General features: G+C 73.6%; 47 protein-coding genes (2 of these 47 cut by a window edge). 33 read left to right on the plus strand and 14 right to left on the minus strand.

Features of this window, described 5'->3' with window-relative positions:
- The 3 genes from JE024_RS08840 to JE024_RS08850 form a co-directional block, all read right to left on the minus strand.
- Positions 1–254, minus strand: partial view of a carbohydrate ABC transporter permease gene (locus tag JE024_RS08840; RefSeq protein ID WP_244882712.1) — the start only. It extends 658 nt beyond the left edge of the window; the window shows 254 of its 912 coding nt (coding positions 1–254); its start codon is at positions 252–254; its stop codon lies off the left edge, out of view.
- Positions 255–297: 43 nt separating this feature from the next.
- The gene (locus tag JE024_RS08845; protein ID WP_205373059.1) at positions 298–1248 is read right to left on the minus strand and encodes a carbohydrate ABC transporter permease; all 951 of its coding nucleotides are present in this window, start codon (positions 1246–1248) and stop codon (positions 298–300) included.
- A 174-nt stretch (positions 1249–1422) separates the two neighbouring features.
- Complete coding sequence (locus JE024_RS08850) at positions 1423–2703, minus strand: extracellular solute-binding protein (RefSeq protein ID WP_205373060.1); 1281 nt, start codon at positions 2701–2703, stop codon at positions 1423–1425.
- Positions 2704–3075: 372 nt separating this feature from the next.
- On the opposite strand from JE024_RS08850, the gene JE024_RS08855 reads away from it, so the two are divergent.
- From JE024_RS08855 to JE024_RS08865, 3 genes are all read left to right on the plus strand, one after another.
- Positions 3076–4686 (plus strand): glycoside hydrolase family 26 protein, encoded by a 1611-nt coding sequence (locus tag JE024_RS08855; protein ID WP_205373061.1) that lies wholly within the window; start codon positions 3076–3078, stop codon positions 4684–4686.
- Between the two features lie 112 nt (positions 4687–4798).
- Complete coding sequence (locus JE024_RS08860) at positions 4799–6136, plus strand: glycoside hydrolase family 26 protein (RefSeq protein WP_244882714.1); 1338 nt, start codon at positions 4799–4801, stop codon at positions 6134–6136.
- A gap of 284 nt (positions 6137–6420) precedes the next feature.
- Positions 6421–8778 carry an AbfB domain-containing protein gene (locus JE024_RS08865; RefSeq protein ID WP_205373062.1) on the plus strand — a complete coding sequence of 786 codons (2358 nt, stop codon included), beginning with the start codon at positions 6421–6423 and terminating at the stop codon, positions 8776–8778.
- 197 nt (positions 8779–8975) lie between these two features.
- Here the strand turns inward: JE024_RS08865 and JE024_RS08870 are convergent, their stop codons facing one another.
- Positions 8976–9353, minus strand: coding sequence for a hypothetical protein (locus JE024_RS08870; RefSeq protein WP_244883149.1), 378 nt, complete (start codon positions 9351–9353; stop codon positions 8976–8978).
- Positions 9350–9535 carry a Scr1 family TA system antitoxin-like transcriptional regulator gene (locus JE024_RS41010; RefSeq protein ID WP_244883150.1) on the minus strand — a complete coding sequence of 62 codons (186 nt, stop codon included), beginning with the start codon at positions 9533–9535 and terminating at the stop codon, positions 9350–9352. Before JE024_RS41010 ends, JE024_RS08870 begins: the two co-directional genes overlap by 4 nt.
- A gap of 311 nt (positions 9536–9846) precedes the next feature.
- Here JE024_RS41010 and JE024_RS08880 point away from each other — a divergent pair, with 311 nt between their 5' ends.
- The gene (locus JE024_RS08880) at positions 9847–10035 is read left to right on the plus strand and encodes a hypothetical protein (RefSeq protein ID WP_205373063.1); all 189 of its coding nucleotides are present in this window, start codon (positions 9847–9849) and stop codon (positions 10033–10035) included.
- Between the two features lie 60 nt (positions 10036–10095).
- Here the strand turns inward: JE024_RS08880 and JE024_RS08885 are convergent, their stop codons facing one another.
- From JE024_RS08885 to JE024_RS08895, 3 genes are all read right to left on the minus strand, one after another.
- Entirely contained in the window at positions 10096–11088 is a 993-nt protein-coding gene (locus JE024_RS08885; protein ID WP_205373064.1) for a sporulation protein, read from the minus strand.
- 173 nt (positions 11089–11261) lie between these two features.
- Positions 11262–12551, minus strand: a complete 1290-nt coding sequence (locus tag JE024_RS08890) for a tetratricopeptide repeat protein (RefSeq protein ID WP_205373065.1) — start codon at positions 12549–12551, stop codon at positions 11262–11264.
- A 3-nt stretch (positions 12552–12554) separates the two neighbouring features.
- A complete protein-coding gene (locus tag JE024_RS08895; protein WP_244882715.1) occupies positions 12555–14471 on the minus strand; it encodes an esterase/lipase family protein in 1917 nt (638 codons plus the stop codon).
- 333 nt (positions 14472–14804) lie between these two features.
- Between JE024_RS08895 and JE024_RS08900 the strand changes: the two genes are divergently transcribed.
- Entirely contained in the window at positions 14805–16211 is a 1407-nt protein-coding gene (locus JE024_RS08900) for a glycosyl hydrolase (RefSeq protein ID WP_244882716.1), read from the plus strand.
- Between the two features lie 104 nt (positions 16212–16315).
- Here the strand turns inward: JE024_RS08900 and JE024_RS08905 are convergent, their stop codons facing one another.
- Positions 16316–17386 carry a hypothetical protein gene (locus tag JE024_RS08905; protein WP_205373066.1) on the minus strand — a complete coding sequence of 357 codons (1071 nt, stop codon included), beginning with the start codon at positions 17384–17386 and terminating at the stop codon, positions 16316–16318.
- A 588-nt stretch (positions 17387–17974) separates the two neighbouring features.
- On the opposite strand from JE024_RS08905, the gene JE024_RS08910 reads away from it, so the two are divergent.
- The 21 genes from JE024_RS08910 (at position 17975) to JE024_RS09010 (ending at position 46046) form a co-directional block, all read left to right on the plus strand.
- Positions 17975–19453, plus strand: a complete 1479-nt coding sequence (locus JE024_RS08910) for a sugar transferase (protein WP_205373067.1) — start codon at positions 17975–17977, stop codon at positions 19451–19453.
- Between the two features lie 118 nt (positions 19454–19571).
- A complete protein-coding gene (locus tag JE024_RS08915; protein ID WP_205373068.1) occupies positions 19572–20891 on the plus strand; it encodes a nucleotide sugar dehydrogenase in 1320 nt (439 codons plus the stop codon).
- On the plus strand, positions 20881–22233 hold the full coding sequence (locus JE024_RS08920) for a glycosyltransferase family 4 protein (protein WP_372449782.1): 1353 nt from the start codon (positions 20881–20883) through the stop codon (positions 22231–22233). Before JE024_RS08915 ends, JE024_RS08920 begins: the two co-directional genes overlap by 11 nt.
- Positions 22230–23597, plus strand: a complete 1368-nt coding sequence (locus JE024_RS08925; protein ID WP_205373069.1) for a Wzz/FepE/Etk N-terminal domain-containing protein — start codon at positions 22230–22232, stop codon at positions 23595–23597. Before JE024_RS08920 ends, JE024_RS08925 begins: the two co-directional genes overlap by 4 nt.
- A complete protein-coding gene (locus JE024_RS08930; RefSeq protein WP_205373070.1) occupies positions 23594–25141 on the plus strand; it encodes a Wzz/FepE/Etk N-terminal domain-containing protein in 1548 nt (515 codons plus the stop codon). Before JE024_RS08925 ends, JE024_RS08930 begins: the two co-directional genes overlap by 4 nt.
- A 3-nt stretch (positions 25142–25144) precedes the next feature.
- Positions 25145–27082 (plus strand): asparagine synthase (glutamine-hydrolyzing), encoded by a 1938-nt coding sequence (asnB, locus tag JE024_RS08935; protein WP_205373071.1) that lies wholly within the window; start codon positions 25145–25147, stop codon positions 27080–27082.
- A 39-nt stretch (positions 27083–27121) separates the two neighbouring features.
- Positions 27122–29317 carry a bi-domain-containing oxidoreductase gene (locus tag JE024_RS08940; RefSeq protein ID WP_205373072.1) on the plus strand — a complete coding sequence of 732 codons (2196 nt, stop codon included), beginning with the start codon at positions 27122–27124 and terminating at the stop codon, positions 29315–29317.
- Positions 29314–31293: a heparinase II/III family protein gene (locus JE024_RS08945; protein WP_205373073.1), complete on the plus strand. Its 1980-nt coding sequence runs from the start codon at positions 29314–29316 to the stop codon at positions 31291–31293. Before JE024_RS08940 ends, JE024_RS08945 begins: the two co-directional genes overlap by 4 nt.
- A 12-nt stretch (positions 31294–31305) precedes the next feature.
- Positions 31306–32832, plus strand: a complete 1527-nt coding sequence (locus tag JE024_RS08950) for a right-handed parallel beta-helix repeat-containing protein (RefSeq protein WP_205376458.1) — start codon at positions 31306–31308, stop codon at positions 32830–32832.
- Position 32833: 1 nt separating this feature from the next.
- Positions 32834–34171, plus strand: a complete 1338-nt coding sequence (locus JE024_RS08955; RefSeq protein ID WP_205373074.1) for an O-antigen ligase domain-containing protein — start codon at positions 32834–32836, stop codon at positions 34169–34171.
- 3 nt (positions 34172–34174) lie between these two features.
- On the plus strand, positions 34175–35449 hold the full coding sequence (locus JE024_RS08960) for a glycosyltransferase (RefSeq protein ID WP_205373075.1): 1275 nt from the start codon (positions 34175–34177) through the stop codon (positions 35447–35449).
- A complete protein-coding gene (locus JE024_RS08965; RefSeq protein WP_205373076.1) occupies positions 35446–36681 on the plus strand; it encodes a class I SAM-dependent methyltransferase in 1236 nt (411 codons plus the stop codon). The genes JE024_RS08960 and JE024_RS08965 overlap by 4 nt, the downstream gene beginning before the upstream one ends.
- On the plus strand, positions 36678–37475 hold the full coding sequence (locus JE024_RS08970; RefSeq protein WP_205373077.1) for a sugar phosphate nucleotidyltransferase: 798 nt from the start codon (positions 36678–36680) through the stop codon (positions 37473–37475). The genes JE024_RS08965 and JE024_RS08970 overlap by 4 nt, the downstream gene beginning before the upstream one ends.
- Entirely contained in the window at positions 37472–38119 is a 648-nt protein-coding gene (locus JE024_RS08975) for a PIG-L deacetylase family protein (protein ID WP_205373078.1), read from the plus strand. The genes JE024_RS08970 and JE024_RS08975 overlap by 4 nt, the downstream gene beginning before the upstream one ends.
- Before the next feature lie 3 nt (positions 38120–38122).
- Positions 38123–39148 carry an NAD-dependent epimerase/dehydratase family protein gene (locus JE024_RS08980; protein WP_205373079.1) on the plus strand — a complete coding sequence of 342 codons (1026 nt, stop codon included), beginning with the start codon at positions 38123–38125 and terminating at the stop codon, positions 39146–39148.
- Positions 39136–40419, plus strand: coding sequence for a DUF4910 domain-containing protein (locus JE024_RS08985; protein ID WP_205373080.1), 1284 nt, complete (start codon positions 39136–39138; stop codon positions 40417–40419). The genes JE024_RS08980 and JE024_RS08985 overlap by 13 nt, the downstream gene beginning before the upstream one ends.
- Complete coding sequence (locus JE024_RS08990) at positions 40416–41861, plus strand: MATE family efflux transporter (RefSeq protein ID WP_372449784.1); 1446 nt, start codon at positions 40416–40418, stop codon at positions 41859–41861. The genes JE024_RS08985 and JE024_RS08990 overlap by 4 nt, the downstream gene beginning before the upstream one ends.
- 7 nt (positions 41862–41868) lie before the next feature.
- The gene (locus tag JE024_RS08995; RefSeq protein WP_205373081.1) at positions 41869–42816 is read left to right on the plus strand and encodes a glycosyltransferase family 2 protein; all 948 of its coding nucleotides are present in this window, start codon (positions 41869–41871) and stop codon (positions 42814–42816) included.
- Complete coding sequence (locus JE024_RS09000) at positions 42813–44057, plus strand: polysaccharide pyruvyl transferase family protein (RefSeq protein ID WP_205373082.1); 1245 nt, start codon at positions 42813–42815, stop codon at positions 44055–44057. Before JE024_RS08995 ends, JE024_RS09000 begins: the two co-directional genes overlap by 4 nt.
- On the plus strand, positions 44054–44605 hold the full coding sequence (gene rfbC / locus JE024_RS09005; RefSeq protein ID WP_205373083.1) for a dTDP-4-dehydrorhamnose 3,5-epimerase: 552 nt from the start codon (positions 44054–44056) through the stop codon (positions 44603–44605). The genes JE024_RS09000 and rfbC overlap by 4 nt, the downstream gene beginning before the upstream one ends.
- 97 nt (positions 44606–44702) lie before the next feature.
- Positions 44703–46046, plus strand: a complete 1344-nt coding sequence (locus JE024_RS09010; protein WP_205376459.1) for a glutamate-1-semialdehyde 2,1-aminomutase — start codon at positions 44703–44705, stop codon at positions 46044–46046.
- A 136-nt stretch (positions 46047–46182) separates the two neighbouring features.
- On the opposite strand, the gene JE024_RS09015 is transcribed toward JE024_RS09010, so the two are convergent.
- Complete coding sequence (locus JE024_RS09015) at positions 46183–46887, minus strand: phosphatase PAP2 family protein (RefSeq protein WP_205373084.1); 705 nt, start codon at positions 46885–46887, stop codon at positions 46183–46185.
- A 174-nt stretch (positions 46888–47061) separates the two neighbouring features.
- A complete protein-coding gene (locus tag JE024_RS09020) occupies positions 47062–47835 on the minus strand; it encodes a formylglycine-generating enzyme family protein (RefSeq protein ID WP_205376460.1) in 774 nt (257 codons plus the stop codon).
- A 260-nt stretch (positions 47836–48095) separates the two neighbouring features.
- On the opposite strand from JE024_RS09020, the gene JE024_RS09025 reads away from it, so the two are divergent.
- Genes JE024_RS09025 through JE024_RS09035 form a run of 3 tightly spaced genes read left to right on the plus strand, consistent with a single transcriptional unit; the run spans position 48096 to position 51720 of the window.
- Complete coding sequence (locus JE024_RS09025) at positions 48096–50675, plus strand: CHAT domain-containing protein (RefSeq protein ID WP_205373085.1); 2580 nt, start codon at positions 48096–48098, stop codon at positions 50673–50675.
- Positions 50672–51052 carry a hypothetical protein gene (locus tag JE024_RS09030; RefSeq protein WP_205373086.1) on the plus strand — a complete coding sequence of 127 codons (381 nt, stop codon included), beginning with the start codon at positions 50672–50674 and terminating at the stop codon, positions 51050–51052. The genes JE024_RS09025 and JE024_RS09030 overlap by 4 nt, the downstream gene beginning before the upstream one ends.
- The gene (locus tag JE024_RS09035; RefSeq protein ID WP_205373087.1) at positions 51049–51720 is read left to right on the plus strand and encodes a hypothetical protein; all 672 of its coding nucleotides are present in this window, start codon (positions 51049–51051) and stop codon (positions 51718–51720) included. The genes JE024_RS09030 and JE024_RS09035 overlap by 4 nt, the downstream gene beginning before the upstream one ends.
- 160 nt (positions 51721–51880) lie before the next feature.
- Here the strand turns inward: JE024_RS09035 and JE024_RS09040 are convergent, their stop codons facing one another.
- On the minus strand, positions 51881–53134 hold the full coding sequence (locus JE024_RS09040; protein ID WP_205373088.1) for an MFS transporter: 1254 nt from the start codon (positions 53132–53134) through the stop codon (positions 51881–51883).
- 144 nt (positions 53135–53278) lie between these two features.
- Between JE024_RS09040 and JE024_RS09045 the strand changes: the two genes are divergently transcribed.
- From JE024_RS09045 to JE024_RS09060, 4 genes are all read left to right on the plus strand, one after another.
- Entirely contained in the window at positions 53279–53836 is a 558-nt protein-coding gene (locus tag JE024_RS09045; protein WP_205373089.1) for a CGNR zinc finger domain-containing protein, read from the plus strand.
- Positions 53837–54028: 192 nt separating this feature from the next.
- Positions 54029–55042 carry an ArsR/SmtB family transcription factor gene (locus JE024_RS09050; RefSeq protein ID WP_205373090.1) on the plus strand — a complete coding sequence of 338 codons (1014 nt, stop codon included), beginning with the start codon at positions 54029–54031 and terminating at the stop codon, positions 55040–55042.
- A 200-nt stretch (positions 55043–55242) separates the two neighbouring features.
- Entirely contained in the window at positions 55243–56232 is a 990-nt protein-coding gene (locus JE024_RS09055; protein ID WP_205373091.1) for an alpha/beta hydrolase, read from the plus strand.
- A 35-nt stretch (positions 56233–56267) separates the two neighbouring features.
- A complete protein-coding gene (locus JE024_RS09060) occupies positions 56268–57389 on the plus strand; it encodes a DUF4185 domain-containing protein (protein WP_205373092.1) in 1122 nt (373 codons plus the stop codon).
- Positions 57390–57482: 93 nt separating this feature from the next.
- Here the strand turns inward: JE024_RS09060 and JE024_RS09065 are convergent, their stop codons facing one another.
- On the minus strand, positions 57483–57671 hold the full coding sequence (locus JE024_RS09065; RefSeq protein WP_205373093.1) for a DUF397 domain-containing protein: 189 nt from the start codon (positions 57669–57671) through the stop codon (positions 57483–57485).
- On the minus strand, positions 57668–57671 hold the 3' portion of the coding sequence (locus JE024_RS09070) for a helix-turn-helix domain-containing protein (RefSeq protein ID WP_205373094.1). The gene runs 884 nt beyond the window's last position; only the last 4 of its 888 coding nucleotides appear in the window; its start codon lies beyond the right edge, outside the window; the stop codon is at positions 57668–57670. The genes JE024_RS09065 and JE024_RS09070 overlap by 4 nt, the downstream gene beginning before the upstream one ends.

Consider the following 57671-nt stretch of genomic DNA (forward strand, 5'->3'; position numbering starts at 1 on the left):
TTCTCGATCAGGTGGCCGCCGGGGACGAGGGGCGGTGTGGTGCCGGCGAGGACGGAGTTGTCGTCGTGCGAGGCGACGACGAAGCTCCAGTAGAGCGGGAAGACGGAGGCGGCGGTGATCGCCGCGAGCAGGGCGTAGGCGACGGGTCCGGCGCCGTCGAGCCGGTGGGGGCCGCGGCGCGCGGCGGTCCGTGGCCCGGAGCGGCGGCGGTCGGCGCGGACGGCGGACGGCCTGGTGGGTGCGGTGACGGCCATGTCGGGTTCCTCTGATGACGAAAAGGGGCGGCGTCGGGCGGGGTCAGCGGCGTTCGGAGCGGCGGGCGAGCAGGAAGTTCACCGCGGCGACGACGGCGATGACGAGGAAGAGCACCCAGGAGACGGCCGAGGCGTAGCCGGCGTCGTTGTTGATGAAGCCGTACTTGTAGAGCATCAGCGTCAGCGTCTGGAACTGGTGCTCGGCGCCGCCCTCGGCGTTGCCCTGCTGGTCGAAGAGGAAGGGCTCGGCGAAGAGCTGGAGGCCGCCGATGGTGGAGATGACGACCGTGAAGACGATGGTGGGCCGGATCGCCGGGAGGGTCACCTTGCGGAACGTCAGGAAGCGGGAGGCGCCGTCGATCTGGGCCGACTCGTACAGGTCGCGGGGCACCGCCTGCATGGCGGCGAGGAAGATCAGCGCGTTGTAGCCGGTCCACCGCCACATGACCATGAAGCTGATGGCGAGGTGCGAACTCCAGGTGTCGGCGGTCCAGTCGACGGGGGCGCCGATGACGCCGAGGTTCTCCAGGACCCAGTTGACGATGCCGAAGTCGCGTCCGAAGAGCTGGGAGAAGACGAGGGCGACGGCGACGACGGAGACGTACTGGGGTACCAGGATCAGGGCGCGCCAGGCGCTGCGGGCGCGCAGCCGCCGGTCCAGCAGCCAGGCGAGCCCGAGGGCGGCGAGGAGCTGGGGCACGGTGGAGAGGACGAAGATGCTGAGGGTGTTGAACGTCGCGGTGTAGAAGTCGGAGTCCTCCAGCAGGCGGGTGAAGTTGTCGAACCCGACCCAGGCGCCCTGCCCGGCGAGACGGTCCCAGTCGTGCAGGGACACCCAGAAGGTCTGCAGCAGGGGGTAGAGCCCGAAGACGCCGAAGACGACGAAGAAGGGGGCGACGAAGAGGTAGGGCAGCAGGTGCCGTTCCGGGCGCGGCCGCCGTGGGGGCCTGCCGGGCCGGGTGCGGCCTGGGGTGGGGTGGGCCTGAACCGCCATGCGGGTTCTCCGAAGGTACGAGGGGCGAGGGTACGGGGGCGGGGTCCTGGGGGCCGGGCGGCGGTCGCTGCCGCGGGGAGGTGGCCCGGGGGCACCGGGCGGCGGCAGGGCCGGGGAACCGCCGCCCGGTGTCCGGGCCGGTCCGGGTCTGTTCGCGCAGGCCCGGACCGGGGCTCAGCGGATGTTCTTGGCCGCGTCGTCGAGCGCCTTGTCCCATGCCTTGTCCGCGTCGGCCTTGCCCTGCTCCACGAGCTGGAGGGCGTTGCCGAACGGGATGCGCGCCTGCTGGTCCTTGGTGCCCCGGTAGTTGGGGCTCAGGTACTTGGCGGAGGCGGCGAAGAGGGCGCCGGTGGGGGCGTCGTTGAAGTACGCCTGCTTCGCGCCCTGCACCTGGGGGTCGTCGAGGACCGGGACGAGGGAGGGCAGCGCGCCGACGGGGCCGGTGAAGATCTTCTTCTGGGAGGCCGCGGAGGTGAGGAAGTCGGCGAGTTCGGCGGCCTCCTTCGCGTGCTTGCTCTGCCGGGGGACGGTCAGGAAGGAGCCGCCCCAGTTGCCGCCGCCGCCGGGCACGGCGGCGATGTCCCACTTGCCGGCATTGGCCTCGCCGGCGGCGGTCTTGATCTGGCCGGTCATCCAGGCGGGGCAGGTCATGGTGGCCATGCGGCCGAGCTTGATGCCGGCGTTCCACTGCTGGCTGAAGGGGGCGAGGTTGGCCGACTGCTTGTCGGCGGTCGCCTTCGCCGTGGCCATGAAGAACTCGCGGACCTTGGGGTTGCTGTCGCCGATGTACTGGTCCTTCGCGTCGAAGAACCCGAACTCGGTCTGGTTCATCATCGCGGTGAAGATGTTGCCCGAACTGTCGAACCAGGCCTTGTCCGGGACCTTCTCCCGGAACTTCTCGCCGGTGGCGAAGTAGGCGTCCCAGGTGGGCCAGAGCTTGCCGACCTCGGCGCGGTCGGTGGGGAGGCCGGCCTGGGCGAAGAGGTCCTTGCGGTAGCAGATGGCGAGGCTGCCGACGTCGGTGCCGTAGCCCATCACGAAGTCCTGGGTGCCGAGCGTGCCCTGCTCCCACTTCCAGGCCAGGTACTCGTCCTTGCGCTTCGTCGCCCCGTGGTCGGCGAGGTTGACGAACTTGTCCTTCACCGCGCGGAACTTCGGCAGGTAGCCCTCCTCGATCGCGACGACGTCGGCGGCGCCGCTGCCGGAGGCGATCTGGGTGGAGAGCTGGTTGTGGTGCTGGTCGAACTGGGAGATGCGCTCCTTGACGACGACGTCGGGGTGGGTGCGCTCGTACTCCTCGATGAGGGGCTTGTAGCCGAAGTCGCTGAAGGTGGCGACGGTCAGGGTGATCTTCCCGTCGGCGGAGCCGGAATCCGCGCCGCAGGCGGGAAGGGCGACGAGACAGACGGCGGCGGCGAGCGCGACGGCGCTTCTGCGGGCACGCGTACGGCCCATGGTGGTCCTCCGGAAGAGGGGTGCGGGATGAGTGGCACCAAGGTCGCCGCTTCCGAAACCTGTGTCAATAGTTTCGCGAAATACTGAGTGAAGTTGAGAGGAAGCTGCCGCGACACACCGCCACGGACACCACCCACCGTCACCAACACGCCCTGGAACTGCGGCAACACACCTCCCGGCCTCCGGATGAGGTGTTTCGACGAGCATCCCGTCGAGCGGAATTTTCGTAACACCGATGGCTGACCTGCACACTTCAACGAAACTTTCGCGAGTGCTTGACCGTCTCCTCGGGGCACAGCAGCATGCGACCGCCCGCCGGTGGTCCGCCGCCGGGCCCACCCCCCTCGTCCCCGGAAGCCGGAGGCACCCGCCATGCCGTACCCACGACCACGCAGACCGCTCCGACGGGCACTCGTCGCCGCCGCATCGGCCGCGGCGGCGCTGCTGTCCTTCACCGCGCTCCCCTCCACCGCGCAGGCGGCGGGACCGGCCGGCCGCGGCGTCCCCGCGGACGGCAAGGTCATGCTGGTGATGGGCCAGGACAGCGACACCCTGTCCGACTACCGCACCGCCGTCCTCGGCAACGCGTCCCTCGGCGCCCCCGCCCCCGGCGGCGTCACCCTCTACACCAACCTGGTGCTCGGCGGCTCCCCCGCACCGCTCGCCGGGATGAACGGCCCGGCGAACTGGGGCGCGGGCACCGTGGACTTCGCCCGCACCCTGGGCGAGTACCCGGGCGCCGCCGTCGCTGTCGGGCTCTACCTCTCCGACGCCACCACCGGCTGCAACAACCAGCCGCTGCGCGCGATCATCGGGCGCGACGACGCCGACGTGACGGCGGGCAACCCGAGCCTGATCACGCAGTACCGGGCCAAGGTCGACGAGATGGTCAACCGCTTCAAGAGCTACGACCGGGACGTCCTGCTGCGGATCGGCTACGAGTTCGACGGCCCGTGGAACTGCTACAGCGCCGACTTCTACAAGGAGGCGTTCCGCTACATCAAGGGCCGGATCGACGCCCTCGGCGCCACCCGGGTCGCCACCGTCTGGCAGAGCGCGGCGTGGCCGGTCAACACCCACCCGGACCACCCCGAGTGGAACTACATCGTCACCGACCCCGGCCACCTCGACGACTGGTACCCGGGTGACCGGTACGTCGACTGGGTCGGCCTCTCGTCGTTCTACAACTCCCGCTCCGCGCAGTCGCAGTGGGGCTGCGGCTCCTACGACACCGACCCGGTCGGACTCCAGAACCGGATCCTCGACTTCGCCCGCGCCCACGGCAAGCCCGCCATGGTCTCCGAGGCCGCCCCGCAGGGATCACGCACCGGGGCGAAGACCAGGAGCTGCATCTTCCGCAACAACCCGGGCGCCGCGAGCGGCCAGGCGATCTGGGACGGCTGGCACGCCGGCTACTTCGACTGGGTGAGCCGCAACCAGGACGTCATCAAGTCCGCCGCGTACATCAACACGAACTGGGACGCGCAGACCCAGTGGCAGTGCGCCCCCGGCGCCCAGGCCGGCGGCCCGGGCTGCGCCAACGGCAACTGGGGCGACTCCCGCGTCCAGGCGGACCCCACCGTGCTGGCCAACTTCGTCGCCGAGATCAAGAAGCCGATGTGGTCCACCGGGACCTCCGGCCCCGGCCCGAACCCGACGCCCACCCCCACCCCCACACCCACCCCGACACCGACCGGCGGCCCCACCGACCCGCCGGACGGCGCGACGTACACCCACGGCGTCTCGGGCGGCACGCTCTGGTTCGCGCCCAAGGGCTACGACCTGACCTTCGTCACCGTGCAGTACCGGATCAACGGCGGCGCGCCGCAGAACCACTTCCTCACCCGTGACGCCGCCGACCGGCGGTGGGAGCTGCCGGTGTCGGTGCCCTCCGGCGCCACGCTGAGCTACTTCTTCAACTACCAGCCGACCACCCAGACCAGCCAGATCACCACCCCCGGCCACACCTGGACCGCTCCCTGACGGGACCGGCTCCCCCCGGACGGCGGGGGGGGGGGGGGGGGGGGGCCCCCCCCCCCCCGCCGCTCTCCCCCACCGTCCCCCACCGCGCCGCGAGGCGCGGGAAGGAGCCACCGTGCCGACACTCCGCCCACCGGGCACCGCCCTGCGCCGACTCGCCACCGCCGTCGGTGCCGCACTGCTGATCACCGGCGCCGCGGCCGGCCTGCCGTCCACCGCCGCGGCCTCCCCCGGCGCCCAGACCCGTCCCGCCGCGGCCCCCGCGGACACCCACACCACCACCCCCGCCCCCGCCGGTGCCGCCCGCGCGTCCACAGCCACCGCCGGCATCACCGCTGCCGCCGCCCCCGAACTGCTGCTCGGGCAGTCCACCCGGGCGGCCTGGGACGACTTCCACAGCTTCGGGCAGAACGCGGACGGCGGGTCCGTCTACTACGAACTGCGCTCCGGGGACTGGGTCGGCCCCGGCCACCGCGACTACGCCACGCTGCTCGCGTCCCGGAACAGGACCGTGCAGATCGGCATCAGCTGGAAGGACAACCCGCCCGGCTTCCCCGGGGGCGACGAGAACACCAAGGCCGCCCGCTCCCGTGCCGTGACCGCCGAGATCGCGGCAGGCGGCCACACCGCGCAGCTCGACCGGCTGCTCACCTTCACCAACGCCCACCCGGGGGCCCGCTTCAAGCTCCGCCTCGACTACGAGGTCAGCAGCCACTACCACTGCACCGACGCGAGCTGCTCCTCCTACAAGGGGGCGTTCAACCGGCTGGCGTCCTACCTCGACAGCCGCTCCACGGCCCGCAACCTGGAGTACGTCTTCCACCCGGTGCGCGGCGAGTTCGAGGCCATGTACCCGGGTGACGCGGCGGTCGACTGGATGGGCGTCTCGGTCTTCGCGCACGAGCTGTGCCTGCCGATGTACGAACGCGGCTACCTCTACAACGGCACCCCGCCGCAGAACTACGACGTCGCCGCGAGCCAGTGCCGCAACGCGTACATCGGCACGGACGCCCACGGGAACCCGGCGGCGGTCTGGCGGAACTTCGACCACGACGCCAACGTCCTGAAGCTGGTGAAGTTCGCCAGGGACCACGGCAAGCCGGTCGTGCTGTCCGAGGCGGGCATGATGAACTTCACCGCCGACGCGGGCGCCACCCACGGCATGGAGCAGGAGCGCGGCGACCTGTGGGTGCGCCGGCTGTTCTCCCTGCTGAACTACCAGGGACCGATCCCCAATCTGCCCGGCACCCACGACCTGCGCGGGGTGATCCGCTCGGTGGTCTACATCGATCTGGACTTCCGCTACGGCTGGGACGGGATCGACGACGGGAGCTTCGACTTCGCCCCGGACACCACCTGGTTCGTCGACGGACGGCTGTCGCGCTACGGCGCGGCCAAGGCGTCCTTCTGCCAGGGGCTCGCGGCGAACGGCTTCACCGCGCGCTGCCGCTGACCCCGCGCCGTCACCGGACCCGCCGCCGCACGGCCCATCGCGCGCGACCCGCACCGCCGCCGCACGGCCCATCCCGCACGACCCGCACCGCCGCCGCACGGCCCATCCCGCACGACCCGCACCGCCGGACCCGCCGCCGCACGCCCTGGTGCCCGGCGGGTTCGTGCGGGATGGGTTTACAGCGTCCGTCCAACGATGTAAAAGCTCTCTCCAACGATGTAAAGCATCCCGACCGCCGCCCGCCCCGGGCGGCGGTCCCCCGCACGTCCGACCAAGGAGCCCCGATGCGTCCGTCGTTACCCCCGCAGAACCCCAGACGGCAGTCCCCGAGGTGGCGCCGGCTGACCACGGCGCTCGGCACGGCGGCCACGCTGTGCGCGGGCATGCTGCTGTCGGGCGGCCCCTCCCAGGCGGCGGAGGCCGCGTGGACTCCCAAACCCGCCCCGATGACGACCCCCTGGACCAACCAGGTCCCCGTCGACAAGCCGCTGAACGAGTACCCGCGCCCGCAGCTCACCCGCGCGGACTGGCTGAACCTCAACGGCATCTGGGACTTCGCGGTCACCGGCGCGAACGCCGGCCAGCCCGCGACGTTCGGCGAGCAGATCCGGGTGCCCTTCCCCGCGGAGTCGGCACTCTCCGGCATCCAGCGGAAGATCACCCAGAACGACAAGCTCTGGTACAAGCGCACCTTCACCGTGCCGGCCGGCTGGAGCGGCAAGCGCGTCCAGCTCAACTTCGGTGCCAGCGACTGGCGTACGACGGTGTGGGTCAACGGCCAGCAGGCGGGCGCCGTCCACAGCGGCGGCTACGACGCCTTCACCTACGACATCACCCCGCTGCTGAACGGCGGGACCAACACGATCGTCGTCTCCGTCTTCGACCCGAGCGAGACCGGCGGCCAGGCGGTCGGCAAGCAGCGCATCCGCGAGACCACCCCGCAGCCCGGCGGCGGCATCTTCTACACCGCCGCGTCCGGCATCTGGCAGACGGTGTGGCTGGAGCCCACCGCGCCGGCCCGCGTCACCCGCCTCGACATGGTCCCCGACCTCGGGAACAGCACCCTGCGGGTCACGGTGCACGGCGCCGGGGTCAGCGGCCACCAGGCCCGGGTCACCGTCTCCACCGGCGGCACCGTCGTCGGCAGCGCCACCGGCCCGGTCGGCTCGGCGTTCACCGTGCCGGTCCCCGGCCCCCGGCTGTGGACGCCCGAGGACCCGTTCCTCTACGACGTCCGCACCGAACTGGTCTCCGGCGGCACCGTCGCCGACACCGTCGGCAGCTACACCGGTATGCGCTCGGTCTCCGTCGGCAGCGTCGGCGGCAAGCAGCGACTGCTCCTCAACGGCCGGCCCGTCTTCCACAACGGCACCCTCGACCAGGGGTACTGGCCCGACGGCATCTACACCGCGCCGACGGACGACGCGCTCCGCTACGACCTCCAGAAGCACAAGGACCTCGGCTTCAACATGGTCCGCAAGCACATCAAGGTCGAACCGCAGCGCTGGTTCTACTGGGCGGACCGGCTCGGCCTGCTGGTGTGGCAGGACATGCCCTCCATGGACCTGCGCACCCCCGACGCGGCCGCCCGGGTCCAGTGGGAGGCCGAGTACGACCGCATCATCGACCAGCACCGCAGCTCCCCGTCCGTCGTCATGTGGGTCAACCAGAACGAGGGCTGGGGCCAGTACGACCAGGCCCGCATCGCCAACGAGGTCAAGGCGTACGACCCCTCGCGCCTCGTCAACAACATGAGCGGCGTCAACTGCTGCGGGTCGGTGGACGGCGGCAACGGCGACGTGGTCGACCACCATGTCTACGTGGGACCGGGCGTCACCCGGCCGTCCGCGACCCGGGCGGCGGTGCTCGGCGAGTTCGGCGGGCTCGGCTTCCGCGTCGCGGGGCACGAGTGGTACCCGGGCGGCGGCTTCTCCTACGAGAACCAGCAGAGCCTCGGCCACCTCAACGACCGCTACATCGGCCTGATCGACGCCATGCGCGAGACCCAGGTGCCGCTGGGCCTCTCCGCGTCCGTCTACACCGAGATCACCGACGTGGAGAACGAGGTGAACGGCCTGCTCACCTACGACCGCCAGGTCGTCAAGGTCGACGAGGCACGCGTCCGGGCCGCCAACCAGGCCCTGATCAACGCCTCCCGCAACCCGGCGGCCCCGACGGCCCTGCCCACCGGCGTCAACCGCTCCCTGCGGGTCACCACCCCCGGCTTCACCGACCGCTATCTGCGTCACCAGGACGCCCTCGGCTTCACCGAGGTCGTGAACGCCTCCAGCAGCGCGCTGCTCAAGGCCGACGCCACCTGGAAGATCGTCCCGGGCCTCGCGGACGGCGCGTGCTACTCCTTCGAGTCGCGCAACTTCCCCGGCCAGTACCTGCGCCACCGCGAGTACCGGGTGTACAAGGAGGCCGGCGACGGCGCCCTCTTCCGCGCCGACGCCACCTGGTGCCCGGCCCCGGCCACCGGCGGCGTCCGCCTGGCCTCGTACAACTTCCCGGACCAGTACCTGCGCCACTACGCCTCCGAGGTGTGGCTCGCCACCCCCGGCGGTACGCACGCCTACGACACGAACGACCGCTTCCGCGAGGACACCACCTGGTCGGTGGACAGCCCCTGGTCCCCCTGACCGCCCCCGCCCGCCCCGGAGCCGCACCGGCCCCGGGGCGGGCGCTCAGCGCGCGGGCCCGCGCCGTACCGCGCGCATACCCGGTTGGAACGGTCGGCCGTGGATGCGGTCCGGGAACGCAACCCTGCGAGGCCCCGGCTTTCGAGACCGTCATGGCATCCATCCGTGTGTCGCGAGGCGGACACGGATGACCCACCTCAGCGGTCGACCACCCACCGCGCGTCCGCAGGCCATGAGCCCGCGCGGACGATGTGCTCCACGAGCCTGAATGCCTCGCGGAGGGGGACGGTGTCCTCGTCCGGGTACTCGTCGTCCTGCCCGTGGGAGAGGACGAACCCGTCGCTCGCCCCCTGGGCACCGGGGTCCGCGGCGTGCTCCCCGGGATCACCCTCGCCTTCGAGCCGCATCACCATCGCGCGTTCGGTATTCGTCACGAAGGCCAATGCCCGTCCGGACGAGCTGGACAGCCACGTCTCCAGCCGACCGCTGTCGATCCTCGACCGAAGAATCTCCAGCACCGCCTCGGACGACACGGGGGCAGGGCTGTCGTCGTTGATCACCCATGACTCGATCACGAACACGACGATCTCACGCTGGAGGCCGCGGGTGCGGCCTGCCGGCTCGCACACCTTCCCGCGGACCACGAGCACCGAAGCACCCGCATCGCACAGGCGAGCAGGCGGTCGAGCTGCCCGCGCGCCACCTCCTCGCCGCCGGTGTGCCGCAGCAGCACCGACTCGTCGATGACGAACCACATGACAGGCGATGGCCCGCAGCACCCCGAAGGCGCCCAGCGCCTCCTCCGCCCGCTCCACGAAATGGGCGCTCGCCATCCGCCGCCCCTGCTCGATCGACGCCACCGAGGCGACCGAGTAGGTCAGCCGGTCGGCAAGCTGCTCCTGTGTGAAAGGGATCGCTCCCTGAAAACACCCTCAACGCCGCCCCGAACGCCGCGAGAGTGTCGGACGTTTCGGGTCCACTGCTGATGCTCGGTACAACCGAGAGGTGTAGGGGTGGCGCGTTCCTTCGAGCACCAGGGCTCGCACCCGGGCCGGTACGGTCAGCGGCATGACAACCGAGCGGGATGCCGTCGCCCTCCCCGAGAAGCCGGCCGAGTCCGAGAGCGAAAGGGACCGTCTCGGCCGGGCCGTCGACTGGTGGGAGTCCGAGTACGGTGCGGTGACCGAAGCCGAGATGGCCGAGGCGGCAGCCGAGCGCCGTGAGATCGAGCGAGCACACGCGCGGTCCACGGCGTGACTCGCGGCCCGGGCCCGGCACACCGTGCCGGGCCCGGGCCGCGTCATGGGCGCCCGAGGATCAGCCCTCGTCCTCGTCCTCGTCGCCCTCGAAGAAGTCCCCCACCTCGTCGACGACCTCGGCCGCGACCATCCCGCCGACGACGCCGACGGCGAGTCCGGCCGCGCCCGCGGCGACCGCGGTGCCCACGCCGGGGCCGGAGCCGTGGCCGTGGCCGTGGCCGTGGGTGTCATGGGAGCCGTGGCCGTGGGCGTACGGCTCGTACGAACCGTGGCCGTGTCCGGTGTCCCGTTCCACGAGCTGCCGCACCCAGGAGTCGACCTCGGTGTTCCAGTCGGTGACGCCCGCGTGGTGGCTGACGGTGAAGCGGGTGACGGCATCGTGGCCCTCGCCGTGGAAGCCGGCGCGCTTGTCGGCCTCCAGGACGACCTCGACACCGGCGGGGCCGGCCAGGAAGGTCACCTCGATCTCGGCGACCCGGTCCGCGTAGCGCGGCGAGGGGACGATCTCGATCTCCTGGTAGAAGGGGAGCTGCTGGCCCGTGCCCCGGATGTGGCCGAGTTCGAGGTCGGCCGAGGCGAAGCCGAAGCCGAGTTGCCCGAAGGCTTCGAGGATCGCCTCCTGGACGGGCAGCGGGCGGACGGCGACCTGGTCGATGTCGCCGCTGTCCTTCGCGCCGGCGACGCCCAGTTCGGTGCGGACACCGAGCACGATGCCGAGGGCCTGGCCGTACAGCTCGGTGACGGGCGTCTCCCAGGGCAGGTCCAGGGCGAACGGCACCCGGCGCAGTTCGCCGGCGGCGAGCCGGAAGTTGCCACCGACGGTGAAGCGGCCGAAACCGACCGTGCCCTCGGACTCGCCGTCCTCGTGCTCGGCCTCCACGCGGGCGACCAGTTCCAGGGTGATGTGCTCGATCGTGAAGTCGGAGTCCCCGCCCTTCAGATGCACTTCTCCCGTGAGGCTCCCGCCCGGCGTCACCGCGCCCGGATCGAGGACCGTGTCCACCTCGGGACCGCCCACACCGAGCGTTCCGAGCAGTCGCTTGAACACCATCGTGGCGTTCACTCCTTCGTGCGTCCGTGCCACCTCTACATGACTGTAGAAGAATAGGGGCAGGTGCCCGCCAACCACGGCGCACCCCACGCCACTTGGCCGGACAACGGCCGAAACCCGACGCTCTCCGCGGCCGGCAGCCGTCGGGCGCCGCGCCTGCGGCGGATCTGCCGTCAGTGAGCGGCGCCGCAGGGACAGTCCAGCGGGCGGGCCGCGGCTGTCCCGGAGGAGGGCCTCAGCATCCGCACGGCCTGCCGGGCGACCACCAGTGTCTGCCGGAGCGCGGGAAGCGGGCGACGTTCGACTTCCGTCCGGAGGTAGAGACGGGCCGCCCGGCACAACAGGGCGGCAGCGGCGGCCGGACGGCGCAGCCTGATCAGGACACGCAGGCGCTTCGCCTGAAGCACCAGCTCGATCCTGGCCCCGCCCTCCTCGCGACGGCTCAGCTCGACGGCGTCGGACACCACCCTGAGCGCCCGCCCGCCGTCCCCGGTGCGAAGGTAGAACTCGGCCCACGTACCGCCCAGCAGGGCCAGTGCGCTGCTGCGCTGCGCCGCCTGCTCGAAAGTCTGCTGACTGCGCGTCAGGTGGTACCGGGCCTCTCGCGTCGTGCCGTGGGCCACCAGGATCTCCGCCACCCGCTGGTGGAAGAAGCCCTGTGCCGTCAGCCGCCCGTCCGACAGCGCCTCCCCCTCGGTGTAGAGCCGCAGCGCCCGGCCGTGCTCGCCGCGCTCCGCCGCGTGTCTGCCCAGGAAGTGGAGCGACGACGCCACGGCGTGGCGAACGGCGGCGTCGGCCGCGGCCCGGTCACGCCCGAGTGCGACCGACCGCTCGAAGTGGTGAGCCGCCCGCGGCGGATCGGCGTAGTAGTAGGTCAGTCCGAGACTGTGTTCGTACTCCGCGACCCAACGGGCCCCGCCCGGGGTCTCCATCAGACCGGCGCATTCGTCGAGCGCGGCCCGTGCCCCCTCGTAGTCGCTGACGTCGGTCCGCGAGCGGGACATGGTGAGCAGCGCCGCGACGCGCTCGTCGCTGTCGCGGCTCACGGCCACCGCACGGACGATGAGGTCGCGCCGGAACCGGTCGCCGTTGGCGAAGAGCGCGTGGAAGCGCGCGGCCGAGAGCAGCAGTCCCGACACGGGTGCACCGGCCTCTTCGACGGCGTCGATCAGCGCCAGGACACCCCTGCCGAAGTCCTCGTGCTCGCGGAAGCGGCTGCTCGTCCCCACGGTGAGCACGACGTCGAAGGCGAGCCCCAGCAGCTCACGCGTCGTCTCCGGCGCCAGGTCCCCGCGCACCAGGACCGCGCCGCTCACGAGCGCCGCCAGCCTCGGGAACCGGTCCGGGTCCGTATAGCGCTCGGGATGGGCCACGGCGTCGGCGATCCGGCCGGGGTAGACCGCCCGCCCCTCCTCCTCCAGCGCCCGGCGCCACGCGCCGAGTCCGGCAGCGGGTTCGGCCATGGGTCAGACCGTCTCCGCCGACCCGGCGCCCGGGCAGGTGTGGTCGAAGAGAAGGCTGTGGACGGAGTAGCGCCGGTCACGGCCGGACGCGCGGACCAGGCCGAGCCGGCAGGCGGATGTCACCAGGGAGTCGAATCGGCCCGCGTCGTCCGGGCGGCAGCTCTCCGCCAGCAGTTCCCCGTACGTCATGGAGCCGCCCCGGCCGTTCGCGCAGAAGGAGAAGAGCAGTCTGACGGCCTCCTCGTGCGAGGAGCGGCGGGCAAGTTCGTCCAACGACTGCTCGAACAGCCACGCCTTGACCGCGGCGCCGAGTTCCGCCGTGGCCTGGCGCAGCTCCTCGATCACGCGGTACAGAGGCAGCCCGCCCACGGCGTAGCGCCGGGTGATGAGCTTGATCAGGAACGGATTGCCCTCGGTGATCCCGTAGACGGACCCCAGTTCCTCGTCGCGCGCGCCGGCGAGATCGGAGCCGCCGTCCCGCGCGGTCAGCCGCACCAGGTTGTAGGACTCGCGTTCTCCGAGGGGATGGATCGCGATGTTGCGCACCCCCGACTCGTCACCGGACGACTTGAGACGGGTCGTCGCGACGATGCGATGGGGGCGCCGGAAGCCGAGGGCGCGGAGCTGTCCGATGACGGCGTCGGCGGCGTCCACGTACTCCAGGTTGTCGACCACGACGAGCACCCGGTCCCCACCGAGCCGCTGCTCGACGTGCGTGCGCAGCTCGCTCTCCCAGAGCGCCTGGGCGGGCGGTAGTTCGCAGTCGAGCTGTCGGGCCACGATGCGCAGCAGGTCGTGCCAGTACATGGCGTTGACGGACGCCTCCGTGGCGTTCGCCGAGGAGAACCGTGCGTTGCGTGCCGAGGCCCAGACGATGCGGGTGAACGCGTCGCCGGCTGCGATGCGACGCACGGCCGCGTGGGTGATCGCGGTCTTGCCGAGTCCGCCCTCGCCCCACACGGCGACGGCGGAGGCCGCTGTGGCACCGGCGTCCCGGATCGCGTCGGTGACCTGCCCGATGACGTCGTCCACGTGGATCAGCTCCTCGGGCTCGATGAGCACATGGCGCTCCCACGCACTCAGCGAGGTGTGCCCTGGAGCAGGACCGGAGGACGGCCGCGCGCCGCCGGGCGGACCGGCGGCGCTCGCCCTCGGCGGAACCGAGCCGGACGTGGCGGCGGGGCCGTGGGCACCGCGCGCACCGAGAAGGCAGGCCCTCAGCCGCAGATAGCGGCCGTCGTCCGCGTCCGTGGGGCGGATCAGTGTGCTGTGGTCGCCGGCGACCACGCCCCGGTCGGGAAACACGGTGTGTGCCGACGCGGGACGCACCACTCCGTCCTCCTCGCCCGCGAAGGCGGTGATCGGAATGGGCCGCGAGGCCGGCCCGGCCTCCTTCGCGTGGACGACGCGGTTGACGACGGTCCGCAGCGCTTCGCCGACGTCGGCGTTCAGCGGTCGCAATTGGGTCTCCTGCGGGTTCCACCGGAGGACCCCGCTTCTGCGCAGGCTCAGGGCGAGTTCCGAACCGGCGCTGGGGCACGCGTACATGACGATCCGCTCGATGCGGGCGAGGGACTCCCCGCGTGCGTCACCGAGCGTGCGGTGCAGGTAGCGCTGCACGACCAGCCCTCCCTGGCTGTGCGTCACCAGCGCCAGACGGCTGAAGTCCGCGGCATCCACCTCGACGAAGCCCGCCAGCTTGTCGGCGACCACCTCCAGCGTGGGAACCCTGCGCAGCGGGTGCACCCTGAACTTGGGCGAGGCGTAGCGGAACAGCAGCGGAGTGACGAAGTGCAGAGCCGGATCCTGCCGGATGAGATCCGTCATCGCGGACCAGACGCCGGGTCCGGACATGAAACCGTGGACGAAGACAACCCCCAGTCGCCCCTCGGTCGTGGTCGTCGGGTCAGACGTGGCCATCCACTCCTCCACCGGTTCGGCGCAACTCCACCGAGCCTACGGCCGTCCCGCTCCCCGGGGTGCGCGGTTCGCACAAGCCGCCCGACCTCCGGCCCGCCGCCCGGACACCCCGCACACGAACCGCACAAGCGCCCCAAACACCGGGAATTCCGGCAGAGTTTAGGAATAGGTTTGGCAAAGAATATGCCCGGGTCGTTGCCAAACCAGCGCGACCGTTGACGGGAACAGTGCGGGCGGCCCATCTTCGACACCGGAAGAATCGAAACCGGAAGACACACCGGAAGAAGACATCCCCTTCCCCCTCCCAGCGGACCACGGAAGACGGAATCCACCATGCGCCGAATCCGGCACCTCCTGTTCTCCGCGTCCGCCGCCACCGCACTGGCGGCGGCGTTACTCGCCTGGCCGGCGAGTGACAACGCACAGGCATTCCCGCCGACCCCCAAGGAAAACGTCCTCAATCATCTGCGCTCCATTTCCGGGAATCACATCATCTCGGGCCAGCACAACAAGGAACCGGCCTCCGCGCCGGGCCAGTACACCCAGCAGGTCAAGGACGTCACCGGCCAGTACCCGGGCCTGTGGGGCGGCGACCTGATGTTCACGCCCGCCGACGTGGCGAACCGGCAGCGGGTCGTGGACCAGGCGAAGACGGAATGGGCCAACGGCTCCCTGGTCAGCCTCACCTGGCACGTCTGCCCGCCGACCGGCGGCAGCGGCTGCGCCTTCGAGGGCGGGGTGAAGTCGCGGATCACGGACGCGCAGTTCACCCAGACCGTCACCGACGGAACGGCGCTGAACGCCGCGTGGAAGCAGCGTCTCGACGAGGCCGTCCCCTATCTGCGGCAATTGAAGGACGCGGGCATCCCCGTGCTCTTCCGGCCGCTGCACGAAATGAACGAGTCCTGGAACTGGTGGGGAAACCGGCCCGGCCCAGGAGGCAGCGCGCGCCTTTTCCAGATCACCCGTGACCATCTCGCCGGCACCCGGGGACTGGACAATCTGATCTGGGTCTGGAACGTGCAGGACAACCCGGCCGGCGGCTGGTCGAATTACTATCCGGGCGACCGGTACGCGGATGTCGTCTCACTCGACGTCTGGTACAAGAACCACCCCAGTTCCGCCGATTACCAGCAGCTGCGGAGCATCGCCGGGACCAAGCCCATGGCCCTCGCGGAGACGGGCAAGATGCCGACCGCCGCGCTGCTGGAATCCCAGCCCCGGTGGGCGTGGTTCATGATGTGGTCCGAGCATCTGCGCGGCAACAACAGCAACGCCGAGATCCAGGCCGCCTACTTCCACCCCCGGGTGCTGAACCAGGGCGAGTTCGCCCCCTCGTCGGCCGCCTCCACCGGTCCCATCACGGGCCTGGCCGGCAAGTGCGTGGACGCCAGGGCCTCCGGCACGGCCAACGGCACCGTCGTGCAGCTCTACGGCTGCGCGCCGGGCGTGGCCCAGACCTGGTCCGCGGCGGGCGACGGCACGGTGCGCAACCCGCACTCCGGGCGCTGCCTGGACATCGCCGGCGGCGCCACGGCGAACGGCACGGCCGTCCAGCTCTGGGACTGCAACGGCTCCGCCGCACAGCAGTGGCGCCACGACACCTCCACCGGCGCCCTGCGCAACCCCGCGTCGGGCCGCTGCCTCGACGTCACCGGCAACACCTCCGCCGACGGCACCCGCCTCCAGATCTGGGACTGCACGGGCGGGGCGAACCAGCGCTGGGCGCTGCCCGGCTGAGCGGTGCCCCGGTGGGTGCGTCCGGACGCACCCACCGCGCCCCGTCGCACCGCACACCACCGCGCCCCGTCGCACCGCACGCCGCCCCGAGGCGCCGCACCGGCTCACTGGAAGGTGAGCCGGTGCGGCGCGTCCGGGTGGTCCGGGCAGGTGTGGACGCGCATGAGGCCCCGGCCGAGGTACACCCCCACGGGGTCGACGGCCGCCGGGTCGTCCGGGCTGTCCTCGGCGGGGACCCAGCTCCGCGAGGCGCCGTCGCACTCCCATGTGCCGACGGTCAGCAGCGGCGGCATGGTCTTCCCGCAGCGGGGGCAGTCGACGGGGGCCGGGTCGGTGAGGTGCCAGGAGGCGTAGCCGCCGACCTTCCAGCCGGGGGCGAGGGAGAGGTCGCTCATGTAGTCGATCTCGTCCGGCTCCCCGGCGCGGGCGGCCTCCATGGCCGCCGCGTACTCCTCGTAGGTGGCCCACCCCGCCCCGGACGGGGCGCCGTCATCGTCGTCGTCCTCGTCGAGCAGCCCCTCCTCCCAGTCGGCGATCGCCTCCTGGAGGTCCTCCCCCAGCAGGCCGAGGTACTCGTGCTCCACGACCCGCTCCGGGTGGAGGACGCAAGGGGTCGGGACGCACTCCGCGCGGCCGGCGACCGGCGGTTCGGGCTGCGGTGCCAGGACGGCGCCGACGTCCTCGGCACGCCGCCACCGCAGGACCACGTCGATCGTGCGGTCCGGGCCGTGCACCTCGAAGGGGCACCAGAACACCTGGAGCAGGTCGCAGCCGCCGGGCCCGGCGAGGTCCGGCACGTCGCGGGTCCGGAGCTGGGCCACCGCCAGGAGCGGCAGCGGGTCGGCGTCGTCCAGGTGCGGGGCGTGCGGGCCGGGGGCCATCCCGTCGAGGAGCCGGTGTTCCCCGGGGGTGAGGTCCCGGCCGTGCGCCGCGGCGAGGACGCGCCGCCGCTCGCGCACGTCGGACAGGAGGTGGCCGGTGCCCTTCGGGTGGACCGCGGTGCAGACCGGCCACGGTTCACCGGCCGGCCACAGCAGCGGTCCGGCGACCGAGCTCTCCGCCGCCTCCGGTGCACCCGGGCGCGGGTGCAGCCGGGTCGCCGTCCGGCGGTGGGCGGCGAGTGCGGGGAAGAGCGCCTCGGCGTCGACGGGGCGCGGCGGCGTGGTGCGGGTCATGCCGGGAAGATGCCACGCCACGGGCCTGCCCGGCAAAGCGCGCCACGGGCCCGCCCGGCACAGCGCGCCACGGCCCCGCCCGGCAGAGAACGCGGTGCTCACAGGGCCCCGAGGGACGCGTGTGGCGTGAAGACGCCCCCACCTCGTGACCGGCTTGTGGATGAAGTCTCAAAGGTTGACCACGAATTCCACACATCCCCTCTCCACGCCGGTCTCCATGGTCTAGATTGACCGTGCTTCAGCCGATCGGGCACGAGGCGACCAGTTAATGATCTATAGGTCCGGCGCTGCGGAAGGGCACTGATCACGTCCCCCGCGCCGGATGTGGGGAAGATCGATCCGCGGGATCCGCGAAGGATTCCGGGTGCGGGGAGCACCCGGGATCCCGCCGGGTGCCGTGTGCAGGGGGAGTCGGGCGGACGGCGGGTGTGCCGTCGCCGGGGGGTTTCACGCAACGCGACGGGCCGGCCTGTGTCGTGCGCCGGGTCCTCGCGTGGGGAGGGGCGGTACGGGAGGCGGGGGCCTCCCGGTGGGGGAGCGACAGTGCGAGGCGAACACGTCTGATCACTGGGGACCTTGGGGGGTTCTGTGCGGCAAGGGGGATTAGTCAGCCCGTTTCCGTCTGCGCGCGGGCGTCTGGCGAACGGGGAGATCAGCAGACCCGCGATCGAATGGGAGCAGCGGTACCGGCGTACCGTGATCATCAGCGACACCGTGGCCACCGCCTTCGTGGTGGCGGCGATCGGCAACTTCTTCGGGGCCCGGGACGCGGCCAACTGGCATGAGAAGTGGGGCATTCTCGCGTTCGGCACCGAGCTTCTGGTGCTGGGGGCGCTCGCGGTCACCCGGTCGTGGGCCCCCGCGGTCCTCGGCCAGGGGGCCGAGGAGTTCCGGCGGCTGGGACGGTCCCTGTTCACGGCGACCGTGGTGCTGGCACTCGGCGGCATCGCCCTGACCTCGCGCAACATCAAGCTCTGGATCTTCGTCGCGATCCCCGCGATCGCGCTCGTCACCATGACCTCGCGGTACCTGCTGCGTCTGTGGCTGCACAAGCAGCGCAACGAGGGCCGGTGCCTGCGGCCGGTGCTCGCCGCCGGCAGCCCGGCCACCGTGGGCGACCTGATCACCCGGACCCGCAAGTTCCCGCATCTCGGCTGGCGGGTGGACGCCGTGTGCACCACGGACGGCCACGGGCCCGACGGCGACGAGCTGGACGGTGTGCCGGTGGTCGGCCCGCTGACGGACGTCGCCAACCACGTCCGCCGCGACGGCTACCGCGTCGTCGCCGTCACCCCGGACCCGCACTGGTCACCGGACCGCTTGCAGCGGCTCGCCTGGAACCTGGAGGGCAGCGACGCCGAGATGATCGTGGCGCCGGTGCTGATGGAGGTGGCGGGACCGCGGCTGCATGTCGACGCGGTGCTCGGGATCCCGCTGCTGCGGGTCAGCATGCCGTCCTTCACCGGGGGCCGGCGGGCGGTGAAGGAGGTCGTCGACCGGCTGGGCGCGGCGGTCCTGCTGGTGGTGTTCGCACCGCTGATGGTGTGCGTCGGGCTCGCGGTGCTGACGGACAGCCGGGGCGGGGCGTTCTACCGCCAGCGCAGGGTCGGCAAGGACGGCCGCGAGTTCACCATTCTGAAGTTCCGCACCATGGTCAGCGGGGCGCACGGGGCGCGTGCGGCGCTGGCCGAGCACAACGAGGGCGCGGGCCTGCTGTTCAAGATGCGCAGCGATCCGCGGGTGACGCGGGTGGGCTCGGTGCTGCGCCGCTACTCGCTGGACGAACTCCCGCAGCTGTTCAACGTGTTGACGGGTTCGATGTCGCTCGTCGGCCCCCGGCCGCCGCTGCCGGAGGAGTCGGCCGCGTACGGCCCGGACATCCGGCGCCGGCTGCTGGTCAAGCCCGGGCTGACCGGTCTGTGGCAGATCAGCGGACGCAGCGACCTGTCGTGGGAGGAGGCGGTGCGCCTCGACCTGCGGTACGTGGAGGACTGGTCGCTCGCCCTGGACACGGTGATCTTGTGGAAGACGCTGCGTGCGGTGATCCACGGACAGGGAGCGTACTGACACACCGAGGTCCGGCGGCGTCGGGGGACGCCGCCGGTGGGAGGACCGAGGGCCCGCAGGGCCCGCCAGGGGGACGGAGCGCAGGCCACCGGGGCCTGCCCGGGGGGAGGAACGGGTCATGAGAGTCAGTGTGTTCGGGCTCGGCTACGTGGGCTGCGTGTCGGCCGCGTGCCTGGCGAGCATGGGGCACGACGTCATCGGCGTGGACGTCAACCAGGTGAAGGTCGACCTGGTCAACGACGGCCGGGCGCCGGTGGTCGAGGAGCGCATCGGCGAGCTGATCGCCGAGGTCGTGCGGACGGGGACGTTACGCGCCACCACCGACGTCCGTGAGGCGATCATGGACAGCGAGGTGTCGCTGGTCTGCGTGGGCACTCCCTCGGAGCCCAACGGCAGTCTGTGCACGACCTACTTGGAGCGGGTCACCCAGGAGATCGGCGCGGCCCTGGCCGAGCGCGGCGGGCGGCACACCGTCGTGTTCCGCAGCACCATGCTGCCGGGCACCTGTCTGAACCTGCTGGTGCCCATCCTGGAGAAGTACGTCGGCGGCACGGCCGGGGTGGACGTGGGCGTCGCCGTCAACCCGGAGTTCCTGCGCGAGGGCACCAGCGTGAAGGACTTCTTCGACCCGCCGAAGACCGTCGTCGGCGAACTCGACGCGGCGAGCGGCGACGCGGTGCTCGCGCTGTACGAGGGGCTGCCCGGCGAGGTGTTCCGGGTGCCGATCCCGACGGCGGAGGCCATCAAGTACGCGGACAACGCCTTCCACGGCCTGAAGATCGGCTTCGCCAACGAGATGGGCGCGGTGTGCCAGGCGCTCGGTGTGGACTCCCACCAGGTGATGGACGTCTTCCTGGCCGACCGCAAGCTGAACATCAGCCCCGCCTATCTGCGGCCCGGCTTCGCCTTCGGCGGCTCCTGCCTGCCCAAGGACCTGCGCAGCCTGGTCCACGCGGCGCGGCGGGCCGATGTCTCGGTGCCCATCCTGTCCCATGTGCTGCCGTCCAACGCCGACCATCTGCAACGCGCGGTGGAGATGGTGGAGCGGACCGGGAAGAGACGGGCGGGCATCTTCGGGCTGTCCTTCAAACCCGGCACCGACGACCTCCGGGAGAGCCCGCTCGTCGAGCTCGCGGAGCGGCTCTTCGGCAAGGGGTACGACCTCAGGATCTACGACGCCAACGTGAGCCTCTCCCGGCTGCTCGGCGCCAACCGCGAATACATCGAGAACCGGCTGCCGCACCTCGCCCAACTGCTCGCGGACTCCGTCGAGGAGGTGCTGGACCACGCCGAGGTGTGCCTCGTCGGGACCAGGGACCCCCAGGTGCTGTCGAAGCTGCCCCGCGGCGGCGACGGCCCGGTGATCGTCGATCTCGTCCACCTTCCCGACGCCGACGCGCGGCGGGCCGAACCGGGGTACATGGGCCTTGCTTGGTGACACCTCGCCCGACGGCGACACATCGTCCGACAACACGTCCGGCGACGGCACGCAGGCCGGGGGCACGTCCGCCGGCCGCCCACAGGCCGCCGGACGGCCGGGCCGGCGCGCGCTGGTCCTGGTGGAGAACCTGTCGGTCCCCTTCGACCGGCGGGTGTGGCAGGAGTGCACGACGCTGCGCGACGCGGGCTGGCAGGTGGACGTGATCTGTCCGCAGGGCGGCAAGCGGGACACCGAGGCGGAGGCGGTGATCGACGGGGTGCGGATCCACCGCTACCCGCTGCGCGCCGCCACCGGCGGTCCGGCCGGCTATCTGCGGGAGTACGGATCGGCGCTCCGGCACACCTTCCGGCTGGCCCGCGCGGTCGGACCGGTCGACGTGGTGCACGCCTGCAACCCGCCGGACCTGCTGTTCCTGCCGGCCCTGTGGCTGAAGCGGCGCGGGGCGCGGTTCGTCTTCGACCAGCACGACCTCGTCCCCGAGCTGTACCTCTCCCGGTTCGGGCGCGGCAAGGACCTGCTCTACCGCGCCGTGTGCGCGCTGGAGCGGCGCACCTACCGGGCCGCGGACGTGGTGCTCGCCACCAACGAGAGCTACCGGGACGTCGCGGTGCGCCGCGGCGGCAAGCGGCCCGAGGACGTCTTCGTGGTGCGCAGCGCCCCCGACATCGACCGCTTCCACCCGGTGCCGCCCGAGCCTGAGCTGAAGCGCGGCAAGCCCCATCTGCTCTGCTATCTCGGCGTCATGGGGCCGCAGGACGGTGTCGACTACGCGCTGCGGGCCCTGGCGAAGCTGCGCGACGACCACGGGCGGACCGACTGGCACGCGGTGTTCGTCGGCGCCGGCGACACCTTCGACGCGATGGTGGAACTGTCGCGGCGGCTCGGGCTCTCGGAGCAGGTGCAGTTCACCGGGCGCGTCCCGGACGCCGATCTGGTGCGCTACCTGTCCACCGCCGACGTCTGTCTCTCCCCCGACCCGCACAATCCGCTGAACGACGTGTCGACCATGAACAAGGTCCTGGAGTACATGGTGATGGGCCGGCCGATCGTCTCGTTCGACCTCAAGGAGGCGCGGGTCTCCGCCGGGGACGCCGCTCTCTACGCGCCCGCCGACGACGAGAGCGCGTTCGCGGGGCTCGTCGCTGAGCTGATGGACGATCCGGAGAAGCGGGCCCTGATGGGCAAGATCGGCCAGGAGCGGATCGGCGGGAAGCTCTCCTGGCGGAACTCGCAGGCGTCGCTGCTCGCCGCCTACGCCGCCGCCTGCCCCGACGGCGCCGGGCCGGGCGGCATAGGGACCGGCGGCACCGGCCGGGCCGGGAAGAGGCCCGGCCGTTGAGCGACGACACGATACGCCTGGTCACCATCGGGCGGATTATCCGTCGTCGCCGGCGGCTGCTCACCGTCCTCGCGGTGGTGGGCGCGCTCGTCGGCTACGGCACCTCGCTGCTGCTCCCGCCGCGGTACACGACCTCGGCGTCGGTGCTGCTGCCGGGCGCGTGGGAGGAGCGCGAGCTGCTGACGCAGGCGGAGATCGCGACCAGCTCGGTGGTGGTCGACCGCGCGGCCGCCGCACTCGACTGGAGCGGCACCGACGGCGTCGAGCTCCGTGAGCGGGTGACGGCGCAGACCGCCGACGGGAACATCGTGAAGATCTCGGGCACCGCGGACTCCCCGGAGCGCGCGCAGCAGCTCGCCGACCAGGTGGCCCGGCAGTTCGTCTCCTTCGCCGCGCGGATCGCGGGCGACGGCACCGACCCCGAGGCGGTGGGCGGGCCCGAGGCGCTGCGGCAGATGGTGGTGCAGACGAGCCGCCGGATCACCGAACTGGCCGAGGACAGCACGGGGCAGAGCGTGGAGAGCGTGCAGACCCGCACCGAGCTGGCCAAACTGCGCACCGCGCTGCAGGAGGCGGTGCGCAAGCTGGACGAGGCCGATCCGGCCGCCGACCAGGCCGACATGGTCGTCATGGGCCCGGCGGCCCGGCCGACGGGCGAGGCGCCGCCGACGCGGATCCAGCTCGTCGCCGGCGGGGCGCTGCTGTTCTTCCTGGTCGCGGTCGTCGGGCATCTCACCGCCGCCCGGATGAGCCGCCGGCTGCGCACCGAGGCGGAGATCGCGGCGGCGCTCGGCTCGGCGTCGCTCGGCACGGTGGACGTGCCCGGGGCGCCGGCGGCGCACCGGCCGGAGGACACCGGCCGGTGGGCCGGGCTCCGCCGGCTGGTGGGCGCCGACGTCCGGTGGGACGTGCCGCCGCCGCAGGCGTCCGGCGACGAGGCGGGCCGGCGGGTCCGCTACCGGCGGGTGCACGCCCGCCTGCGGGAACGGCTGCCGGACCCGCGGGAGCTGCTGGTCGTCGTGCCGGAGGGCGACGGGACCGCGCTGCGGGCCGCCGGGCAGCTCCTCGCCGAGGCCGGCGGGGAGGGCCCCGTGCTGCGGACGGTGGAGGTCCCGGTGGCCGGGCCGCTGGTGCCCGACCGCGACGGGGAGTCGGGCGTGCTGGTGGTGCTCAGCGCGGGGCTGTGGACGGCGGAGGAGCTGGCCGGCGTCTCCGGCGCGTGCGCGGACGCCGGGCACGAGGTCGTCGGCATCGTCCTGGCCGGAGCCGGGTGGGCCCCCTCGGCCCGCTCCGCCGGCCGTCCCCGGCCTCCGGCGGCGCCGGCCCTCGCGGCCGGCGACGACACGAGGGGGGTCTCCCGGTGACCGCGAGGACGACGCCGCAGCCGCCGGCCGCCGCTCCGCTGATCGACCTCCAGGCGCTGGTGGTCGCGGTGCGCCGACGGCGGCGCCTGTGGTGTGCCATGGGGCTGCTGGGGCTGCTCGCCGGGGTGGCGGTGGCGCTGCTGCTGCCGCCGCCGCCGACCGCCGAGACCACGGTCCTGGTCGCGCACCAGGAGGACCAGCCGAACGATCCCGGCACGCTGATCCGCACCGACGTGGGGCTGCTGCACACCACGCGGATCGCGGGACAGGCGCTCAGGTCCCTCGGTTCCCCGGAGAAGCCGGAGGACTTCATGGAGGACTACGCCGGCGCCGGCCTGACCAACAACCTGCTGCGGATCACGGTGTCGGGCGACAGCGACGCCGAGGCGGTGGCCCGCGCGGGGGCGCTGGCCGACGCGTTCGTCGCGGACCATGTGCGGCGGATACAGGAGGCGGCGAACGCCGAGGCCACGTCCCTGCTCGACCAGCGCGACCGGATGCGCGAGGACCTCGCCGAGGTCGACCGGGCGATCGGCGAGGGCGCTTCTGAGAGCGGGCCGAAGGCGTCCGCGAACCTGGAGTCGCTCTTCGCCCGGCGGGCCGAACTCACCTCGCGGATCGCCGACTTCGACCAGCGCGCCGCAGAGGCGCGGATGGGTACGCCCCGGCTCGTCGCCGGCACCCAGATCGTGGACGCGCCGCGCGCGGTGCGGCACTCCCTGCCCCGGGCAGCCGCCACCGACGCCGGGATCGGGCTCGTGCTCGGGCTCGCCCTCGGGCTCGCGGCGGCCGCGGTCGGCACGGTGGTCGCGGACCGCCCGGTGCTGCGGCGGGACATCGCGGCGCACCTGGGCGCCTCGGTCCTCGCGGAGCTGCCCCGCCGGTCGTCCGGACGGTGGCGGCGCCGGCGGACCCGGACGGCGCGCGAACGGCTCACCACGACCCTGGCCCGCACCGTGCGCGGCTCGGCGGAGCCGGTGTCGCTGCTGGAACTGGGCTGTGCGCCGAGTACGGGTGCGATCGCCCTGGACCTCGCCGGGGCGCTGGCGCCGCAGGGGCCGGTGGTCGTCGTCGACGGCCTGCCCGGGGCGCGGCTCGCCCGCCGCCGCCCCAGGCCGGGAGACCCGGCCGTGGTCGGCGGCGAGGCCGCAGGGACGGTGCCGCCCGGGGAACTGAGGCTCGGCGTCGGCTCGGTGGCGCCCGGCACGGCGTGGACCGATCTGCGGTACCTCGGCACCCGGACGGTGCTCGTGGTGCGGGCCGGGCACGGCAGCACGGCGTGGCTGCACACGGTGGCGCGGCAGCTCGCGGACCAGCACGTCGAGGTGGTCGGGGTGGTGCTGATCGACCCCGATCCGCGCGACCGGACCGACGGCACCCTGTGGGACGGCCCGCCCGCCCCGCGCGGCCGGAGCGGGCCGCCGGCCCCCCGGAACGGGGAGGCCGCGCCCCACGCCGTCCAGACGGTGCGGGAGGAACGGCCGGCGGAGCGGCGGCCGACATGGGCGGTGCGGGTCCCGGACAGCGATCAGGAGGCGAGGTAGGACATGTGTGGCATCGCAGGCACGTACCGGTGGCCGGACGGGAAGGCCGTGGCCGACCGGCTCACCGACACCCTCGCCCACCGCGGCCCGGACGGGGCGGGCCGCTACAGCCACCCCGTCGGCGACGGCGAGGTGCACCTCGGGCACCGCAGGCTGGCGATCATCGACCTGTCCGGGACCGGCGCCCAGCCGATGCTCTCGGACGGCCTCGTGCTGACGTACAACGGCGAGCTGTACAACGCGCCCGAGCTGCGGGCCGAGCTGACGGCCGCCGGGGTGCGCTTCCGCGGCACCTCCGACACCGAGGTGCTGCTGGAGGCGTGGCGGCGCTGGGGCACGGACTGCCTGCCCCGGCTGCGCGGCATGTTCGCGTTCGGGATCTTCGACGAGCGGACCGGTGAACTGGTCCTCGCCCGCGACCAGCTCGGCATCAAGCCGCTGTTCCTGATGCGGCGCGGCGAGGGCCTGGTGTTCGCCTCCGAGCTGAAGGCGCTGGCGGCCGTGACCGGCGGGTCGCTGGAGGTGGACCACGCGGCGCTGGTGGCCTCGCTGCTGTACTACTGGGTGCCCGACTCCCGGTGCGCGTTCCGCGAGGCGGAGAAGCTGCCGCCCGGGAGCTGGCTGCGGTGCCGGCCCGACGGCCGGGTGGAGCGCGGCCGGTTCTGGCACCTGAAGGACGTCGCCGCCGAGGGCCGGGAGCGGGCCCGCGCCGGGGATCTGCCGGACATCGCCGCCGTCGTCGAGGAGTCGACCCGCAGGCATCTGCTCTCCGACGTCCCCGTGGCGACGTTCCTGTCCGGCGGCCTCGACTCCAGCTACCTGACGGCGCTGGCCGCCCGCGACCGGCCCGGGATCTCCGCGTACACGATCGGCTTCCGGGCCGAGGACGCCCGGTTCGAGGCGATGCCGGACGACCTGCGCTACGCGCGGCAGGTGGCCGGGCGCTTCGGTGTGGACCTCCACGAGATCGAGATCGCGCCGGACGTGCTCGACCTGCTGCCGCGGATGACGTACCACCTGGACGAGCCGATCGGCGACCCCGCCGCGATCAACACGTTCCTGATCTGCTCGGCCGCCCGGGAGGCCGGGGTCAAGGTGATGCTGTCGGGGATGGGCGCCGACGAGCTGTTCGCCGGCTACCGCAAGCACCTGGCCAACCTGCTCGCGCTGCGCTACCAGCGCGTGCCGCGGCCGCTGCGGCGCGGCCTGTCGGGGGCGGTGGACCGGCTGCCGGTCGCCTCGTCCCGGCGGGGGTACCGGTCGGTGCGCTTCGCCAAGCGGTTCCTCTCCTTCGCCGACCTGCCGGAGGAGACGGCGTTCCGGCGCAGCTACACCATGTACGACCGGGACGAGCTGCTCGCCCTGATCGACCCGGACCTGGCCGGGACGGTCGACGACGTGCTGACCGAGCACGCGGACGTCTACCGGGACAACGAGCTCGACGACTTCGTGAACCGGATGTGCCTGGGCGACTCGCGGATGTTCCTGCCGGGCCTGAACCTCGCCTACACGGACCGCTCCAGCATGGCCGCGTCGACCGAGGTGCGGGTGCCCTATGTGGACGTGGAGGTGGTCAGGGCGGCGTTCGCGGTGCCCGGTGACCGCAAGATCGTCGGACGGCAGGGCAAGGCCGTCCTCAAGGAGGCGGCCGCCACCGTCCTGCCGCGGGAGATCGTGTACCGGCCCAAGGGCCTGTTCAGCGCCCCGCTGCGGGCCTGGATGAGCCGGGACCTGGCGCCGCTGGTGCGCGAGGTGATCCATGACGGCGAACTCGTCAGGTCCGGCTTCCTGCGCCGTGACGCGCTGGCACGGCTGGCCGCGGAGGACGCCGCGGGGCACCGGGACCACTCCAAGCATCTGTGGCACGTGCTGACGCTCGAGTACTGGTATCGCGGCGCGACCTCAGGAGCCGGTCACGGCACTCGACCGACGGCTCAGTAATCCGACGGGAATGCGAACGGTAATGCGACAGGAGTTCGGGTGAAGCAGGTCGTACAGAACTACAAGAGCGGCGAGCTGGCGGTGCTGGACGTGCCGGTGCCGGGGTGCAAGCCGGGCGGTGTGCTGGTGCGCAGCGCCTACTCGCTGATCTCCACCGGGACCGAGCTGATGAAGGTGTCCGAGGCCGGCATGTCGATGCTGGGCAAGGCGCGTTCCCGGCCGGACCAGGTGGCGAAGGTCATGCAGAGCGTGGCCGTCAACGGGGTGCCCGCCACCTACCGCAAGGTGATGGGCAAGCTGGACTCCTGGACGCCGCTGGGCTATTCGCTGTGCGGGGTGGTCGAGCAGGTCGGCGCCGGCGTCGACGACGTCAAGGCCGGCGACCTGGTGGCCTGCGCCGGCAACGAGCACGCGCTGCACGCCGAGCTGAACTGGGTGCCGAAGAACCTCTACGCCCCGGTTCCGGACGGCCTGGAGGCCCGGCACGCGGCCTTCGGCACCGTCGGCTCGATCGCCCTGCAGGGCGTCCGCCAGGGCGAGTCCCGGCTCGGCGAGACGGCGCTGGTCATCGGCCTCGGCCTGATCGGGCAGCTCGTGGTGCAGTTGCTCACCGCCTCCGGGGTCCGGGTCGTCGGCGTCGACCCCGACCCGGCGCGCTGCGAGCTCGCCGAGCGGCTCGGCGCCGCGGCCTGCGGCGACCCCGAGTCCGCGGCCGTGGAGGGCGCCGTCGCCGAACTCACCGGCGGCCACGGCGTGGACCAGGTGTACCTGGCCGCGGGCGGCGGCAGCAACCAGCCCGTCGAGCTGGCCGCCCGGCTGTGCCGGGACCGCGGCCGGGTCGTCGACATCGGCAAGTGCCGCCTCGACCTGCCGTGGAACGCGTACTACGAGAAGGAGCTGGACGTCCGCTTCTCCCGCAGCTACGGCCCCGGGCGCTACGACCCGGAGTACGAGCTGGAGGGACGGGACTACCCGATCGGCTACGTCCGCTGGACCGAGCGCCGCAACCTGGCGTGCTTCCTCGACCTCGTCGCCCGCGGCAGCGTCGACGTGGAGCCCCTGGTCTCCCGTGTCGCCGACTTCGACGACGCCGTCGAGACCTACCGGAGCCTGAAGGACGGCGAACTCAAGGCCGTGGCCGTGCTGTTCCGCTACCCGGACCAGCAGGCGGACGCGGCGGGGGCGGCGGCCCCGGAGGTGACCGTGCCCGCGGTGAGGCCGCCCGCGGCCACCGCGCGGCAGCGGCCCGCCCCGGCCGCCGGGAAGCCGGTGCGCCTCGCGTTCGTCGGCGCGGGCAACTACGCGACGTCGATGCTGCTGCCGCACCTGGCACGGCGCGACGGCGTCGAGCTGGCGGCGGTCGTCACCACGACGGCGCTGTCCGCGGCCAACGCGCGGCGGAAGTTCGGCTTCGCCGAGGCCACCACCGACCTCGACACCGTCCTCGGGGACGACGGCGTCGACGCGGTGTTCGTGGTCACCCGGCACAGCTCGCACGCCGAACTGACCCGCAAGGCGCTGCTGGCCGGCAAGGCGGTCTTCGTGGAGAAGCCGCTCGCGCTCACCGGCGACGAACTGGCCGGTGTGCTCGCTGCGGTGGAGGAGTCCGGCAACGACCGGATCCAGGTCGGCTTCAACCGCCGGTTCGCCCCGCTGCTGCGGGAGGCCAAGGCGCGGTTCGGCGCCAGGACCGGCCCGGCGAGCCTGCGCTACCTGGTCAACGCGGGCGGCCTGGCACACGGGAGCTGGTACCTCCGGCAGGACACCGAGGGCTCCCGGTTCGCCGGCGAGGGCGGGCACTTCATCGACACCGCGAGCTGGCTGCTCGACGCCGATCCGGTCTCGGTGTACGCGGTCACCACGCCCGGCAACGAGGACCTCCAGGTCGTGCTCGGCTACCCGGACGGCTCCACGGCCACCATCAGCTACGTCACCACCGGCTCCCCCGGGTTCCCCAAGGAGACCCTGGACCTGGTCGCCGACGGCCGGGTGCTGCGGCTCGACGACTTCGTGCGCGCCAGTGTGTACGGCCGCAGGAAGTGGGTCAGTTCGCGGCTGCCCAAGGCCCGGGACAAGGGCCAGTCGGCCGAACTGGCCGCCTTCGTCAGGGCCGTGCGGACCGGCGGCCCGATGCCGGTGCCGCTGGAGTCGCTGGCCGCCACCACGGCGGCCACGCTCGCCGTCCGGACCGGTCTGGCGAGCGGCCTGCCGGTGACGCTGGCGGGGGCCCGATGACCGTGCGCTCCGGCAGCCCGGGCTGGTACCTGCGGCGGCTGTCCCGGATGGGGCCGCGGGAGATCGGCGGCCGGGTGGCCGACACCTTACGCCGGCGGCGGTGGCGTGCCGCGCCGCAGGCCTGCCCGGAGGTGACCGGCGCCCGGTTCACCGCGGTGCTGCCCGCGGGGGCGGCCGACGCGGTGCCGCCGGACGCCGTGAAGCGCCTGATCGCCGACGCCGACCGGCTGATGGCCGGTCACGCCGAGTTCTTCGGCGTGACCCGCGACGACCTGGCCGACCCGGACTGGTGCCTCGACCCGAAGACCGGGCGCCGGGCCCCCTGGGTCCACGCCTTCGACGTGCCGTACCGCGACGAGGACGCGGTCGGGGACATCAAGCAGATCTGGGAGCCGTCGAGGCACCAGTACCTGACCGTGCTCGCCGCCGCCTACGCCCTCACCGGCGACGAGCGGTACGCGGAGCGGGTGGCCGCGCATCTGCGGTCGTGGTGGGCGGCCAACGCACCGCTGCGCGGCGTGCACTGGACCAGCGGCATCGAGCTGGGCATCCGGCTGCTGTCGTGGGTGTGGATCCGCCGGCTGCTCGACGGCTGGCCGGGCGCCGCCGCCCTGTTCGAGGACAACCCGGTGGCGCTGAACCAGATCTGGCACCACCAGCGCTGGCTGGCCGGCTTCCCCAGCCGGGGCTCCTCGGCGAACAACCACGTCGTCGCCGAGGCCGCCGGGCAGTTCGCCGCGGCCTGCGCCTTCGGCTGGTTCCCCTCCTCGGCGCGCTGGCGGGACCGGGCGCTGCGGTCGCTGGAGCGGCAGCTGCGCGCCAACACCTTCGCCTCCGGCCTCAACCGCGAGCTGGCCACCGAGTACCACGGGCTGGTGCTGGAACTGGGCCTGGCCGCGGTGGCCGAGGCGGACGCGGCCGGCGTGCCCGTCCCCGCCGGCGTCCGGCTGGTGCTGCTGCGGATGACCGACGCCCTCGCGGCCGTCGTCGACGACCGGCTGCGTCCGCCGCGTCAGGGCGACGCCGACGACGGGCACGGCCTGGTCCTGGACGGTACGGGCACCGGTCGCTGGGGCTCGCTGCTGGCCACCGGGGAGGCGGTGTTCGGCCGGCTGCCCTGGTGGCCCGAGGTCACCGGCACCGATGTGCGCACCCCGCTGCTGGCCGCGCTGCTCCGCCCGTACCGGGCGGACGTGTCGCGCCCGGAGAGCCGGCCCGCCCACTTCGCCGACGCCGGCCTCACCGTGCTGCGCGGCCCGGACGGCATCTGGTGCCGGTGCGACGGCGGCCCGCACGGCTTCCTGTCCATCGCCGCGCACGCCCACGCCGACGCCCTGTCCGTGGAGGTCCGCCAGGACGGCGTCGACGTGCTCGCCGACCCGGGGACGTACTGCTACCACGGCCAGCCCGAGTGGCGGAACTACTTCCGCTCGACCCTCGGCCACAACACCCTGGAGCTGGACGGCGCCGACCAGTCCGTCTCCGGCGGCCCGTTCCTGTGGACGAGGCACGCCCGCAGCCAGGTGCTGGCGGCGGACACCTCCGGCGCCCTCACCGGGGGGACGTCCCGCTGGTGCGCCGAGCACGACGGCTACCAGGGCTCCGCGCACCGGCGGCAGGTGGAACTGACGGCCGCGACCCGGGAGCTGAGGATCACCGACGAGGTGAGCGGGCCGCGCCGCGCCGTGCGCCTGGCGTTCCACCTCGGCCCCGCGGTCACCGCCGAACTGACGGGCGGCAGGGCGCGGCTCGGCTGGACCCACGACGGCGAGGAGCGCTCCGCGGTCCTCGACCTGCCCGGCGGGCTGACCTGGCGGGCGCACCGCGGCGAGAGCGAGCCGCCGCTCGGCTGGTACTCCGCCGGGTTCGGGCGCAAGGAACCCAGCACCACCCTGGTCGGCACCGGCTTCACCGACGGCAGCGCGCCGTCGGTGCGGTTCACCACCGTGCTCGCCTTCCGCGGTCGGGGGGCCTGACACGTGGGGACCGTGGGGATCGGCCGGCGGCACCGGGCGTCACCGGCGGCACCGCTGGTGCTGCTGGCCCTGCTGCTGGCGGCGACCGGCTGCGAGAGCACGCCGGACGCCCGCCCGGCGCCGGGCGCCGCGGCGCCGAAGTCGGCGGCCCGGGTGTGCGCCGCGCCCGCGGCGGGGCCGGCGACGGCGCCCGCGGGCGCGGTGACGGTCGACCCCGCGGTCACCGGCGACCTGGCCGTGAAGACCAGGAACAGTCCCCCGCGCACCACGTTCTGGCTCCGGCCGGGCACCCACACCCTCCCGGCGGACCGCTTCGCCCAGGTCGTCCCCAAGGAGGGGAACAGCTACCTCGGCGCGCCGGGCGCGGTGCTCGACGGCCGGCGGACCAACCAGTACGCCTTCGGCGGCGCCGCCCCCGACGTCACCATCCGCCATCTGACGGTGCAGGGCTTCGTCGCGCCGCACGACGAGGGCGTGGTCAACCACGACTCGGCCGACGGGTGGGTCGTCGAGCACGCCACGATCCAGCACAACTCCGGTGCCGGGCTGATGGCCGGCGCCCGCCAGCGGGTCCGCGCCAACTGCCTGCGGGCCAACGGCCAGTACGGCATGAACGCGTACAAGGCCGGCGGCACGATCACCGGGCTGGTGGTCGAGGGCAACGAGATCACGGGCAACAACACCGACGACTGGGAGCGGCGGCGGCCGGGCTGCGGCTGCACCGGCGGCGTCAAGTTCTGGGCCGTGGACGGCGCCGACATCCGCGGCAACTGGGTGCACGACAACCGCGGCGCCGGGCTGTGGGCGGACACCAACAACAACGACTTCCGCATCGAGGGCAACGTCCTGGAGTCCAACGACGGGGCCGCGCTGATCTACGAGACCAGCTACAACGCGGTGATCCGCGCCAACACGATCCGGCGGAACAACTGGGTCGAGGGGCGCCGGTACGCCGACCGGGGCGACACCTTCCCGTTCGGGACCGTCTACGTGTCGGAGTCCGGCGGCGAACCGCGGATCAGGGCCCGTACCGACCGGATCGAGATCCACCGCAACGTGCTGGAGAACAACTGGTCCGGCATCACCCTGTGGGAGAACGCCGACCGGTTCTGCAACAGCCCCGCCAACACCTCCTCCGGGCACTGCACCCTGCTGGTGAAGGACACCGCCCGCTGCGCCCAGCCGGCGATCGCCGGACCGCCGCTCTACGACGACTGCCGGTGGAAGACCCAGCGGGTGGACGTCCACGGCAACCGCTTCGTGCTGGACAAGTCCGTCGTCCACTGCACGGTCAAGTGCGACCGGATGGCGGTGCTCGCCAACTACGGCACCTATCCGGACTGGTCGCCCTACCAGGGCGAGCGGGTGGCCGAGGCGATCACCCGCGAGCAGGACAACCGCTTCTTCGACAACGACTACGTCGGGCCGTGGACGTTCGTCGCCCACGACCCGAGCCGGATGCTCGACCCCGGTCAGTGGCAGGGCACGCCGTACCAGCAGGACGCGGGCAGCACCTTCCGCGCACGGGACGGTGGGTGAGATGACCGCGGACCACACGCCGAGGATCGTCGGGACGGTCTGGGGACTGCTGATCCTCAACACGCTCGGCTCCACCGGGGCGCAGACCATCGTCCCGCTGCCCCGCTCCCTCATCCAGATGGTCACCATGGGCGCGCTGGTCGCCGCGTTCACGCTGGCGCTCGCCGTCAATCTCCGGCTGCGGGTCCGGCCCGGGGCCTATGTCTTCCTGCTCACGCTGCTGCTGGTGCCGAGCGTGCTGTCCAGCGTGCATCTGGAGTCCGGCTTCGGCGCGCTGTTCCGCTGCGCCCGCCTGGGTCTGTTCGTCGCCACGCTGTGGCTGCTCAGCCGCTGGTGGGACGGCGGGACGACGTTCGTGCGGCACCACATCCGGATGTACTTCGCGGTGCTGTGCTCGGTGGCCGCGGGCGCGATCCTGTCGCCGGGCGCCGCGATGCCCGAGCTGTACGGCGGGCGGCTGGTCGGCGCGCTGTGGCCGCTGACCCCGCCGCAGATCGGGCAGTACGCCGCGGTGATCACCGGACTGGCCGTGCTGCTCGTGCTGGGCCGCCGCACCGACGGGCGCGGCGCGGCGGTGGTCGTCGTGCCGGCCCTGGTGCTGCTCGCGCTGACCCACACCCGGACGGCCACGATCGGCCTGATCGCCGGCCTGGTGCTGGCCATCGGCTCGCTCGTGCTGACCAGCGCCGCCGCCCGCCGGTTCTTCGCCTGGACGGTGCTGTGCGCCGTGGTGGCGGCGGTCGGCTTCGGCTCCCTGGTGCAGGCGTGGTTCCTGCGCGGGCAGAGCCAGGAGAACTTCACCAGCCTGACGGGCCGGGCCAAGGTCTGGGACGCCCTGCTGGCGGCCCCCCGGACGGCCACCGAGTACCTGTTCGGCGCGGGGCTGGGCGACAAGTCCTTCGGCGGGCTGCCGATCGACAACAGCTGGCTGGCCGTCTACCACGAGCAGGGCGTGACCGGTGTCGTGCTGGTGACCGCGGTCTTCGTGGTGCTGGGCGGTGTCGCGCTGCTGCGTCCGCCGTCGCTGTCGAGGGCCTGCGCGATCTTCCTGATCAGCTACTGCGCGATCGCCTCGTACACCGAGGCGGGGCTCGGGGACGCCTCGCCGTACCTGCTGCATCTGGCCGTGGCCGCCTCCCTGCTCGCGGCGCCCGCCGCACCGGAGGGGCACGAGGCGCCGGACGCGCGGGAGGCCCACGAGGCGCCCGTCGCACCGGAGCACGAGGCACCCGACGCGCGAGGGCTTCCGGGCGCACCCGCCGCGCGCGAGCCCGGGGATGCGCCCGCCGTGCCCGGGCCGTCCCTTCCCCGACAGGCCCGCACACCGGAGGTGACCTGACCCATGCACGTCCTCGTGGTGCACAACCGCTACGCCTCGGCGCAGCCGAGCGGGGAGAACAACGTCGTCGACCAGGAGGTGGCGCTGCTGCGCGGGGCCGGCCACCGGGTCGGTCTGTTCGAGCGGCGCAGCGACGACATCGGCGCCCTGTCGCTGCCGCGCAAGGCCGCGCTGCCGCTGCTGGTGCCGTGGAACCCGGCCGTCCGCACCGAGCTGGCCGCCCGGCTCCGCGCCGAACGCCCGGACGTGGTGCACGTCCACAACGTCTTCCCGCTGCTGTCGCCCGCGGTGCTGGCGGCCTGCGCCGACGCCGGGGTGCCCGCCGTCGCCACGCTGCACAACTACACCCAGGTCTGCCCGCCCGGCACGCTCCAGCGGGACGGCCGGCCGTGCTCCGAGTGCGTCGGCTCCACACCGCTGCCGGCCGTCCGGCACGGCTGCTACCGGAACTCCCGGCTGGCGACGGTGCCGCTCGCGCTCAGCCTGTCGGTCAACCGGCGGCGCTGGTGGTCCGGGGTGGAGCGGTTCTTCTGCATCTCCGCCGCGCAGCGCGACGTCCTCGTCCGGTCCGGCATGCCGGCCGAACGGCTCGCGGTGAAGCACAACTTCGTGCCCGACCCGGGCGCGCTGCGCGAGGGCGACGGGGAGCATCTGCTCTTCCTCGGCCGGCTGGCGGAGGCCAAGGGCGTACGGCTGCTCATGGCCGCGTGGGACGAGATCGCCGCCGGCGGCGGTGTCGGCGTGCCGCTGGTGATCGCCGGGGCGGGGCCGCTGGAGCCGGAGGTGACCGCCTGGGCGGCGGGCCGCGACGACGTGCGGTACGCGGGCCTGTACGACCCGGAGCAGTGCCGGCGGGCCGTCGCCCGGTCGGTCGCCGTGGTGGCCCCGTCCACCTGGATGGAGGCGTTCGGCCTGGTGGCCGTGGAGGCGATGGCGGCGGGGGTCCCGGCCGTCGCCGCCGGGCACGGCGCCTTCACCGAACTCGTCGAGGACGGGGTGACCGGCCTGCTGCACCGTCCGGGCGACGCCGCCTCGCTCGCCGCGAGCCTGCGGCGGATCACGGCGGGCGGGGCCGCCGGCCGGGAGATGGGACGGGCGGCCCGGCGCCGTTACGAGCAGGGCTTCAGCCCGGCCGTCGGGCTGGAGCGTCTGGAGGAGGGGTACCGCGCCGCACTCGCGGCACGGTCGGGCGGCGGGGAGGGCCCGCCGCCGGCAGGGGACACGAGAACGGGCTCGCGGCGGGGACACCCGCGCGAGCGGGATGGGGGAAGCAGATGACACGATGCCGACTGTGCGGCTCGGCGGCGACGGCGAGCGTCGTCGACCTGGGGGCCACACCGCCGTGCGAGAGCTTTCTCGCCGCGGACCAGCTGGACTCGCCGGAGCCGGCGTACCCGCTGCACCTGCGGGTCTGCACGGAGTGCTGGCTGGCGCAGATCCCGCCGCTGATCACACCCGAGGAGACGTTCAGCGAGTACGCGTACTTCTCCTCGTACTCGACCTCCTGGGTGGAGCACGCGCGCACCTTCGTCGCCGGCGCGGCCGGGCGGCTGGGCCTCGGCGACGGCTCCTTCGTGGTCGAGGTCGCGAGCAACGACGGCTATCTGCTGAAGCACGTCGTGGAGCGCGGGATCCGCTGCCTGGGCATCGAGCCCTCGGTGAACGTCGGCGCCGCGGCGCGGGACGCGGGCGTGCCCACGGTCACCGCGTTCCTGGACCCGGACACGGCCGCCGGTGTCCGCGCCGAGCACGGCCCGGCCGACCTGGTCGTGGCCAACAACGTGTACGCGCACATCCCCGACGTGGTCGGCTTCACGCAGGGGCTGCGGGCCCTGGTCGCCGACGACGGCTGGGTGTCCGTCGAGGTGCAGCACCTGCTGACCCTGATCGAGGAGAACCAGTACGACACGATCTACCACGAGCACTTCCAGTACTACACGGTCGCCTCCGCGATCCGGGCGCTCGCCAGCGGCGGTCTGACGCTCGTGGACGTCGAACTGCTGCCGACGCACGGCGGTTCCATCCGGCTGTGGGCCCGGCCCGCCGAGGTGGCGGGCGAGCCGTCCGCCCGGGTGGCCGAGGTGCTGGACCGGGAGAAGGCCGCCGGGCTCCAGGAGCTGTCCGGTTACGCCGAGTTCTCCGCCCGGGTGGCCAAGGTGCGCCGGGATCTGCTGCGCTTCCTGATCGACGCCGCCGAGCGCGGCGAGACCGTCGTCGGCTACGGCGCCCCGGGCAAGGGCAACACCCTGCTCAACCACTGCGGCATCCGGCCCGACCTGCTGGCGTACACGGTCGACCGCAACCCGTACAAGCACGGCCGGTTCACCCCCGGCACCCGGATCCCGATCCTGCCGCCCGAGCGGATCGCCGCCGACCGGCCGGACTGGGTCCTCGTCCTGCCGTGGAACCTGCGGGACGAGCTGGTCGAGCAGCTCTCCTTCGTGCACGAGTGGGGCGGCCGGCTGGTCTTCCCCATACCGGAACTGAGCATTGTCGAGGTCACGCGATGAAGGTCGTCCTGTTCTGCGGCGGTTACGGGATGCGGATGCGCAGCGGTGCCACCGACGACGTCCCCAAGCCGATGGCGATGGTCGGCCCCCGGCCGCTGATCTGGCACGTCATGCGCTACTACGCGCACTTCGGGCACACGGAGTTCATCCTGTGCCTCGGCTACGGGGCCCACCACATCAAGGACTTCTTCCTCGGCTACGAGGAGACCACGTCCAACGACTTCGTGCTCCGCGGCGGGCGCACCGAGCTGCTGTCCACCGACATCTCGGACTGGACGATCACCTTCGCCCAGACCGGCATCGAGTCCCCGATCGGGGAGCGGCTGCGCCGGGTGCGGCACCACCTGGACGGCGACGAGATGTTCCTCGCCAACTACGCCGACGTGCTCACCGACGCACCGCTGCCGGAGATGATCGACCGCTTCGCCCGGCGCGACGCCGGCGCGTCCATGATGGTGGTGCCGCCGCAGTCCTCGTTCCACTGCGTGGACCTGGGCGAGGACGGCCTGGTCGGCGGCATCACCCCGGTGAGCGAACTGCCGCTGTGGGAGAACGGCGGCTACTTCGTGCTCCGCCAGGAGATCTTCGACCACATCCCCGAGGGCGGCGACCTCGTCGCCGACGGGTGCGGGCAACTGGCCAAGCAGGGACGGCTGGTGGCCCACCAGCACCGCGGCTTCTGGAAGCCGACCGACACCGTGAAGGAGCGCGCCGCGCTCGACGAGGCCTACGCCCGGGGCGACCGCCCGTGGGCCGTGTGGGAACGCGACGGTGTCACGGTGGGGTCCGCGTGATCCGGCTCGGGGCCGGGCGCCTGGAGCGGATCGTCGCCGTGGGCGCGCACTGCGACGACATCGCCATCGGCGCCGGCGGCACGCTGCTGACGCTGTGCCGGGCGCGGCCGGGCCTGCGGGTCGACGCGCTGGTGCTCTCCGGCGGCGGGGGCGAACGGGAGCAGGAGGAGCGGGCCGCGCTCGCCGACTTCTGCCCCGGCGCCGACCTGCGGCTGACCGTGCTCAAACTGCCGGACGGCCGGATGCCCGGCCGCTGGGAGGAGGTCAAGTCGGCGGTGGAGGAGCTGCGCGCCCGGACGGAGCCGGACCTGATCCTCGCCCCGCGCACCGACGACGCGCACCAGGACCACAGCGGCCTGGCACGGCTGATGACCACCGCCTACCGCGACCACCTCGTGCTCGGCTACGAGATCGTCAAATGGGACGGCGACCTCGGCCGTCCGGTGGCGTACCAGCCGCTGACGCCGGAGACCGCCGAACGCAAGGCGGCGCTGATGGAGGCGCACTACCCCTCGCAGCGGCACCGGCCCTGGTACGACCGGGAGGCCTTCCTCGGGCTGGCCCGGATCCGCGGCATCGAAAGCCACACGCGCTACGCCGAGGCGTTCGCCGTCACCAAACTCACTCTCGACCTGGGGGAATGAACTGTGCGCGTACTGCTGACCGGACACCAGGGCTATCTCGGCACGGTGATGGCCCCCGTACTGGCGGCCGCCGGGCACGAGGTCACCGGCCTGGACTCCGGCCTGTTCGCCGACTGCGTGCTGGGCCCCGCGCCCGCGGACCCGCCCGGCGTCCGGGTGGACCTGCGCGACGTCACGGCCGGCCACCTGGCCGGCGTCGACGCCGTGATCCACCTGGCCGCCCTGTCCAACGACCCGCTGGGCGCGCTCGCCCCGGACCTCACCTACGACATCAACCACCACGCCTCGGTCCGCCTCGCCCGCCTCGCCCGCGACGCCGGCGTGCGGCGCTTCCTGTACGCGTCCACCTGCTCGGTCTACGGCGCCGCCGGCGGCGGCGGACTCGTCGCCGAGGACGCCCCGCTGCGCCCGGTGACGCCGTACGCGGAGTCCAAGGTGCGGGTGGAGGACGACCTCCACGAGCTGGCCGACGACGGCTTCAGCCCGGTGTACATGCGCAACGCCACCGCCTTCGGGCACTCGCCCCGGCTGCGCGCCGACATCGTGCTCAACAACCTGGTGGGCCACGCGCTGCTCTCCGGCGAGGTGCTGGTGCTCTCCGACGGCACCCCCTGGCGTCCGCTGGTGCACGCCGCCGACATCGCCCGGGCCTTCACGGCCGCCCTGGACGCGCCGCGCGAGGCGGTGCACGACCGGGCGTTCAACATCGGCAGCGAGGTCAACAACGTCACCGTCGCCGAGATCGCCCAGCAGGTCGCCGAGGCGGTGCCCGGCTCCGAGGTGGTGATCACCGGCGAGAACGGCGCCGACCCGCGTTCCTACCGGGTGGACTTCTCCCGGTTCCGCGCCGCGATTCCCGGCTTCGACTGCGAGTGGACGGTGAAGCAGGGCGCCATCGAACTCGCCGACGCCTACCGCGAACACGGCCTGAGCCGCGAGGAGTTCGAGCAGCGCTTCACCCGGCTGGCCGTGCTCCGCGCGGCGTCCGCGGCCGGCACCGTCGACGACACCCTGCGGTGGCGCCGGTGACCACGCCGGGCGAGGAGATGCACGCACTGGTGGAGCGGCTGTACCCGCTCTGCCGGAGCATCACCGGCGACGGGGTCCGGGCCACCCTGGACATCGTCGACGAGTACATCCCGCTGCGGGTGCACGAGGTGCCGACCGGCACCGAGGTGCTCGACTGGACGGTGCCCCAGGAGTGGAACATCCGGGACGCGTACATCGCCGACGCCGCGGGCCACCGGGTCGTCGACTTCGCCGCGTCCAGCCTGCACGTGCTCGGCTACAGCGTGCCCGTGTCGGCGACCATGCCCCTGGACGAGCTGCGCGGACACCTCCACACGCTGCCCGGCCAGCCGTCCCTGGTGCCGTACCGCACCAGCTACTGGAAGCCGGAATGGGGCTTCTGCCTGGCCCAGGAGACCCTGGACGCGATGCCGGACGGCGAGTACGAGGTGCGCATCGACTCCACGCTCGCCGACGGGCACCTCACCTACGCCGAGCACGTGGTCCCCGGGCAGGTCGCCGACGAGGTCATCGTCTCCTGCCACGTCTGCCACCCCTCGCTGGCCAACGACAACCTGGCCGGCGTCGCGGTGGCGGTGTTCCTCGCCCGGGCGCTGGCCGAGCGGACGCCCCACTACACCTACCGCTTCCTGTTCGCGCCCGGCACCATCGGGGCGATCACCTGGCTGGCCCGCAACGCGGAGCGGATCGACGAGGTCAGGCACGGCCTGGTGCTGGCCTGCGCCGGCGACCGGGGCCGGCTCACCTACAAGCGGAGCAGACGCGGCGACGCCGAGATCGACCGGGTGCTGCGGTACGTGCTGGAGACCTCCGAACGCCCGCACCGGATCGACGACTTCACCCCGTACGGCTACGACGAGCGGCAGTTCTGCTCCCCCGGGTTCGACCTCGGGGTGGGCTCGCTCAGCCGCACCCCGTACGCCGGCTATCCCGAGTACCACACCTCGGCGGACAACCCGGACTTCGTCTCCCCGGCGGCGATGGAGGACACCCTCGCGGTGTGCCGCGAGGCGTTCGCCGTGCTCGACCGCAACCGGCGGTACGTCAACCTCAGCCCGTACGGCGAGCCGCAGTTGGGCCGGCGCGGGCTGTACGACTCGCTCGGCGGGCGCAGCGACGCGAAGGAGGCCCAGATGGCCATGCTCTGGGTGCTCAGCCTCTCCGACGGCGAGCACGGCCTGCTGGACGTCGCGGAACGCTCGGGCCTGCCGTTCGACACCGTCGCGGCGGCGGCCGGAGCCCTGCACGGCGCCGGGCTGATCAAGGCGTGACGCCGGTGACCACCCACGACGACCCGCCGGTGCCGCCGACGGCACCGGCGGCACCGGCCGGGGACACCGGGCGGAGCGCCCGGCGGGCCGTCGCCGGGCGGCTGTCCTGGGGGCTGGCCGACCAGGCGGCCTCCAGCATGACCAACTTCGCGGTGGGCATCTACGTGGCACGCTCGCTGGGGCTCGCCGCCTTCGGTGTGTTCAGCCTGGCCTGGGTGACCTACGGCGTGGTGCTCAACATCTCCCGCGGCGTGGCCACCGACCCCCTCGTGGTGCGCTTCAGCGGCGTGTCCGACAGCTCCTGGCGCAGGGCGGTGGCCCGGTCCTCGGGCACCGCCCTGGGCACCGGCGCCGTCGTCGGCGCGGTGTGCCTGGCCATCGGGCTCGCCCTCGGCGGCACGGTGGGGCCCGCGTTCGTCTGCCTCGGCGTGGTGCTGCCGGGGCTGCTGCTCCAGGACGCCTGGCGGTACGCGTTCTTCGCCGCCGGGACGGGGCGGAAGGCGTTCGTCAACGACGTGGTGTGGGGCGTCGCGCTCGTCCCCGCCATGGTGGTGGCCGCCCGGGTGGGCAGTGTGGCCGCCTTCGTGCTCGCCTGGGGCGGATCCGCCGCGGTGGCCGCGGTGTACGGCCGCGTCCAGTCCGGCATCCGGCCGCTGGCGGGCGGCGCACGCGCCTGGCTGCGCGAGCACCGCGACCTCGGCTACCGCTACCTCGTCGAGAACGTCAGCAACAGCGGCGCGAGCCAGTTGCGGGCGTACGGCCTCGGCGTGATCGTCGGGGTCGGCGCGGTGGGGGTGATCCGGGGCGCCGAACTGCTGCTCGGGCCGTTCCTCGCCCTGCTGATGGGGCTGTCCCTGGTCACCGTCGCCGAGGCGGCACGGGTGCTGCGGCGGGCCCCGCACCGGCTCGGCCGGTTCTGTCTCCTCCTCGGCGGCGGACAGGCCGCCGCCGCGCTGCTCTGGGGCGGGGCGCTGCTGCTGGTGCCCGACCGGGCGGGCGCCTTCGTGCTCGGCGGGGTGTGGGACGGCGCGTCCGCCCTCGTGGTGCCCGTCACCGTCGGCGTCGCGGGCGCCGGCCTGGGCACCGGCGCGGCGGCCGGACTGCGCGCGCTCGGCGCGGCCCGGCGCAGCCTGCGCAGCCAGTTGTTCGCCTCCGCCTGCTACGTCACCGGCGGGCTCGGCGGCGCGGCCGCCGGCGGCACGGCCGGCTCGGCCTGGGGCGTCGCCGCCGCGACCGTCTGCGCCTCGGCCGTGTGGTGGCTGCACCTGCGGGCCGCCCTGCGCGAGCACCGGGCGGAAGCGGTCCCGGACACCGCGGAAGCCGCCCCCGACGCAGGCGCGGAAGCCGCCCCGGACGCCGCGGGCGCGGTCCCGGGTGCCCCGGACACCGCCGGAGCCGCCCCGGACACCGCGAGCGCCGGAAAGAAACCATCCCCGAAGTGAGGACGCCATGACCGACCGCCCCAGGCTGAGCATCGGCCTGCCCGTGTACAACGGCGAGGAGTACCTGGCCGAATCCTTCGACGCCCTGCTCGGCCAGACCTTCGAGGACTTCGAACTGGTCGTCTCCGACAACGCGTCCACCGACGGCACCGAGGACATCTGCCGCCGGTACGCCGCGCGGGACGCGCGGATCCGCTACATCCGGCTGCCCCGGAACATCGGCGCCGCCCCCAACCACAACCATGTCTTCACCGAGTGCCGCGGCGAACTGTTCAAGTGGGCCTCGCACGACGACCTGTACGCAAGGGACCTGCTGCGGCGCTGCGTCGAGGCGCTGGACGAACGGCCGGAGATGATCCTCGCCCACTCCGGCCAGGCCGTCATCGACGGCGACGGCCGGGTGAAGGTGCCGTACGAGTACGGGCTCGCCACCGACTCCCCGCACGCGCCCGAACGCTTCCGCAGCCTGCTGTTCGAGCCGGGCGGCGACGACTTCTACGGGGTGATGCGGGCCGATGTGCTGCGCCGGGTGAAACCGCACGACAGCTACCACCACGCCGACCGGACCTTCGTCGCCGAGATCACCCTGCACGGGCCCTTCCACCAGGTGCCGGAGCTGCTGTACTTCCGCCGCGACCACCCCACCCGCGCCGAGCGGGCGAACCCGTCCAAGCGCTCCCGGTGCGTCAACCTGGACCCGCGCCGGGCGGGCCCGCTGCACCCGACGCCCCGGCTGCTCGCCGAGTACGTCTGGGGCTTCGCCTCGGCGATCCGGCGGGCACCGCTCTCCCCCGCCGACCGGCGGGAGTGCCGCCGCCATCTGGCCGCGTGGATGACCAGCCGGGTCCGGCCGGGCGCCGGCGAACGGGTCGAGGACCGGGCCCCCGTGGACCCGGACCGGCTCACCGTCTCCGTCGACGCGCTCGTCGCCGGACGCGAGGGGAGGCGGGCGTGACGGCCGTCCGCGTCGGGGTGTTCGGCCTGCTCGGGTCCGGCAACCTCGGCAACGACGGATCGCTGGAGGCCGTGCTCGGCTGGCTCCGCGCCGAGCACCCCGGGGCGGCCGTGGACGCGCTGTGCGGCGGGCCCGAGATCGTCACGGCCCGGTACGGCATCCCCGCCACCCGGCTGCACTGGTACCGCGGGGAGTACCGGACGGCGTCCCGGGCGCGGGCGATCGCCGCGAAGGGGGCGGGCAAGCTCGTCGACGCGTTCCGCACCGCGGCCTGGGTGCGCCGGCACGACGTGGTGATCGTGCCGGGCATGGGCGTCCTGGAGGCCACCCTGCCGCTGCGGCCGTGGGGCTTCCCGTACGCGCTGTTCCTGCTCTGCGCGAGCGGCCGGCTGTTCGGCACCAGGGTGGCGCTGGTCGGCGTCGGCGCCGCCCCGATCGCCGCCCGCCCGACCCGGGCCCTGGTGCGCTGGTCCGCGCGGCTGGCCGCCTACCGGTCGTACCGGGACGACCAGTCCCGCGACGCGATCCGGGCCATGGGCGTGGACACCTCCCGCGACGCCGTCCACCCGGATCTCGCCTTCGCCCTGCCCGCGCCGGCGGCGGGCACGGCCCCCGGGGGCCCGCCGGGCCCCGTCTGCGTCGGCGTCATGGACTTCCACGGCGGCGACGACGACCGCGCGCGGGCCGGGGAGATCCACCGGCGCTACCTCGACGGGACGACCCGCTTCGTCCGCGCCCTCGCCGAGGACGGCCGGCGGGTCCGGCTGCTCACCGGCGACGCGTGCGACGACGCGGTGGTCGGGGCGATCCTCGACGCGGTGGACTCGCCGCTGGTCACCGCCGCCGAGACGGCCTCGCTCGGGGACCTGATGAAGGAGACGGCGGCGGCCGGCGCCGTGGTGGCGACCAGGTACCACAACCTGGTCTGCGCGCTGAAGTCCGGCACCCCGACGCTCGCCCTCAGCTACGCGGCGAAGAGCGACGCCCTGATGGCCCGGATGGGCCTCGACGCCTACCGCCACCCGGCACGCGAGGTCGACGCCGACCGGCTGCTGGAGCAGTTCCGGGAGCTGGAGCGGCACGCGGACCGGCTGCGGCACACCCTCGCCGAACAGAACCTGGCGGTCGCGCGGAGCCTGACGGAGCAGTTCGCCGCCCTGACGTCGGCCCTCTTCCCACCGGCCGCCCCCGCCCGCACCCACACCCCCGCCCACACACCCACCCCGCGGAAGGCACCATGAAAGCGACCGCCGTCCCGGCCATCGCCGGCGCATACCTCTTCGAACCGACGCCGCACACCGACGAACGCGGCTTCTTCTGCCGCACCTTCGACGCCGAGGTGATCCGCTCGGTGGGCCTCGACCCGGAGGCCTTCGTCCAGGACAGCATGTCCCGCTCCGTCCGGGGCGTCCTGCGCGGCCTGCACCTGCGCTCCGGCGCCGGCGAGGCCAAGCTGGTGCGCTGCTCGTACGGGCGGGTCTTCGACGTCGCCGTGGACCTGCGGGCCGACTCGCCGACCTACCTCGGCCGGGCCTGCGTCGAGCTGTCCGGCGAGACCCAGGCGACGCTGTACATCCCGGCGGGGTGCGCCCACGGGTTCCAGGCGCTGACCGCGACCGCCGACACCTCGTACCGGATCGACCGCCCGCACGACCCGTCCGAGGACGTGACGATCGCCTTCGACGACCCGGATCTCGCCATCCCGTGGCCGCTGCCGGTCACCTCCGTGTCCGAACGGGACCGCGAGGCGCCGAGCCTCGCCGAGTTCCTGAAGCACCGGGAGAGCTGAGGCCGCCGTGACCACCGAACACCCCGCGGAGGCCGCGGTGACCACCGGACGCCCGGTGGAAGCGGCCGTGACCACCGGACGCCCGGTGGACGCCGCCGTGACCAGCGAACACCCGTCGGGCGAAGCCGAGTTCGCCCTCCCCCGGTCCCGGGCGGCCAACGAGCGGCTGCACGCCCTGATCCCCGGGGGCGCGCACACCTACGCCAAGGGCGACGACCAGTACCCCGAGGACCTGGCCCCGGTCATCAGCCACGGCCGCGGCGCCCACGTGTGGGACGTCGACGGCAACCGCTACATCGAGTACGGCTCCGGCCTGCGGTCGGTCAGCCTCGGCCACGCCCACCCCCGGGTGGTCGAGGCGGTGCGGCGCGAACTCGACCGCGGCAGCAACTTCGTCCGCCCGTCCGTCGTGGAGGCCGACGCCGCGGAACGGTTCCTGGCCACCGTGCCGACCGCCGAGATGGTGAAGTTCGCGAAGAACGGCTCCGACGCCACCACCGCGGCGGTGCGCCTCGCCCGCGTCGCCACCGGGCGCCCGCGGGTGGCCCTCTGCGCCGACCACCCGTTCTTCTCCACCGACGACTGGTTCATCGGCACCACGCCGATGTCCGCCGGCGTCCCGGACGCCGTCAACGAGCTGACCGTGGCGTTCCCCTACGGCGACCTGGCCGCCACGGAGGCGCTGCTCACCCGGTACGAGGGCGAGGTCGCCTGCCTGATCCTCGAACCGGCCACCCACACCGAACCGCCGCCCGGCTACCTCGCCGGACTGCGCGCGCTGGCCGACCGGCACGGCTGCGTCCTGGTCTTCGACGAGATGATCACCGGCTTCCGCTGGTCCGAGGCGGGCGCGCAGGGCCTGTACGGCGTGGTCCCCGACCTCTCCACCTTCGGCAAGGCGCTGGGCAACGGCTTCGCCGTCTCCGCGCTGGCCGGGCGCCGCGACCTGATGGAACGCGGCGGGCTGCGCCACGGGGGCGAGCGGGTCTTCCTCCTCTCCACCACCCACGGGGCGGAGACCCACTCCCTCGCGGCCGCGATGGCCGTGCAGAGCACCTACACCGAGGAGGGCGTCACCGCCCGGCTGCACGCCCTCGGCGAACGGCTGGCCGCCGGGGTCCGCGAGGCCGCGGCCGGCATGGGCGTCGCCGACCACCTCATCGTCCGGGGCCGGGCCAGCAACCTGGTCTTCGCCACCCTCGACGAGGAGGGCCGGCCGTCCCAGGAGTACCGCACCCTCTTCCTCCGCCGGCTCCTCGCGGGCGGGGTGCTGGCCCCGTCGTTCGTGGTCAGCGGCGCCCTCGACGACGCCGACATCGACCGCACCGTGGACGTGGTGGCGCAGGCGTGCGCCGTGTACCGCAAGGCACTCGACGCGGGCGGCCCCGGGCCCTGGCTGGGCGGGCGACCGGTGAAGCCGGTCTTCCGCGCCCGCGCCTGACGTCCCGTCCCCTCCCCCGGCGGGTCGCTCCGAGGACGCCAGATCCCGTGGTCGGCCGGTCACCCCCCGCCGGGGAGCCGGGGGTCCGCCCTGTCCGGCCCGGCCGCTCCGAGGCCGTCCGACCACTCTGCCGACGTCAGGCCCCGCGGTCGGCCGGCTCCCCGGCCGGCCGTTCGCCACCGGCCGGGGAGCCGGTCGGTCCGCCCCGGCCGGGCCTTCGGCCGGCCACCCTGCCGACCAGCCACGCGGCCACCGGCACCACCGCCAGCGCGGTGCAGCAGCCACCGACCGCATCGGTCGGATAGTGCGCCCCCAGCGCGACCTGCGCCCAGCCCATCACGGCCCCGGCGCCCAGCGCCGCGCCGAGCACGGCCACCGGTCCGGCCGCCGCGAGCAGCACCACCACGAAGGCGAGCGCGGTGAGGAACGCGGTGTGCCCGCTCGGGTAGGACAGATGCCCGTCGTGGATGGTGCGTCCCGCCAGCGGCTTGAGCACCTTCGTGACCACCACGGCCGCCCCGGGGCCCACCACGACGAGCACCGCGGCCCACGGGCGCCGCCGCACCAGACACCCCGTCACCAGCGCCGCCACCAGGGCCGCGGCCCCGACGGGCTCGCCGAGGAAGTCGACCCCCAGCGCCACCTGCCGCCACGGCGCACCGGCCCCGTCCACCCCGCCCTGCACCCACGCGTCGGGCCCGCCGGGCCCGCCCTCCCCGGCGTACAGGACACCGAGCCCCAGCACCACGAACGCGGCGAGGCCCGCCACCAGTCCGAGCCACCGGGCCGGCACCGCGCCCGTCACCCGCCCGCCGTCCCCGCCACGCCACCGACTCCCCATCGCCGAGCCCCCCGTGATGTCCGCGCCGCGCGGGCCGCGGACGGGCCGCCCCGAACGCGCCGGCGTGTGCCCCCGCCCCGGTCATAGGCGGAGGAATCAGTCTCCACCGGCCACCCTAGCCAACAACCCGGCCGCCACAGCCCGCTGTTGCCGAGCCTCACCCGCACGAACGGGTCACTCGCGGACGGCCGGTGCCGCCGTCCGGAAGCCGACGCCGATCGCCGCGAGGTCCGCCTCGTAGGCGCCGTGCCGCCGCGCGCACCGGGCCAGGTCCCGGTCGTGGCGGAACGCGCCGCCCCGGGTGATGTGCCGGTCGAAGGCCCAGTCCTCCGTGTCCGGCACCCCGGCGGGCGCACCCGGGTAGGGGGCGTACACGGTGGAGGTCCACTCGTCGGCGTTGCCCGCCATGTCCAGCACCCCGAAAGGGCTGGCGCCCCCGGGGAACGAACCGACCGGCGTGGTGGTCCCGATCCCGAGGTCCACCAGATTGGCCAGGCCGGTGCGGTACTCCTCGCCCCAGGGGAACTCCCGCCCGTCGTCACCCCGTGCGGCACGCTCCCACTCGTCCTCCGTCGGCAGCCGCACCCCGAGGCCGAGCCGCTCCCCCAGCCACCGGCAGTAGTCCGCCGCCGCCTCCCAGCCGACCCCGACCACCGGGTGGTCCGCCGGCCCCCGTCCCGCCGGTCGGCCGGTGGCCGCCGCGAAGGGCTCCCACTGACCGACCGTCACCTGCGTCCGCGCGATCCGGAACGCCGGGACGTGGATCTCCGCGCGCGGGGCCTCCTTCCGGTACCACTCCACCGGCACCCCGGTGTCGCGATAGCGCCGCGCCACCGCCGCCACCTCCTCGACGGGCGTGCCCCGCCGCAGCAACCCGGCCGGCACCTCGACCCAGTCCACCTGTTCCACCCGCACGGCTCCTCCTCGGCTCGAACGCACGACGCCCATGCTCACCGCCGCTCCCGGCGCCGGCATCGGCCGCCGGACCGATCCCGGCCGCGACCTTCGTTCCGGATCCCCGGCGGCGGCCTTGGTTCCGGATCCCCGGCCGCGACCTTGGTTCCGGATCCCCGGCCGCGACCTTGGTTCCGGATCACGCCGCGCGGACGGGAAAGCAGCCAGAAGGAGTGAGATGACTCCTTCTGCTGACATCACCGGCCACAGCCGGATATCTTCGGCCACGGGGAAGCGGGAACCAGGGGGGACCGATGGGGGATTCCTACGTCACCGACATCGCCGAGCACCCGGCCTGCGCGGTGCTGCTGTCCGCCTGGCAGTCACCCGACGCCGAGCGGCGGCGGGCGATGGTCGAAGGGCTCGGCATTCCCGGCCCCATCGCGCTGCGCAGCCGCTACCGCATGCTGCTGGACCCCCAGGCCCCCGCGGGGCCGTGGAACCCGGGGCTCACGCCGGAGAGCTGGGCGCGGCAGCTGCGGCTGGAGACCGAGGGCGACAACGCGGTGCGGTCCGGCGCGCTCACCGTCGCGCGGGACGCCTTCCGCGCCCTTCTGGCCGAGGCGCCCCCCGACCGGCCGCGTGTGGCCGCCGTCCACGCCCACCTCGGGCTCGGCAAGGTCGCCATGGAGCGGAACGACATCGAGTCCGCGGCCGAGCACTTCGCACGGGCGTCGGCCGCGGCCGACGCGTCGCGCTACCGCTTCGGACGGGCGCAGACGCTGGTCCACTGGGCGTACATGACCCTGTGGCACCACTCCGCCGAACTCGCTCTGGACCAGTTCCAGGAGGCGGCCTCCATCGCCGGGGCCCTCGACGACCCGGTGTTCCAGGGCAACGCCCAGCTCGGCGCGGCCGAGTGCGCGGAGCGGCTCGGCCAGCTGGACCGCATGGAGCGGCACGGCAAGGACGCCTACGCCACGTTCGTCTCCGTCCACTCGGCGCACGGCCAGGGCAACGCGGCCCAGCGGCTGGCCGGCTGGCTGCACCGCCGGGGCAGGCACGCCGAGGCCTGGGAATGGCTCGACCTGGCGCTGGCCGCCTTCCGGCAGGACGGCAACCCGACGGGCCTGGCCAATCTGCACTCGCTGCGCGGTGACCTCCTGCTGGACGAACGCCGCTTCGCGGAGGCGGGCGACGAGCACGGCAGGGCTCTCGAACTCGCCACGTCCGCCGGCCTGTCGCGGGCGCGCGCCCACGCCGTGCACGACCTGGGCCGCACGGCACGCGGGCTGGGCGACTGGCCCGGGGCGGTCGCGCTGTTCACCCGGTCCCTGCGGGAGTACCGGGACCTCGGCGACCTGCTCGGCATGTCCAACGCCTTCGGCAAGCTGGCCGAGGCACAGGAGAAGTGCGGCTCCGCGGACGAGGCGTTACGTACCTGGCGCGAAGCCGTCGTGGAGGTCGAGCACTACCGCGCCGACCACCAGGAGGACCGCTTCCAGGAGGAGTACCGGCGACGCTTCCGCGGCATCTACGGCGGAGCGCTGTCCGCGGCCGAGCAGCACCGCTCCCCCGAGACCTTCGCCGTGGTGGCCGACTTCCTGGCCGGCCGCCGGCTGGCGGGACTGCTGGAGGCGAGCAGTGCCGCGCCGGCCGGCGAGGCACCGGACCGGCTGCGGGAACTGCTCGCCGGAGCGGACCGCGGACTGCTGGCCCACCGGCGCGCCGCAGGGCCGGACGCCGACGGCACGCGCCGTGAGAGCCGCATCCGCCGGCTGGGCGCGTTCGACACCCGGCAGGACACCGGGGCCCCGGCGGACAAGTCCCTCGACGACCTGCTCGCCGCGGTGTACCTCCCCCCGGCCGACGAGGGCGGCGCCCTGCTGGGGGCGCTGCCCGACGGATGCCACGCCCTCCAGCTCCTCCTCGACCCGGTGGAGGAGGAGCTGGTGCGCTGGCTGTGGAAGCCCCCGGGAGGCAAGGCCGCCCTGGGCAGCTTCCGGCTGACGCCGCCCGCCCTGGACCTGCTGTCCGTCCTGCGGTCCGGTGATCGGGCGGCCGAACGCCAGGCGCTGACGGCCGAGGACCTACGACCGCTGTCCGCCCCCCTGCTCCCGGCGCCGCTCACCACGGCCCTCCTCGGGGCCGGCCCGCACGACCTGCTGATCCTCCCGGCCGGCGAGCTCTGGCGGGTGCCGTGGGGCGCCCTGCCGCTGCCGGACGGCCGGCTTCTCGGCGAGGTGTCGCACTTCGTGGTCTGCCCCTCGCTGACCATCCAGCGGCAACTGGCCACACGCGAGGGCGCCACGGACGGCCCGCGCGTCCCCGTCGACGTCGACGTGTGGCGCAGCCCGCTCGTGAAGCACCACCCCATGGAGCTGTTCCGGGACCACCGGTGGAACCCCCGGCGGCTCACCTCGGCGGCCGAGGCCCGCGACGCGGTCTGCGAGGGGCGCACGCTCATGGTGCTGACCGGGCACGGCAGGCCCCGCCCCGAGACCCGTCACTACCTCGAACTCGACCGGGACACCTGGCTGCTGCCCACCGACCTGCTCGGCCGTCGCCCGCCCCGGCGACTGGCCCTGATCGCCTGCTGGGGCAGCACCTCCCCGGGCCGTGCGCCCGGCGACCCGATCAGCATCGCGACCCTGGCGCTGGCCGGAGGCTCCGACGAGGTACTGGCCACCGTGGGGGAACTGGGCGATTCCGCGCCCGCGACCCGGTACGTGGAGATGGTGCTGAACGCGCTGCCCGAGCACGGCATGGCGGCGGCGGTGCACCGGGCCACGCGCCGCTTCCTCAGCCGCCGCGAGTACCGCTCGCTTCCGGTGCTCGACTGGGCCCCCCTCGTCCCCATCGGCACCCACCGACCCACCGGAGGCCGGCCATGACCACCCGCCCGCACCAGGCACTCGCCTACGAGCTCGACGAGCCCCTGGCCTACCGGTGGACCGACACCGCCTTCGACATGTGCACCGCGGACGACCCCGGGCTCACGGTGGCCGTGGAGCATTCCGCGGGGATCACCCGGGTGGTCGTCAGCGGATTCTGCCCCCGGTGCCTGGGAGAGATATCCGGCGAGGAGATCCTGACCGCCGCCGGCGAGAAGGGTGTCCTCGGCGACGGCACGGCGGGCACGCCGGATCTCTTCACCCGTGTCCTGGTGACCTGCAACTGCGAGCTCGGTCACGAGAACCGGCCCGCGGACGTGAAGACCGGCTGCGGCATCACCTTCGCCGTCGAGGTGTTCCGGGACGACCTCGCATGACGCCAGCGGAGCGCTACCGGAGGCCGGCCGCTCCCCCGAGCGAGCGCGAACTCGCCGAGGACAGGGCCTGGCGGCAGTACACGGAGGAGTCCCTGGCCCGGGCACAGTCCAGCGCAGAGCAGTGGCGCACCGGACTGGGGCTGCTGGTGACGGTGATGGCCGCCGGACTGATGCTGGGCGGGCCCGGCAGGATGGCCGACCTGCGCCCCGAATGGCGCGCCGTCCTGACCGCCGGTCTGGGAATCGGATTCGTCGTGGCACTGTGCGGTCTGTGGGCCGCCTCGCGTGCCGCCGCGGCAGGGGGTTCGGGCCCCGCCGACCGCGACCGGGTGCGCGCCGCCCACGGCGGCCTCGCCGCCTACAAGGCGGCCGTGGCGGCGCGCGGCTGGCGGGACATCCGCAGAGCACGCATCGCGCTGCTGGTCTCCGTGCCGCTGATCGTCACCATGACGCTGACGTCCTGGTGGCTCCCCCGCGAGTCCCCGGCGCCCGCCAACGGACCGAACCCCCGCGTCCTCGTCGTCACCCCCGGTGCGGTCCGCTGCGGCGAACTGACCGGTACCGGGGCCGTCCTGACCGTCCGCCCGGCCGGCGGATCCGGCGCTCCGCAGCGGATCCCGGTCACCCGGATCCGGTCCTTGACGGTGGTGCAGTCCTGCCCGCCATGACCACGCGCGCCCCCCGGCGCACAGCCGCACCGGAGCCCGGGAGGAGCGCCGCCGTGAGCAGACCGAGCAGGGCCGGCTGCACACGGCAGGAGACGTACACGGTCGACACGACGCGCACGGGCTGAGCGAGGGCCGTTCGCCCGGGGCACCTCGCCCCCGCTCACCCCTCCGCCCGGAGCGCGGCCGGTGTGACGGTGCGCAGGAACGGGACGACGGTCGCGGCCGCGAGCAGCGCGAGCACCACGAACGCGGCCCGTGGGGAGACGAGTTCGCCGATCACGCCAGCCAGTCCCGCGCCCAGCGGCATCGCCCCCCAGCCGAACAGGCGGGACGCCGCGCCGAACCGGCCGAGCAGTCCGTCGGGGACCAGACGCTGCCCGATGGTGCGGGAGTTGACCGTCCACAGCGTGCCGCCCATCCCGCCGAGGAAGGCGCCGGCGGCCACGGCCCAGGTCTGCGTGGTCAGGGCCGGCAGGGCGGCCATCGCCGCCGTGCCGAGGAGGTCGGCGAACATCGCCCAGCGGACGCCGAGGAGCCGGTTCACCGCGGTGACGGCGAGGGCACCGGTGAGCCCGCCGACGCCGAGGGCGCTGAGCACCAGTCCGTACTCGCCGGCGTCGAGCCCCATCTCCTGCTTCGCGTACAGCGGGATCAGCGCGAGCCAGCCGCCCCAGACCGCGCACAGCGCGGTCAGGACGAGCGACATCGTGCGCAGCAGGTGGTGCCGCCACAGGAAACGGAGTCCTTCGGCGATGCGGGCGTTGACGGAGGCGGGGGCGGCGGTGCCGCGCTCGGCGCGGAAGCGGCCCGCGAGGAACGGCAGGGCGAGGGCGGCAACGGCGTACGCGATCCAGGTGGCGCCCAGCGCCAGACCCGTGCCGGCGGCCATCAGCAGGCCCCCGGCGAACGGTCCCGCGAACTCCTGGCAGACCGTCTCGGCCCCGGACATCCAGGCGTTGACGCGGCCCCGGGCCTCCCTCGGCACTGCGGCGGGTACGAGGGCGGGGCCCGCCGTGCCGGCGATCACGTCGGCCACGCCGAGGACCGCGCCGGCGAGCAGCAGCTGGGGCAGCGAGAGGCCGCCGCCGGCCGCCGCGGCGGCGAGCCAGCCGACCGCGGCGAGCCGCAGGGCGTTCGCGGCCCACAGCAGGCGGCGCCGGTCCAGGCGGTCCACGAGGACGCCCACGTGCAGGGCGATCAGCAGCCAGGGCGCGGTGAGGGTCAGCGAGACGGCCGCGACCCTGGCGGGGGAATCGGTCAGCTCGGCGGCGAGCATCGGAAGGGCCATCTTCAGCACGCCGTCGGCGAGATTGGTGGCGGCGGTGAAGGCGACGAGCACGGCGGTGTTGCGCCGCGCGGGGGGCCGCTCCGGCGCCGCCCCTGCCGCCCCTGCGCCCCGCGTCGCTGTCGCCATCCCCGCCCCCACTAACCGTCTATCCCGTTGACCGGTGAGACGAGCGTGGCATGACGCACCCTCCCGCCGCAACCGGCTAAACGGATAGCCGGTAGACTGGTGGATGGATTCGGCCACCGACCAACCGACCCGAGGACGGGACGCATGCTCGAACAGCCCTCCGCGGCGGCGCTGGTGGAGGCGTTCGCCAACACGGTCGACGTGGAGGAGGCGAGCGACGAGATCGCCACCGCCCAGGCACTCGCCTCCTGGCTGCACGACCGGGGGCTCCGGGACACGCCGGATCCCCTGCCGGACACCGCGCACCGGGCGTACCTGGCCCTGCGTGCGGGCATCCGCGAGCGGCTCGGCGCGCACGTCGGCGACACCCCCGACGAAGCCCTGCTGACCGCCGCGGACGCGGTGCTCGCCGAGCACCCCGTCCAGGTCACCGCCGACGGGAGGCTGACTCCGGCGCCCGGCCTGCCCGCCGCGCGGGAGCCCCTGGCCCGTCTCGCCATCGCCTGGAGCGAGCTGACGACCACGGGGGACGCCGCACGCCTCAAGCGGTGCGCGGAGCACACCTGCGGCTGGGTGTTCTGGGACGTGTCGAAGAACCGCAGCCGCCGCTGGTGCTCGATGAAGGTGTGCGGCAACCGCAGCAAGTCCCGCGCCTACGCGGCCCGCACACGGGCCACCGCGGGGCGCGACAACCAGCCCTGATCCAGAGGCGGTTGGAGACACCTGGCGCCTCGACGCACTCTGGCGCCGCCACCGCCCCGGTGCTTGACTGGCGCCCCGGTGCTTGACCGGCGCCCCGCCTCTCCCTCCGCCCACCGGGAGCCCCGGGGGACCGCTTCGCCACGCGCTCCCCCGCCGCACCGCCCACCGCCCCCGCCCTCCGACGGAGCGCCCATGCTGCGGATCCACTTCACGCCCGAGGACATGACGCGTGTCAGGGTGGCCAAGGGACCGGACTTCCTGTGGGAGATCACCAACAGCGTGCAGACGCTGCAACGCAGGGACGGCGAACGGGTGTTCGGCGACTGGCGCCGGTGGGTGCGGTCGAGGCCGCCGGAGAGCCGGCGGCTGCTCTCCCCGCTGCTGCCTCCGTACGGCTACTCGCCGGACTTCCTCACACCGGCCTCCGGGGACCACGGCACCCTCCAGGCAGCCGTGGACGCCCTGCTCGGAACACCGCTCACCAGGCTGCGCACGGAGCTGACGCTGCTCGCGCGCTCCAGGCGGCTGCCGGGCTGGACCCGTGCGCTCGCGGAAGGGGACAGGGAGGTCCTGGCACGGCTCGGGAACGCCGTCGCCTCCTACCAGGCGGAGGTGCTCGTCCCGCACTGGCGGCACGTCCGGGCCGGTGTCGAGGCGGACCGGGCCCACCGGCTGCGGAGCCTGATGGACGGCGGCACCGAGGGACTCCTCGCGAGCCTCGGCCCGCACGCCCGCTGGCGCCCGCCCGTCCTGGAGGTGGCCTGCCCGGTCGATCAGCACCTGCGTCTGGCGGGGCGCGGGCTCGTGCTCCAGCCGTCGTTCTTCTGCTGGCCCGCTCCCACCACACTGGCGGACGGGGCGCTGCCACCCGTCCTGGTCCACCCGATCCGCCACACGGACGGCTGGGCCTCTCCGTCACGGGAGGCGCACGCGCAGGACCGTCTCGGGCTCCTCATCGGCCGGACCCGCGCGGAGCTGCTGCGGGCCGCGCGGAACGGCTGCTCCACCGTGGAGGCCGCCCGCATGCTCCAGGTGACGCACCCCGCGGTGAGCCAGCACATGAACGTGCTGCGCGCCGCCGGCCTCGTCACCACGGTCCGCACCGCAGGCCGGGCGTTCCACCTCGTGACGGCCGAAGGACGCGCCCTGCTGTCCGCCGAGCACCGGGGTCCCGGAGCCGAACCGGCCGCCGGAGGCGGCCCGTAAGCCTGGACTTACAGGACTTGCACCCCCTTCCGGCGGGCCCACACGCTGTCTGACACCACCGCGTCCGGTGGGGGCGCGGCCCCGAGGCGCCCCCTTCCACGAGGCCTCTTCCCACAGGAGCCCCGATGCACAGGCGAAACGCCACCCCGCCGCCGGCGCGTCACCCGGACACCCCGCCCCCTTCCTCGCCGGAGGTCACGTTGAGCACCCACCACCCCACCCGCAGGAACGTCATGAGGGCCGCTGCCGGACTCACCGCGGCGACCGCCCTCGGCGCGGGAGGCGTCCTGGCGTCGGCCGCCGCCGCCCACGCCGTCGGCGACGGATTCGGCCTGCGCATCGTGGACCGGGGCGAGGCCGATCCCCGGATGCGCTACTACCGCTTCGCCACCTCGGCCATCGGCTGGAACCCCGGGGTCAACGTGCTGCTGCCGGACGGCTACCACACCTCGGGCCGCCGGTACCCGGTCCTGTACCTGTTCCACGGCGGCGGCACCGACCAGGACTTCATCACCTTCGACCGGATGGGCATCCGCGCGTGGACGGCGGGCAAGCCGCTCATCGTCGTGATGCCGGACGGGGGCCACGCGGGCTGGTACTCCAACCCGGTCGGCTCCAACGTCGGTCCCCGCAACTGGGAGACCTTCCACATCGCGCAACTGCTGCCGTGGATCGACGCCAACTTCCGCACGTACGCGGAGTACGACGGCCGGGCCGTCTCGGGCTTCTCGATGGGCGGCTTCGGCGCGCTGAAGTACGCGGCCAAGTACTACGGCCACTTCGCCTCGGTCAGCTCGCACTCCGGCCCGGCCAGCCTGCGCCGCGACGGCGGTCTCGTCGTCCACTGGGCCAACCTCTCCTCGGCGGCCGTCGAACTGGGCGGGGGCACGGTCTACGGCGCACCGCTGTGGGACGAGGCGCGCGTCAGCGCGGACAATCCGGTGCAGCGTGTGGAGAGTTACCGGCACAAGCGGGTGTTCCTGGTGGCGGGCACCAGCCCGGACCCGGTCAACTGGTTCGACACCGTCAACGAGACACAGGTCCTGGCGGGGCAGCGGGAGTTCCGGTCCGTGCTCGGCTCCGCCGGGATACCGCACGAGTGGCACGAGGTCCCGGGCGGGCACTTCGTCCGCCCCGACCTCTTCCGCCGGGATCTGGACGGGATCGTCGCCCGTCTCCGCAAGGCCTGACCTCTCGCCCTCCGTCCACGCACCGGGAGCCCGTCATGCAGCCACCGTCACCGCGCCGCCCCGCCCGCCCGGGGACCGGGTCCGCCCCGTCCCCCGCCGGCACCGGTCCGAGCCGCCGGACGCTGCTGCGCACCGCCGCCGGCGGGCTCCCGCTGGCGGGCCTGGGTCTCGCCGCCCCCCGCGCGGGCGCGGCTCCGCGCATCACCGGCACGAAGGTGCGCGACCTCACCGGGCCCGCGCAGACGGGGCGGTTCGCCGCGCCGTGGACCGACCTGGGCATCCCGGCGCGCTGCCCCGACGGGTCGATGCTCCTCGTCTGCGGCGACACCTTCGACGGCGGCGGAGTCGGCGGCCCCGACTGGCGCTCGCCCGTGGGGCTGCGCTCCTCGAACGCGGCACCGGAAGCGCTCCTCGTCGACGGCGCCGTGGGCGGCTCGCGCGCCGTCGGCCTGGTCCCGGAGGGCCACACGGGCGGTACGACCGCCCTCCCCTCCGACGTGTTCACCGTCGGGACGACGATGTACATGCACCTGATGCGCGGGGTGATCCACCGGACCCACCACACCGACTTCTGGCGGTCCGACGACAACGGCGCGACATGGCACTACCTCTGCCAGTGGCCGGGCGACCTGCACGGCGGACAGTTCCAGCAGAAGACCTACGCGGTCGCGGACGACGGCTGGTGCTACGTCCTGTCGACCGCCTTCAACCGGGAGACGACCTCCGGCCTGCTCCTCCACCGGGTGCCCCAGCACGCGCTGGGAGACCCCGCGGCCTACCAGCCCTGGGGCTACGCGGGCGGCCGCTGGGCCTGGGGCAACCCGCCGACGTCGGTGACCCGCGCCCGCCGGTGGGGCGAGATCTGCTTCCGTGCGATGGGCGGCGGATACCTGCTCAGCTGGCTGAACATGAGCCCGCTGGACATCCGGGCCCAGATCTTCGCCCTGCCGACCTCGAACCTCTTCACCGCACCGGAACAGACCATGATCGTCCCCACGGTGCCCGGACGGGAGACCGGCAACGCGGTGGCGAGTCCGTACGGGGGTTTCGTCGTCCCCGGCTCGGCCTTCGACGACCTCCATCTGACCGTCAGCCAGTGGTACGGCGACCAGGACTACCGGGTGATGCAGTACCGGGTGAACGGCCTCACCGGGTGAACGGGCTCACCGGCTGACGCCGCGGACCGTCACCACGCGGGGCCCGGACGCGCGTGAGACGGTCCCTCTCGCCGCGGGAACCAGGATCCGGGGTCAGACCCGCGCGGCGTAGGCGACGAAGTCGGCCCACGAGGCGGCGGACAGGGCGAGTTCGGGGCTCTGCCGGTCCTTGGAGTCCCGGACGTGGACCGCCCGCGCGCCCCGGGCCACCTCGACACAGTCGTCTCCGTCGGAACCGCTGTGGCTGCTCTTGAACCAGACCCGTTCGTCGGTGCTGCTCAT

It is taken from the genome of Streptomyces zhihengii (assembly GCF_016919245.1).
Lineage (GTDB): Bacteria > Actinomycetota > Actinomycetes > Streptomycetales > Streptomycetaceae > Streptomyces > Streptomyces zhihengii.

Excerpts from the sequence above, each read along its gene's own strand:
- JE024_RS08995 (WP_205373081.1), top strand. The coding sequence starts at position 41,869 with ATGACCGACCGCCCCAGGCTGAGCATCGGCCTGCCCGTGTACAACGGC.
- JE024_RS08965 (WP_205373076.1), top strand. The coding sequence starts at position 35,446 with ATGACACGATGCCGACTGTGCGGCTCGGCGGCGACGGCGAGCGTCGTC.
- JE024_RS08880 (WP_205373063.1), top strand. The coding sequence starts at position 9,847 with ATGACAACCGAGCGGGATGCCGTCGCCCTCCCCGAGAAGCCGGCCGAG.
- JE024_RS08885 (WP_205373064.1), bottom strand. The coding sequence starts at position 11,088 with ATGGTGTTCAAGCGACTGCTCGGAACGCTCGGTGTGGGCGGTCCCGAG.
- JE024_RS08845 (WP_205373059.1), bottom strand. The coding sequence starts at position 1,248 with ATGGCGGTTCAGGCCCACCCCACCCCAGGCCGCACCCGGCCCGGCAGG.
- JE024_RS09050 (WP_205373090.1), top strand. The coding sequence starts at position 54,029 with ATGCTGCGGATCCACTTCACGCCCGAGGACATGACGCGTGTCAGGGTG.
- JE024_RS09020 (WP_205376460.1), bottom strand. The coding sequence starts at position 47,835 with ATGGGCGTCGTGCGTTCGAGCCGAGGAGGAGCCGTGCGGGTGGAACAG.
- JE024_RS08865 (WP_205373062.1), top strand. The coding sequence starts at position 6,421 with ATGCGTCCGTCGTTACCCCCGCAGAACCCCAGACGGCAGTCCCCGAGG.
- JE024_RS08970 (WP_205373077.1), top strand. The coding sequence starts at position 36,678 with ATGAAGGTCGTCCTGTTCTGCGGCGGTTACGGGATGCGGATGCGCAGC.
- JE024_RS08855 (WP_205373061.1), top strand. The coding sequence starts at position 3,076 with ATGCCGTACCCACGACCACGCAGACCGCTCCGACGGGCACTCGTCGCC.
- JE024_RS08955 (WP_205373074.1), top strand. The coding sequence starts at position 32,834 with ATGACCGCGGACCACACGCCGAGGATCGTCGGGACGGTCTGGGGACTG.
- JE024_RS08915 (WP_205373068.1), top strand. The coding sequence starts at position 19,572 with ATGAGAGTCAGTGTGTTCGGGCTCGGCTACGTGGGCTGCGTGTCGGCC.
- JE024_RS09030 (WP_205373086.1), top strand. The coding sequence starts at position 50,672 with ATGACCACCCGCCCGCACCAGGCACTCGCCTACGAGCTCGACGAGCCC.
- rfbC (WP_205373083.1), top strand. The coding sequence starts at position 44,054 with ATGAAAGCGACCGCCGTCCCGGCCATCGCCGGCGCATACCTCTTCGAA.
- JE024_RS09040 (WP_205373088.1), bottom strand. The coding sequence starts at position 53,134 with ATGGCGACAGCGACGCGGGGCGCAGGGGCGGCAGGGGCGGCGCCGGAG.
- JE024_RS08960 (WP_205373075.1), top strand. The coding sequence starts at position 34,175 with ATGCACGTCCTCGTGGTGCACAACCGCTACGCCTCGGCGCAGCCGAGC.
- JE024_RS09045 (WP_205373089.1), top strand. The coding sequence starts at position 53,279 with ATGCTCGAACAGCCCTCCGCGGCGGCGCTGGTGGAGGCGTTCGCCAAC.
- JE024_RS41010 (WP_244883150.1), bottom strand. The coding sequence starts at position 9,535 with ATGTGGTTCGTCATCGACGAGTCGGTGCTGCTGCGGCACACCGGCGGC.
- JE024_RS09035 (WP_205373087.1), top strand. The coding sequence starts at position 51,049 with ATGACGCCAGCGGAGCGCTACCGGAGGCCGGCCGCTCCCCCGAGCGAG.
- JE024_RS09015 (WP_205373084.1), bottom strand. The coding sequence starts at position 46,887 with ATGGGGAGTCGGTGGCGTGGCGGGGACGGCGGGCGGGTGACGGGCGCG.
- JE024_RS09060 (WP_205373092.1), top strand. The coding sequence starts at position 56,268 with ATGCAGCCACCGTCACCGCGCCGCCCCGCCCGCCCGGGGACCGGGTCC.
- asnB (WP_205373071.1), top strand. The coding sequence starts at position 25,145 with ATGTGTGGCATCGCAGGCACGTACCGGTGGCCGGACGGGAAGGCCGTG.
- JE024_RS08850 (WP_205373060.1), bottom strand. The coding sequence starts at position 2,703 with ATGGGCCGTACGCGTGCCCGCAGAAGCGCCGTCGCGCTCGCCGCCGCC.
- JE024_RS09025 (WP_205373085.1), top strand. The coding sequence starts at position 48,096 with ATGGGGGATTCCTACGTCACCGACATCGCCGAGCACCCGGCCTGCGCG.
- JE024_RS08890 (WP_205373065.1), bottom strand. The coding sequence starts at position 12,551 with ATGGCCGAACCCGCTGCCGGACTCGGCGCGTGGCGCCGGGCGCTGGAG.
- JE024_RS08945 (WP_205373073.1), top strand. The coding sequence starts at position 29,314 with ATGACCGTGCGCTCCGGCAGCCCGGGCTGGTACCTGCGGCGGCTGTCC.
- JE024_RS08895 (WP_244882715.1), bottom strand. The coding sequence starts at position 14,471 with ATGGCCACGTCTGACCCGACGACCACGACCGAGGGGCGACTGGGGGTT.
- JE024_RS08900 (WP_244882716.1), top strand. The coding sequence starts at position 14,805 with ATGCGCCGAATCCGGCACCTCCTGTTCTCCGCGTCCGCCGCCACCGCA.
- JE024_RS09065 (WP_205373093.1), bottom strand. The coding sequence starts at position 57,671 with ATGAGCAGCACCGACGAACGGGTCTGGTTCAAGAGCAGCCACAGCGGT.
- JE024_RS08905 (WP_205373066.1), bottom strand. The coding sequence starts at position 17,386 with ATGACCCGCACCACGCCGCCGCGCCCCGTCGACGCCGAGGCGCTCTTC.